Annotated in this window: 44 protein-coding genes and 3 pseudogenes; 17 read left to right on the top strand and 30 right to left on the bottom strand. The window is 42.1% G+C overall.

Annotation, left to right across the window (positions count from 1 at the left end; translation table 11 throughout):
* From H6G96_RS31780 to H6G96_RS31770, 3 genes are all read right to left on the bottom strand, one after another.
* Positions 1-4,489: AAA family ATPase (locus H6G96_RS31780; RefSeq protein WP_190917047.1), on the bottom strand; the 4,489-nt coding region annotated here is incomplete at its 3' end.
* 318 nt (positions 4,490-4,807) lie between these two features.
* Complete coding sequence (locus H6G96_RS31775) at positions 4,808-5,647, bottom strand: hypothetical protein (protein ID WP_347242299.1); 840 nt, start codon at positions 5,645-5,647, stop codon at positions 4,808-4,810.
* A 269-nt stretch (positions 5,648-5,916) separates the two neighbouring features.
* On the bottom strand, positions 5,917-8,997 hold the full coding sequence (locus H6G96_RS31770; RefSeq protein WP_199339809.1) for a Tn3 family transposase: 3,081 nt from the start codon (positions 8,995-8,997) through the stop codon (positions 5,917-5,919).
* A gap of 197 nt (positions 8,998-9,194) precedes the next feature.
* Between H6G96_RS31770 and H6G96_RS31765 the strand changes: the two genes are divergently transcribed.
* Together H6G96_RS31765 and H6G96_RS31760 are read left to right on the top strand one after the other, a co-directional pair.
* Positions 9,195-9,779 carry a tyrosine-type recombinase/integrase gene (locus H6G96_RS31765; protein ID WP_190917045.1) on the top strand — a complete coding sequence of 195 codons (585 nt, stop codon included), beginning with the start codon at positions 9,195-9,197 and terminating at the stop codon, positions 9,777-9,779.
* Between the two features lie 370 nt (positions 9,780-10,149).
* Positions 10,150-11,088 carry a hypothetical protein gene (locus H6G96_RS31760; RefSeq protein WP_190917043.1) on the top strand — a complete coding sequence of 313 codons (939 nt, stop codon included), beginning with the start codon at positions 10,150-10,152 and terminating at the stop codon, positions 11,086-11,088.
* Between the two features lie 72 nt (positions 11,089-11,160).
* Here the strand turns inward: H6G96_RS31760 and H6G96_RS31755 are convergent, their stop codons facing one another.
* On the bottom strand, positions 11,161-11,301 hold the full coding sequence (locus H6G96_RS31755; protein ID WP_190917041.1) for a hypothetical protein: 141 nt from the start codon (positions 11,299-11,301) through the stop codon (positions 11,161-11,163).
* Between the two features lie 799 nt (positions 11,302-12,100).
* On the opposite strand from H6G96_RS31755, the gene H6G96_RS31750 reads away from it, so the two are divergent.
* Positions 12,101-17,824 carry a VCBS domain-containing protein gene (locus H6G96_RS31750; protein WP_190917039.1) on the top strand — a complete coding sequence of 1,908 codons (5,724 nt, stop codon included), beginning with the start codon at positions 12,101-12,103 and terminating at the stop codon, positions 17,822-17,824.
* Between the two features lie 448 nt (positions 17,825-18,272).
* Here H6G96_RS31750 and H6G96_RS31745 read toward each other — a convergent pair whose 3' ends face one another.
* Both H6G96_RS31745 and H6G96_RS31740 read right to left on the bottom strand, forming a co-directional pair.
* Positions 18,273-19,139, bottom strand: coding sequence for a DUF6671 family protein (locus H6G96_RS31745; RefSeq protein ID WP_190917037.1), 867 nt, complete (start codon positions 19,137-19,139; stop codon positions 18,273-18,275).
* Positions 19,140-19,427: 288 nt separating this feature from the next.
* Positions 19,428-20,063, bottom strand: coding sequence for a hypothetical protein (locus H6G96_RS31740; protein WP_190917035.1), 636 nt, complete (start codon positions 20,061-20,063; stop codon positions 19,428-19,430).
* Between the two features lie 1,001 nt (positions 20,064-21,064).
* Here H6G96_RS31740 and H6G96_RS31735 point away from each other — a divergent pair.
* Together H6G96_RS31735 and H6G96_RS31730 are read left to right on the top strand one after the other, a co-directional pair.
* Positions 21,065-22,330: an FAD-dependent oxidoreductase gene (locus H6G96_RS31735; protein WP_190917033.1), complete on the top strand. Its 1,266-nt coding sequence runs from the start codon at positions 21,065-21,067 to the stop codon at positions 22,328-22,330.
* A gap of 626 nt (positions 22,331-22,956) precedes the next feature.
* A complete protein-coding gene (locus H6G96_RS31730) occupies positions 22,957-23,157 on the top strand; it encodes a hypothetical protein (RefSeq protein ID WP_094345289.1) in 201 nt (66 codons plus the stop codon).
* A 255-nt stretch (positions 23,158-23,412) separates the two neighbouring features.
* On the opposite strand, the gene H6G96_RS31725 is transcribed toward H6G96_RS31730, so the two are convergent.
* A complete protein-coding gene (locus H6G96_RS31725) occupies positions 23,413-23,913 on the bottom strand; it encodes a thermonuclease family protein (RefSeq protein ID WP_190917031.1) in 501 nt (166 codons plus the stop codon).
* Positions 23,914-23,965: 52 nt separating this feature from the next.
* Here H6G96_RS31725 and H6G96_RS40830 point away from each other — a divergent pair, with 52 nt between their 5' ends.
* Complete coding sequence (locus H6G96_RS40830; protein WP_242063474.1) at positions 23,966-24,313, top strand: thermonuclease family protein; 348 nt, start codon at positions 23,966-23,968, stop codon at positions 24,311-24,313.
* A 258-nt stretch (positions 24,314-24,571) separates the two neighbouring features.
* Here the strand turns inward: H6G96_RS40830 and H6G96_RS31715 are convergent, their stop codons facing one another.
* The 6 genes and pseudogenes from H6G96_RS31715 to H6G96_RS31690 form a co-directional block, all read right to left on the bottom strand.
* On the bottom strand, positions 24,572-25,315 hold the full coding sequence (locus tag H6G96_RS31715; protein ID WP_190917030.1) for a DevA family ABC transporter ATP-binding protein: 744 nt from the start codon (positions 25,313-25,315) through the stop codon (positions 24,572-24,574).
* A gap of 29 nt (positions 25,316-25,344) precedes the next feature.
* A complete protein-coding gene (locus H6G96_RS31710; protein WP_190917027.1) occupies positions 25,345-26,010 on the bottom strand; it encodes a GAP family protein in 666 nt (221 codons plus the stop codon).
* A 20-nt stretch (positions 26,011-26,030) separates the two neighbouring features.
* Positions 26,031-27,197, bottom strand: coding sequence for an ABC transporter permease DevC (gene devC, locus H6G96_RS31705; RefSeq protein ID WP_190917025.1), 1,167 nt, complete (start codon positions 27,195-27,197; stop codon positions 26,031-26,033).
* A gap of 18 nt (positions 27,198-27,215) precedes the next feature.
* Positions 27,216-27,404: pseudogene (locus H6G96_RS31700) on the bottom strand (response regulator transcription factor); the annotation flags it as partial.
* Between the two features lie 90 nt (positions 27,405-27,494).
* Positions 27,495-28,667 (bottom strand): ABC exporter membrane fusion protein, encoded by a 1,173-nt coding sequence (locus tag H6G96_RS31695; protein ID WP_190917021.1) that lies wholly within the window; start codon positions 28,665-28,667, stop codon positions 27,495-27,497.
* Between the two features lie 70 nt (positions 28,668-28,737).
* A complete protein-coding gene (locus tag H6G96_RS31690; RefSeq protein WP_190917019.1) occupies positions 28,738-29,403 on the bottom strand; it encodes a TMEM175 family protein in 666 nt (221 codons plus the stop codon).
* Between the two features lie 475 nt (positions 29,404-29,878).
* Here H6G96_RS31690 and H6G96_RS31685 point away from each other — a divergent pair, with 475 nt between their 5' ends.
* Both H6G96_RS31685 and H6G96_RS31680 read left to right on the top strand, forming a co-directional pair.
* Complete coding sequence (locus H6G96_RS31685) at positions 29,879-30,760, top strand: sensor histidine kinase (protein ID WP_242063473.1); 882 nt, start codon at positions 29,879-29,881, stop codon at positions 30,758-30,760.
* Complete coding sequence (locus tag H6G96_RS31680) at positions 30,738-31,379, top strand: response regulator transcription factor (protein WP_190737914.1); 642 nt, start codon at positions 30,738-30,740, stop codon at positions 31,377-31,379. The genes H6G96_RS31685 and H6G96_RS31680 overlap by 23 nt, the downstream gene beginning before the upstream one ends.
* A 55-nt stretch (positions 31,380-31,434) precedes the next feature.
* Here H6G96_RS31680 and H6G96_RS31675 read toward each other — a convergent pair whose 3' ends face one another.
* Positions 31,435-32,892, bottom strand: a complete 1,458-nt coding sequence (locus H6G96_RS31675) for a phosphotransferase (protein ID WP_242063472.1) — start codon at positions 32,890-32,892, stop codon at positions 31,435-31,437.
* 431 nt (positions 32,893-33,323) lie between these two features.
* Positions 33,324-34,214 carry a hypothetical protein gene (locus tag H6G96_RS31670; protein ID WP_190917015.1) on the bottom strand — a complete coding sequence of 297 codons (891 nt, stop codon included), beginning with the start codon at positions 34,212-34,214 and terminating at the stop codon, positions 33,324-33,326.
* 574 nt (positions 34,215-34,788) lie between these two features.
* On the opposite strand from H6G96_RS31670, the gene H6G96_RS31665 reads away from it, so the two are divergent.
* On the top strand, positions 34,789-35,097 hold the full coding sequence (locus H6G96_RS31665; protein WP_190917013.1) for an HNH endonuclease: 309 nt from the start codon (positions 34,789-34,791) through the stop codon (positions 35,095-35,097).
* A 67-nt stretch (positions 35,098-35,164) separates the two neighbouring features.
* Positions 35,165-35,500, top strand: a pseudogene (locus H6G96_RS31660) (glycerol acyltransferase); the annotation flags it as partial.
* 157 nt (positions 35,501-35,657) lie between these two features.
* Here the strand turns inward: H6G96_RS31660 and H6G96_RS31655 are convergent.
* On the bottom strand, positions 35,658-36,035 hold the full coding sequence (locus H6G96_RS31655; RefSeq protein ID WP_190917011.1) for a VOC family protein: 378 nt from the start codon (positions 36,033-36,035) through the stop codon (positions 35,658-35,660).
* A 343-nt stretch (positions 36,036-36,378) separates the two neighbouring features.
* Here H6G96_RS31655 and H6G96_RS31650 point away from each other — a divergent pair, with 343 nt between their 5' ends.
* A complete protein-coding gene (locus H6G96_RS31650; RefSeq protein ID WP_190917009.1) occupies positions 36,379-36,885 on the top strand; it encodes a hypothetical protein in 507 nt (168 codons plus the stop codon).
* A 20-nt stretch (positions 36,886-36,905) separates the two neighbouring features.
* Here H6G96_RS31650 and H6G96_RS31645 read toward each other — a convergent pair whose 3' ends face one another.
* Positions 36,906-37,094, bottom strand: a complete 189-nt coding sequence (locus H6G96_RS31645; protein WP_185582443.1) for a hypothetical protein — start codon at positions 37,092-37,094, stop codon at positions 36,906-36,908.
* Positions 37,095-37,372: 278 nt separating this feature from the next.
* Here H6G96_RS31645 and H6G96_RS31640 point away from each other — a divergent pair, with 278 nt between their 5' ends.
* The 5 genes from H6G96_RS31640 (at position 37,373) to H6G96_RS41730 (ending at position 41,936) form a co-directional block, all read left to right on the top strand.
* Positions 37,373-37,648 (top strand): HU family DNA-binding protein, encoded by a 276-nt coding sequence (locus H6G96_RS31640; RefSeq protein ID WP_190917007.1) that lies wholly within the window; start codon positions 37,373-37,375, stop codon positions 37,646-37,648.
* Positions 37,649-37,978: 330 nt separating this feature from the next.
* Positions 37,979-39,028 (top strand): fatty acid desaturase, encoded by a 1,050-nt coding sequence (locus tag H6G96_RS31635; protein WP_242063471.1) that lies wholly within the window; start codon positions 37,979-37,981, stop codon positions 39,026-39,028.
* 309 nt (positions 39,029-39,337) lie between these two features.
* Complete coding sequence (locus tag H6G96_RS31630) at positions 39,338-40,159, top strand: ATP-binding protein (protein WP_242063470.1); 822 nt, start codon at positions 39,338-39,340, stop codon at positions 40,157-40,159.
* A 607-nt stretch (positions 40,160-40,766) separates the two neighbouring features.
* On the top strand, positions 40,767-41,027 hold the full coding sequence (locus H6G96_RS31625) for a hypothetical protein (protein ID WP_190917004.1): 261 nt from the start codon (positions 40,767-40,769) through the stop codon (positions 41,025-41,027).
* A gap of 714 nt (positions 41,028-41,741) precedes the next feature.
* On the top strand, positions 41,742-41,936 hold the full coding sequence (locus H6G96_RS41730; protein ID WP_242063469.1) for a hypothetical protein: 195 nt from the start codon (positions 41,742-41,744) through the stop codon (positions 41,934-41,936).
* A 502-nt stretch (positions 41,937-42,438) separates the two neighbouring features.
* On the opposite strand, the gene H6G96_RS31615 is transcribed toward H6G96_RS41730, so the two are convergent.
* From H6G96_RS31615 to H6G96_RS40825, 9 genes are all read right to left on the bottom strand, one after another.
* Positions 42,439-44,001 (bottom strand): ATP-binding protein, encoded by a 1,563-nt coding sequence (locus H6G96_RS31615; protein ID WP_190917002.1) that lies wholly within the window; start codon positions 43,999-44,001, stop codon positions 42,439-42,441.
* A 933-nt stretch (positions 44,002-44,934) separates the two neighbouring features.
* Positions 44,935-47,736: an ATP-binding protein gene (locus tag H6G96_RS31610; RefSeq protein ID WP_190917000.1), complete on the bottom strand. Its 2,802-nt coding sequence runs from the start codon at positions 47,734-47,736 to the stop codon at positions 44,935-44,937.
* 257 nt (positions 47,737-47,993) lie between these two features.
* The gene (locus H6G96_RS31605) at positions 47,994-49,103 is read right to left on the bottom strand and encodes a histidine decarboxylase (RefSeq protein WP_190916998.1); all 1,110 of its coding nucleotides are present in this window, start codon (positions 49,101-49,103) and stop codon (positions 47,994-47,996) included.
* Positions 49,104-49,302: 199 nt separating this feature from the next.
* A complete protein-coding gene (locus H6G96_RS31600; protein ID WP_190917051.1) occupies positions 49,303-49,473 on the bottom strand; it encodes a CopG family transcriptional regulator in 171 nt (56 codons plus the stop codon).
* 272 nt (positions 49,474-49,745) lie between these two features.
* Positions 49,746-50,450, bottom strand: a complete 705-nt coding sequence (locus tag H6G96_RS41725) for a DNA cytosine methyltransferase (protein WP_347242298.1) — start codon at positions 50,448-50,450, stop codon at positions 49,746-49,748.
* Positions 50,381-51,160 (bottom strand): hypothetical protein, encoded by a 780-nt coding sequence (locus H6G96_RS41720; protein WP_242063468.1) that lies wholly within the window; start codon positions 51,158-51,160, stop codon positions 50,381-50,383. Before H6G96_RS41720 ends, H6G96_RS41725 begins: the two co-directional genes overlap by 70 nt.
* The gene (locus H6G96_RS31590) at positions 51,157-51,549 is read right to left on the bottom strand and encodes an ASCH domain-containing protein (protein ID WP_190916996.1); all 393 of its coding nucleotides are present in this window, start codon (positions 51,547-51,549) and stop codon (positions 51,157-51,159) included. Before H6G96_RS31590 ends, H6G96_RS41720 begins: the two co-directional genes overlap by 4 nt.
* 5 nt (positions 51,550-51,554) lie before the next feature.
* Complete coding sequence (locus H6G96_RS31585) at positions 51,555-52,052, bottom strand: DnaB helicase C-terminal domain-containing protein (RefSeq protein WP_242063467.1); 498 nt, start codon at positions 52,050-52,052, stop codon at positions 51,555-51,557.
* Positions 52,053-52,072: 20 nt separating this feature from the next.
* Positions 52,073-52,420 carry a hypothetical protein gene (locus H6G96_RS40825; protein WP_199339808.1) on the bottom strand — a complete coding sequence of 116 codons (348 nt, stop codon included), beginning with the start codon at positions 52,418-52,420 and terminating at the stop codon, positions 52,073-52,075.
* Between the two features lie 526 nt (positions 52,421-52,946).
* On the opposite strand from H6G96_RS40825, the gene H6G96_RS31580 reads away from it, so the two are divergent.
* Positions 52,947-53,825 (top strand): DUF4397 domain-containing protein, encoded by an 879-nt coding sequence (locus H6G96_RS31580; protein WP_190916994.1) that lies wholly within the window; start codon positions 52,947-52,949, stop codon positions 53,823-53,825.
* Between the two features lie 450 nt (positions 53,826-54,275).
* Here H6G96_RS31580 and H6G96_RS31575 read toward each other — a convergent pair whose 3' ends face one another.
* The 4 genes and pseudogenes from H6G96_RS31575 to H6G96_RS31560 all read right to left on the bottom strand — a co-directional run.
* Positions 54,276-54,461 carry a hypothetical protein gene (locus tag H6G96_RS31575; RefSeq protein ID WP_190916992.1) on the bottom strand — a complete coding sequence of 62 codons (186 nt, stop codon included), beginning with the start codon at positions 54,459-54,461 and terminating at the stop codon, positions 54,276-54,278.
* Between the two features lie 142 nt (positions 54,462-54,603).
* Positions 54,604-54,747: pseudogene (locus H6G96_RS41715) on the bottom strand (CopG family transcriptional regulator); the annotation flags it as partial.
* Between the two features lie 676 nt (positions 54,748-55,423).
* Entirely contained in the window at positions 55,424-55,564 is a 141-nt protein-coding gene (locus H6G96_RS31565) for a hypothetical protein (RefSeq protein ID WP_190916989.1), read from the bottom strand.
* Positions 55,565-56,221: 657 nt separating this feature from the next.
* A partial coding sequence (locus tag H6G96_RS31560; RefSeq protein ID WP_190916986.1) for a PEP-CTERM sorting domain-containing protein occupies positions 56,222-56,580 on the bottom strand: 359 nt, incomplete at its 5' end.

The raw sequence follows: 56,580 nt of genomic DNA, 5'->3' as shown, positions 1-56,580 counted from the left end.
TGGCATTTTCGATGGCGATCGCTGCTTGAGTCGATAATAGCTGCAAGACCTGCGATCGCTCTGGTGTAAATACTCCAGCTGCTAACCGATTTTCTAAATACAATACACCGACCAGCTTGGCTTGATTTAGCAGCGGCAAACAGAAAATAGATTGAGGCTGGTTCTGTTGAATGTATGGCTCATTAATAAAAGCACCTTCACGAGTCGCATCATTTAAGGTGACAGGCTTTAGAGTCCGAATCACATATTGAATGATTGATTCTGGCAATTGATCGGCAATTGGAATAGACTGTAACACCTGAGTCGCACAAGCATTCTCATCGGTATTGAGTTCACAAGCCGCTTCAATCAACCATTCTCCTGAGTTTTCTAAAATCAGATATCCGGTTTGTGCGCCAGCATTCTCAATTAAAATTTGCATCAGCGATCGCAGCAGTTGCTTCAGTTCAATTTCACGAGAAATCGCCTGTGAAGCTTTCATCACTGCTGCTAAATCGAAAGCGGTATGGAAGGGATTAGAGATAGTTTCAGCAGTAATAGGAATTGATGCGGAAGCGGCTCTAGACGACTGAGGAAAGAACTGTGGATAGCGAGTTTCTAAGTCTTTGACTTTAGCGGTTGCGCCCCAGCGATCGTAGCAATAGTGCGCCTCTTTCATGTAAGTTTGAGCAAATTTTTCTCGGCCTCGCGCCAGATAATGTTTAGCCGCTAATTCATAAGCTAATGCTTCTTCCTGGATGTACTCATTTTCAGCAGCGCCTGCGATCGCCCGTTCATAAAACTCTTCAGCCTCAAGAAATTGCCCTAAGACTCGTGCTTTCTCTGCCTCGGCTAGATAAAATTTATGTAGATAATTCATTGGGGCGTGTTCTGCCCATTTCTGCATTTTTTCTTGGTTGGTGTTAACACAGTTTAGCCAAGCTGCTTTTTGGGAGTTTGAAGCATCGAGCAAAAGGCTCAAAAGCGCCAGCGAATGATAGAAACAGAATACAGGTAAAACCTTTATTGCCGTCGCTTCTTCAAAATGTTGCCTTGCCAAAATAGCAGTCTGTACAGCTTGATGATATTCTTCAAATAGATAAAACAGTATAACTTTGTGCAGATATAACATTTGAATTGCAGTTCCATCTTTAACTGCAATAGCGTGTGATAACGCCTCCTCTTCATTATACACCCGACCAACTAAGCGACTGGGATTAAGAGACCTATCTAACAAATTAAGAATGGTCTGCCACACTATTGCAATCCAAGTCGAGGGGCTTTCCTGTCTGATTCGATCAACCGCTTTGCTGTATGTTGCCGTTTTTTGTTCCAATTGGGTGAGTGACTCACCGACGAAAAACGAGTTGTAGCACACGTTATATGCAGCATAACCAGCGGTTCCAAAGTCTCCGGTTTCCACTCCTTCCTGATAAGCCTCAACCAGCAGTGGTATCGTCTCCTTAAGATGTATTTTCCATTGCATAACATGGTCACTAAATAACTGTAATGCGCTAGCCTTGCCTTTTTTGGTATTCAATCGTTCTACCAAGCTAAGAGCCAATTGACCAAATTTATAGCCGAGTTCAATGTCTTGAACAACTCCACATAGAACAAATCCGTAGGCAGCATAATACAGTGGTGACCAGATAGCATTACCGTAGTTGATTGATAAATTTACCGTTTTGCAAGTAATCAGCATGAATAGTGCTGGTGATACTATGAATGCAGCAGCCCCTATATTCGCTAGGATTGACATTGCTGCTAGCGGTTCTGGTGCAGTCATCTCTGGTAAATTAACTAAGTCTTCAATTTCTCGTTCAGCTAATCGTGCAGCCGTTGACTCCAATCCGCCTCGAACATCTAACTCACTTGGATTTTCTGGTAAAATCACTCCCAGGAGCTTCAACACTTCCAAGCCAATTTTGAGTACTTCTTTCAGGTTGCCCTGTGAGAAATATCTTTGAATTTTGCTATCGTAAACTTGCACTTTGTCAACCACTGTTTTGGCACGAGCAAGTACCACTTCTACCAACTGTTCCATCTCATTAAAGCGACCCTGGAGATACGCCGCTTCTGCTGCTTCTGAGTACAGCGCTAAGGTGAGCTCATACTCACGCTGCCAACTCTCTGTATCGAGAAGTTGAAGACCTGTAGTGAAATACTTAAAAGCTGCTTCATAAGCCGTTGCTGCCTTTGCTTTCTGACCTGCCATTAAATTCAATCTGGCAATTTCAGTTCGTTCTAATCGAGCAGTGACTAGCTCAAGTCCTTGATTGAGATGATCGATGATTTCAAACAACCGATCAGATCGTTGCTCTGGTGAAGTTTTTTCGAGCAAATTGCCACCGATTTGGAGATGAACAACCTGTTTCTGCGACTCATCAATTAAGGCATAAGCCGCTTGCTGAACGCGATCGTGCAGAAACTTATACTCTTGAACCAACAAATCTTCGTCCAATTCAGACAGAGGTTGAATTAATCCCGCTTGTATTACTGCTAGTAGATCCTGAAAAATTGCTTTCGGTGATTTTTCGCAAACGATCGCCAATGTCTCTAAATCAAATTCAGCCCCGACACAAGCCGCTATGCAGAGAGTTTGCTGTGTTGCTGACGGCAATTTCTGCAACTGACGCAGCAGCAACTCCACCACATTATCCGTGATATTTTGAGCTTCAATCTCAGTTAAGTTCCACTGCCAGATCAACTGTTGTGTATCGAAAGTCAACAGATTTTCGCCATACAGCATTTTCAAAAATTCACCAACGAAGAAAGGATTGCCCTCCGTTTTATGCAATACCAACTCAGCTAAGGAACGAACGGTATCAGGATTGCGATGTAATGTCTCAGCGACCAGTTGACTCAACGGCAAGAGCGTTAAGGGTGCCAGAATGATTTCTTGAAGCACTGCCCTTTGTTTCCTCAATCGCTCCAGCGTTAATGCCAGTGGATGCGCTGGATTCACTTCCGAGTCTCGATAGGCTCCGATCAGAAATAGAAATTGGGTTTGCTCGTCAAGCATCATTAGTTCGATTAACTTCAGCGTGGCTGAATCCGCCCACTGTAAGTCATCTAAAAAGATCACCAGAGGATGTTCTTGGGAACAAAATACTCGAATAAACTGCTGGAAAACTCGATTAAAACGATTTTGAGCTTCTGTGGCTCCCACCTCTGGGACGGGTAGCTGCCTGCCGATAATCAGTTCTACTTCGGGAATCACATCAATGATGATCTGTCCGTTACTCCCTAATGCCGTCAGCAGACGTGATCGCCACTGTTGCACTTGCTCATCCGGTTCCCCCAGAAGTTGCTGCACCAACTTTTGCAGGGCATCCACAATGGCGCTGTAGGGAATATTGCGCCTGAATTGGTCAAATTTACCAGAAATAAAATAACCACGGTTTGCTGTGATCGGCTTATAGAGTTCCTGCACTAATGCTGATTTGCCAATTCCCGCATAGCCAGAAACCAACATCATTTCGACTTGGAATTGAGGATTTTCTATGCCTGACTCTGGTCGGTGAGCTTCGCCAACATTCCCTCTTGGGGCTACTCTTTCAAACGCCGCCAATAATGCTGCAATCTCCGCTTCGCGTCCATACAGCTTTTGGGGAATCTGAAACTGATCCGAAACATCTTGCAGACCTAATTGAATATGAGCAATTTGACCTGTTGTTGTAAATTGCTCTGTACAGCGTTCTAAATCCGCTTTGATCCCCCAGGCACTTTGATAGCGATCCTCCGCATTTTTCGCCATCAACTTCAAAATTATCCCTGAAATGGGTTTGGGAATCGTGGCGTTCAATTCATGCACAGGAATCGGCGGTTTGGCAATATGACAATGAACTAGCTCCAGGATGTCTTGAGTGGGGAACGGTAGCTGTCCAGTTAACAGTTCGTAGAAGGTCACGCCCAGCGAGTAGAAATCGGTGCGATAGTCGAGCATCCGGTTCATCCGCCCGGTTTGCTCTGGCGACAGATAGGCAAGCGTGCCTTCTAACACATGGGGACTTTTGAACGTCGGATTCGTGCGGTTAAATTGGGTCGCAATCCCAAAATCAATAATTTTGACAACGCCAGTTTCCAGATTAAAGACTATGTTTCCAGGGTTGATATCTTTATGAATGATATTGGCTGCATGGATTCTGCCCAGAATGTCGCAAACAGCGATCGCAAGACCGAGAAAAGTGGATAAAGGCATCGGGCAGAAGATATCTGGGCGCTTGTGCATCCATTGCTCTAGGGACTCCCCCCCAAAATCTTCTAAGATAATCACCAGAGTCCGTTGATAGTCCTGCTGGCTGTATGCCTTAACCACTCCTTCTAAATTCAGGGAACGGGTAATTTTATATTCTTGTCTGTAGCGGGTTAGTTCTTGGGGAGAAGGATAATCAAGCTTTAGCATTTTTACAATGATCCCTACTCCATCGTCTCTGATGCCCCGGTACACTAGAGAATTAGAACTTTCGTATATTTTGTTTTGGATAACAATACCAGGTAGAGCGATCATAGAGCAACTCTTGAGAGGATAATCTGGTACACCTCAAACTATACAGCAATCCAGCTATCTAGATTTTTCATCTTCTGAAATCCTATTTAGTTTTGTTCATTTCTAGCCAGTTGCAGAACCTTAACTCAACTCTGTAGAGTGCTGTATCAATTATGTAGAGCGTTTCTACAGCACTCATTTGACAACTGGCGTAGCACGGGACACCAGTTGCGGAAAGTTTTGCCCTATCCCTCGACAACTTCTTCACTGTCCTGTTATGGTGATATATCCATTGAAACTGCAACCCAAAGACATTAGATGCCAATTTGCCAAAATTGTTTAGGGTGTTATCTCTGCCCCATATTCAGACTCTAGTACATTCAACAACTTCTCTTCCACAGCCGTTAGATAAGGTCGATTCAACTTACCCAACGACTGCAACAGACTTTTGACTGTCTCCTCCAGCGAATCGGAATACACCCGACTGATGCGATCGCAAATCACCTGCATCTGCTGACACTCGGCAGGCAGGTAATTGTAAGACTTCAGGTGTTGCAACCCAATGGCGTACTCCCCATCCCACATTCTCACCGTGCAACTAAAGTTATTCACTGCGCTGACAATTGCCCAACAGCCACCTTTACCTCTCAGTTCGGGATTATCCTTAGCAAGAATTTGGCACACTTCACCCAACTGGTAGGTGTTTGGTACTTTGGTTCTCTCCATTATTTTTTGCACCACATCAGTGACGATCCTGGCACTGGGAACTTTACCGCCAGCCTCCTGTACTGCGCGTTGCCAAACTTTAACCTGCTGTTGCGGTTCTAGCTTTGCCAGAGGGCGCACTTGTCCTTCATTAGTTGGCAGGATTCGTGAGGGGTTAGGTCGATTTTTGTCTACTTCCTCGTTTTGGGAACAATTTGTTCCCATTTTATCTGCTTCCCCGTTTTGGGAACAATTTGTTCCCGTTTCATCCACTTCCTCATTTTGGGAACAATTTGTTCCCGTTACTATGTTGTCAAATACTACAGAACCAGCTATTAGATAATTGACTCGGCGATGGGTGTATCCAAATCTATCACGACAATACTCCTCAAATGTGCGATGAGTGGATCTGTATAACCTACGATCACGCAACTGGGCCAATGCCTTGCCTGCTTCAAAAAATGCACGTTCCACCTTGCGTTCTAAATGCAAGCGATCACTAATTTCCTGCTCGGTTAATTCGGAAATTTCAACAGCAGTAACGGTAATTGTTGCTGTAGCTGGGTCTTCTTCTTGAGCAAGATTATCTGGTGAGGTGCTGTCAGTGGATGAAGAGACGGTGGATTTTTTGGGCTTTGAGGATGGTTTAGGGTGGCCGCCGAGATACGTGCAAAATGGGACACGTTGTAAAGTTTTGTTAAGAATAGAACAAAAAACCTGTGATTTACAAGGTTTACAGCCGCTTAAGCAAGCAATAAACTTTCGACCTCATCCAATGATGGTGGCACAGTCTCCATATCAATCAGGTAATCACCAAACCGCTTAACATGAGCCGTAATATAAGGACTCACAACCGCCACATCCTCACGACTAATCAAATATCCCTGCTTCTGTAAATCACGCAATATATCAGTTAAATCAACAACATTTTGAAACAAAACAGCATTTGCTACCAAGTCCTTATAATTAATTACTTTTTCCTGTTCAATTGGGTCATTCTTCATGACAACCCCAAAGCCGCCAAAGAAAAACCACTTTGAGAATTTATGGTAAGCTTCCACAATATTCGTAACAGCAGTAATTTCTTTTCTTAGCTGCATATCCGATATGTATTGTAGTAAGAAAACAGTTCTCACTACTTGTCCTAATTCCTGAAAAGCTTGATATAACCTGTTTTTACGGCTATAATTTCCCAATTTACGCAATAAAATTGCACTCGATACCTTACCTGTTTGGATTGATAGAACTACCTGTAAAATATCTTGCCAATGAGTTTCTATCCGCTTCCAATCAACGTTAAGAGAGAACAAAGAATCAATATGTTGATAAACAGTATCTTTGTCAGGACGATAAAAATTTAAATCTTTCCAATTACGAATCCGAGGCATTAACTTAATTCCCAGCATATGTGCCAATGCAAACACAGGTGTTGATTGACCGTGGGTATCAGCATGAATTGTGTCGGGTTGAATATCGGAAGAGTTTTTTAACAATCCCTCGATGATATGAACAGCTTCCCAAGTGCCACAAGAAATAAACTGGCTAAATAAAGCCACATAGGTATCAGAGACATGGTGGTAAGCTATTCCTCCGTAGCCACCGTAGCGAATATGATACTCAGACAGTAAATTCTCTTCGTAGAGTTCATACTTTGTTCCATCTGCTGCCGCACTTTTACCATCGCCCCAAACTGAAGGCAGATTTAAAGCATTGTAGCGGTTAATAATATTCACCAATGCAGCATTGAGCTTATCCACAGTCACATGGCGACGGTTGACAAATGCCAGTTCCTTCGCGGTGACGATACCTCGCATATGTCTCGCTGCTTGAGTCGGCCCCAAATTGCAACCATAAGTAAACGTCGTTAAAAGATAACGTTCCGTCGCACGTTCAATTTTAGGATCACTACCAGACAGCGGGCCAAAGTGACGGGTAAAATTTGTCCAGTAGTCAACATTTCTGAGGATATCAATTAAATTTCTTTCTGGAAATTGTTCTTCGATTTTCTCTATTAAGGCAATGGCCGCAACACTCAACTCGTTACGCTGATACTTTTTGAGTATGGGTTCGCCTTCATCATTAATAATAAATTGGTGGTTATTGGGATAACCTGCATCCACCGCCGCCGCCGTGTCCGTCAACCAAGATTTTAGTGTCAAGGTAAACTCAGAAGCAGTATTGGGAAAACCTAGATTCTCACAGTATTGGTCAACTAACGGCAAACACTCTGACCAAGGCAGTAATTGTTCTCGGTAGTCGGCATAATCTTCACTACCAACAACGCAGATATCTCCTGACCTTAATTCGGCTGCTAAGTAGTAAAAAATACAAGCCTCGAAGTGCCGCCGAACGAATTTGGTTTTCTCTCCTTGCTTGACTACAATTAATTTTCGCCACTGTTCTGAAATAAAATCTAGTTCAATACTTGCTTTGAGAAATTCTCCTCGACGATGAGAATTCTCTAGAACAAATTGTAATGCTTCAATAACACTTTGTTCGTTAGTAGTTGATTTCAACTCTAATGCTTTTACTAAGCGAAAAAATGTCCGACGGTGATTTTTATAGAATTTCCAAATTAGAGGAAGATGATTATTACCCCTATAAGCATTCATCGCCTCACATTCAGAAAGTAGTTGCTCTGCTCCTCCGTCTTGAGTGAATACATTATTTAGTTTATGAAACAGAGATATTTCCTGATTTTTTAGTGACTCGGTAAAGAGATTTAATTCCTGTATCTGCTCCTTTGAATGAGATGAATAACTATCGGATGCTTCAATCTCTGGGTGAGAGGATACTGGTTCATGATTTAATTGATTCTCCTCCATAAACACATGGATGACATTAGTCAACACACCAACTAATTTCTCTTGTGTTTCTTGAATTCTCTTTTTGATGAGTTCTAATTCTTTGGTAGCGTCGTTATTGATTGAGCGCATTTGTTTTAAAAACATCTCAACCAAACTATCTCGTGCTGTCACTTGCGCCGCATAAATTAAGCATAAAATCAAAGTAATCCGTTTGGATAAACTAAAATCCTTGATTTCATGGGCATCTAACACCCGTGCTTCCGCAGCAAAATGGTAAATTTTCGCCGTGGTAATATCCTTGAGGATTGGCTTAACATCACCCAAAGAATCCAGCCAGATTAAATGTACAATAAAGTCATTGATATTGTTACGGGTAGGGCTTTTAGGTAATTGCTTCAGGCTATTGAATGAGGTTTGATACTCAAGAGGATGACGCTCTAACAAGTCCAGCAAGCGTTCTTGGTAATCTGACGAGATGCGACTCAGTACCAGGGAAAATAATCTTTGATTTACGACATTTCTCACTCGACGGACTAATCTATTTAATGTGTTAAATCCTGGTAATTCATATCTATTCTTAACTAATTCAGCAATGGCTACATTCATTAAATCAGCAGGGTTATCCATAACAGTCGCCGATTCATTCACTGCTTTTATAGCTATATGTAGTCCAGTTTGATTAAATTGATTTACCTGGAGATATTCGCGGATAGCAGTCCGGTGTCGATACATAGTTTTGCGATTTTCATAACCCAAAACAGTATCATCTGTAAATTTTAAATTGCTGCGAATATGATTAACTATTTTCAGAGGAATTTCTATTAGCGAAGGAAAGTAACCTAGTCGCTGGAATGATTTTAATAGGCATACTAAGTTAAGAATATTACTTTCACCTTTAGTTGTTGCGTAAGCAAAAGCAATTTCACTCTTGTTGGGTGTGTAAATCTCAGTGAGTTCTTTGGCGGTTAATTGACGCTTAAATCGAGGGTAAGCGGTACGTTCTATCGATGTCACCATCAGTATGTATTTGTGCCATTTAACACTTCAAAAGATATATATCACCAATCAGCCACTACGTCAGGAGTTTATGTAGAGAAACATTACCAAAAAGAACTGTTTATGGGCAAGTTTTTAATATGGAATGTGTGGGGGGTTGATTGTGTCGTACCCAATGTTAAAGTACCCAATTACCTTTTATGGGCAAGTTGGTTTTTATGACTCATACTGCTCCACCCAAAAAAGTCACAAACCTAGAGAAACGCACACGAGAATATCTGCTACCCAATGAAGTTGAAGCCATGATTAAAGCAGCCTCATCAACAGGGCGGCATGGTCACAGAGATTCGACTTTAATTTTACTGGCTTATCGTCACGGTCTACGTGTATCAGAATTGGTAGCCCTGCGATGGTCACAAGTAGATTTTTCTAGTGGCACAATTCATATCAATCGACTCAAGCATGGTATCAGTTCAACCCATCCTTTACGTGCCAGAGAGTTAAGGTGGCTACGACAACTACAACGAGAATATCCTAACTCCCCTTACTTGTTTGTTTCTGAGCGTGGGACTCCGATGGCTGCTGCCACAGCCTTTAATATTATTAGTCGTGCTGGCACTCTTGCTGGGTTGGCTTTATCGGTACATCCACATATGTTACGTCATGCCTGTGGGTTTTATCTGGCATCTCATGGTCATGACACTAGAGCTATTCAGGCTTATCTGGGACACAAGAATATTCAACACACTATTCGCTACACAGAACTATCGAGCGATCGCTTCAACAATTTCTGGCTCGACTGAACCTAAAATCAATGGTTTCAACCTGATTTCTTTACAAAACTTTACAACGTGTCCCATTTTGCACGTATCTCGGCGGCCACCCTATGAGAATTAATCGCCCTCTAAAAGGGGCGGCCTCCACAATTTTATTTGCTTAATATTACACCTATGGAATTTCCACGCCTTCAAAGGAGTTTCCAGGCATCGTAGTCCCACAAGTTGAAAAACAACTCAGCGATCACAGGTTCAACAGATGGAAATATATCTAAACAAGCTCACGAAAAACCCCAACCTCAGTAAAAGGTTTGGGGAACAAATATCAATATAGTTACACCTCTATCATGGCACAACTCGATATTCGTTCCAGCACTGTTCAGCTAGAGGTGGAATAATGCCTAAACCACCTTCTAGAACCAACAAAGCCACCTCTGCCGCAAAGAGTGATTCAAAACCACCCGTTAACTCTGCAAACGAGGATATCTCTGTTGAGGAAAATCTAGCTACAGCAACGATTACGGTTACTGCTGTTGAAGTTCCAGAGTTGACAGAGGAAGAACAGCGCGATCGGCTGCACCTAGAGCGCCGTGTGGAAAAAGCGTTTTTCGAGGCTGGCAAGGCGTTGACGGAATTGAGGGATAGACGGCTTTATCGCTCCACGCATAAAACCTTTGAAGAATATTGCCGCGATCGCTTTGCTCATAGTCGGCAACAATCCAATTATTTGATTGCCGCAGCTGGTGTTTACGAAAATTTGACAACCATTGGTTGTCAAAATGTGGAAAATCAAAATTTGACAACCAATGGGACACAAATTCTGCCCACGAGTGAACGCCAGGTTAGACCAATAACAAAACTGGAGCCTCAACAGCAATGGGAGGTATGGCAGACGGCAGTGGAAGAAGCCGGAGGTAAAGTACCATCTGCTAGAGTTGTAGGTGATGTAGTACAACGGATCATGGAACGTACTAAAGCGCCAAATCCTTATTCTGTTGGGGAAGTCTGCCAAATTTTAGCCAAGGATAATCCCGAACTTAGGGGTAAAGGTGGCTGCTGGGGCATCGTTAATCAGGTGAATGATTTCAGCTGCACTGTAAAACTCTGGGATGGGGGGTACACCGTTGGTGTGCAGCACCTTAAATCTTACAATTACTTGCCTGCCGAGTGTGAGCAGATGCAGGTGATTTGCGATCGCATTGCACGAGTGTATTCGGGCGGGTTGGAGGAATCGGTGCAGAAATTTTTGGAGTCGTTGGGGAAGCAGAATCGGGCTTATCTGACGGCGCTGGAAGAAAAAGTGTTGAGTTTGTTGGAAACTGAGGCCAGAAACTAATGCAACAATGCTTTGAGTGATCTATTGCAGTGAGAGTGGAATGGTACTAAGAAAAGCGGAAACGCTTATCAATTAAGCAGTCTGCAATTGTTTATGTAATTCTTGCCGGGATTTAGTCAATATGGGGTATGGTTTGGGGCGGCGTTTGGTAACTCGTGGTTCAGTGCGTGCGGGACGGTCAGGAACTTCTTTGTGAACAATAATTTTGAGCATTGTGCAATAAATTTTTAGGCGTTGTTTAGAGTCAGCAGCTAATAATTTGGGAATAAAGTTAATTAAATGGTGGCGAGTACCTTGAAAGGATAGGCACAACGGAGGAGTATCATAAGTAGTGCCATTCGGTCACATCCCTAGTAGTAATAACTTTATCCGTTTGTGCCGTATTCTCATATCTACTTCATCTAATCGCCGCATAACCGTGAAATTATAGAGGAGAAGCGGCACAAAGTACCTCTTAAGACAGATACAAGAATAACTTTGTTAAAGATAGGAGGCTGCTAGAATCGCGGCTCACAGATCGACTTATGAGGGAAACTAGTATAAAACTTTTGAAATTAATGAACTTTAGCTCATCAAAAACACGGTTTAAATTGGGGGCAACGATACAGATAGTGTGAAGATTAGGCCTTAACTTTAAAAACCAACCAAGCTTTTGACTTCTTGGCAGTGGCTAATCCCGCACTAGAGACACAACAAAGTGCTTCTCTAAACTTTTGCGGGAGTGAGAGGATGAACCCGTCAGATTACTGAAGTCAAATTTTCATCCACCACTCATCCCAACTGTTATTGCCGCTTCTCTTTGACCAAGCATTTGGTTTAAACAGTTCTAATTGATCTGACAGATTTTTGCCTTTGTTAAGCAGAGAATGTGCGGTATTGCGATCGCCGCTCTAATTTTTGCTGCCATTCCCTAATTGATTTGCCTGATTCAACCTATAACCACTTCTTTACACAGCCCCAATTCACTTCTCAAAACTAAGTACTCAAACCTATATTACCCAGGAAACACTTTATGACTAGCCTAAACGAAAGTATTTTGAATGATTCTCTGCTTTTAGCTCAGCAGCAACTCCAAGGCTTTGCCCTGCGCGATGATTTCTGGAGTGTCTTTGCTAGCGTTTTTAGCACCGGATCTGACCGCACTCTAGCTGAGGCAATGCAGCAAGCCTGGTTGAGTGGTGACTTCTCGCTATTGCCTGAGATTCAGGTGGTGGATGCTGCTTCCATGTCAGGAATCCAGGGTGGTTTTTCTGCCCAAACTGGCAAGATTTACCTCAACAGCGATTTTCTAGCAAATGCCACAGCAGACCAAATCTCAGCCGTATTGCTGGAGGAAATCGGGCATTGGGTGGATAGCCGCACCAACGTGAGTGACACAGCAGGCGATGAAGGAGAACTGTTTGCCAACCATGTCTTAAGGATAGCTTTGTCAGATGAAGTAGTATCTAGAATCGAGAATGAAAATGACGTAGCAACGATTTCTATAGATGGACAAGCTATTTCTGTTGAAGCGGCTAGTGGGCAATTTGACAATGGAGGTTTTGAAAATGGTAGCTTGGGAGGCTGGAGTTCAACTGGAAATAGTAGCATTACTACAAGCTCAATAGGAATTAATCCTGCTCAGGGGACTTATCAAGCTGTACTGCAAAGTAGTGGTTCTACTGACGCAAGTATTGAGTCGTTTTTAGGACTGTCCTCTGGCTCTCTTGATTCTTTGGTTCAAGGCAATGCAACTGAGGGATCAGCAATCAAACAAACTGTAACTGTAAGCGCTGGAACCAATCTGATATTTAACTGGAACTTTCTAAATGGAGAAGGTCAGAACTCTGGTTTCAAAGATTTTGCATTTGTTTCAGTTGTTCCAAACTCTTTAACAAAATTGGCTGATACCTTCAGCAGTTCTTTTACTTCACCTTTCCTAAATACTGGATACCAAACTTTTACTTATACTTTTCCAGTTACAGGAACCTTTACGGTTGGTGTTGGAGTTTTAGACTTTGGAGATACTGCAGTTGATTCTCGTCTCCTAGTAGACAACTTTAAAGTAAACAATGCTCCTACTGGCAATCTGACTGCTGTTTTTCCTTCTGGCAAAGAAGACAATGCATATACATTCAGTCAAGTATCTCTTCTACAAGGCTTCACTGATGTTGATGGCGATATCCTTTCTGTTGCTAATTTGACTGCTACAAACGGTAGCTTGATCAATAACAATAATGGTACCTATACATTTACGCCTACAACCAACTACAACGGTACCGTTAATCTTTCATACAACGTTTTGGATGGTAAAGGTGGTTCAGTTGCAGCAACTAACTCATTCAACTTGGTTGCTGTTAACGATGCACCTCAAGGTACTGACAAAACTGTCACCCTTAATGAGGATACTGTTTACACCTTTACAGTTGCTGACTTCGGCTTCAGCGATCCTGATGATACTCCTGCTAACAACTTTAGCGGGGTCAAAATTGTTGGAATTCCTGACCCTAATTGGAGTGGCATCTTAACAAATAATGGTGTTGCAGTTGGTTCCAACAGTTTCATCAGCGTGACTGATATCAATGCTGGTAATCTAAAATTTACCCCTAAGCTTAATAGCTATTCTACTTTTGGACATGGGGGTGTTAGCTTTTATGTACAAGATGATGGTGGCACAACTAACGGTGGCATCAACCTTGATCCTAGCGCCAATGTCATTGTACTCCCGGTTACTTCTGTTAATGATGCTCCCAATGGTTCAGACAAAACTGTTACCACTAACGAAGACACAGCTTATACCTTCACAACTGCTGACTTTGGCTTCAGCGACCCCAATGATACCCCTGCCAATAGCTTTACTCGTGTCAAAATTTCTACACTTCCTGGTGCTGGCACGCTTACAAAAGATGGTGTTGCCGTTAGCTCAGCTAATTTTGTTACCGTAGCTGATATTAGCGCTGGTAAGCTGAAGTTCACTCCAGCAGCCAATACTAATGGCAATGGCTACGCTAATTTCACTTTCCAGGTTGAAGACGATGGTGGCACAGCTAACGGTGGTGTTAACCTTGACCCAACCCCTAACACGATTACAGTCAACGTCACCCCGGTTAACGATGCCCCTGTCCTTGACCTTAACGGCACAGCTACAGGAACAGGGTTTGCAACTAGCTTTACCGAAGACTCAGCAGCCATCAGTATTGTCAGCCCTGACCTTAGTCTGGCAGATGTTGACAGTAGATCTGTCAACATTGCTACCGTTCGCATCACTAATCTGCAAGATATCGGGTCTGAAATTCTCTCGGCTGATGCTACAGGCACCAGTATTACAGTTACTTACTTCGCTAATGTAGGTGTCCTAGAACTGCGTAACTTTGACACTCTAGCTAATTACGAGAAAGTGCTGCGATCGGTGAAGTACAGCAACACGTCCCAAAAGCCCAGCGTTGGCGATCGCAACATCGAGTTTGGCGTCAATGACTCGATGGCAAACAGTGTGCCTGTAACTGCAACGGTTACAGTGATTCCAGTCAATGATCCGCCAGCGTTGGATTTGAATGGAGCTGCTCTAGGGCTGGATTTTGCAACTAACTTCACTGAAGACGGTGGTCCTGTTGCTATTGTTGACAGCAACAACCTCAGCCTCAGCGACGTAGACAACTCTACGGTTAACATTGCTACCGTCAGAATCACCAATTTACTCGATGGTGCTGCTGAATTGCTAGCCGCCGATACCGCAGGCACAAATATCAACGCTACTTATGCCCCAGATTTTGGAGTACTAGAGCTGCGAGGAGAAGACACAACTGCCAACTATCAAAAAGTCCTTCGCAGTGTTACCTATAACAATACCTCACAAAGTCCCAATCCAACAGCTCGCTTCATTGACTTTGGAGTCAATGATGGGGCAGCCAACAGCACTGTAGTAACTGCTACTGTCAATATTACTCCTGTCAATGATGCACCAGTAGTTACCAATACAATTGCTACTCAAAACGGTACAGAAGATACCGCCATCAACTTCATCATTCCAGCTAACACCTTCAGTGATGTCGATGATACCAGCTTGACGTTAAGTGCCACTTTGGGTGATGGAAACCCACTGCCTACTTGGTTAGCCTTTGATACCGTTAGCCGTACCTTCAGTGGTACTCCCCCTCAGGATTTCAACGGTACCTTGAGCCTGAAAGTAACGGCAACAGATTCTGGTAACCTCAGCGCTGCAAGCACCTTTGACCTAGTGATTGCTGCGGTTAATGATGCTCCTGTTCTGACACAACCTGCCCTAATCAGCTACACCGATACGGCTGCTGATGATCCCTTTGACAACGCTACCGGCACCTTGTCAGCTAGTGATGTTGATGCAGGGCAAACGCTTACCTATGGCATTGACGGTGCCATAGCAGATAGTAGCCTCAGTGGGTTTAACCTCTCCAAGGATAGTAGCTACGGCAAACTGTACCTCAACAGCACCACAGGTGTCTATAATTTTGTGCCTGATGATGCTGCAATTGAAGCTCTTATAGCGGACACTTCTGCATCCTTTTCAGTCACTGTCAGTGATGGCAACAGCGGCACCGACTCCAAGTTACTTAACATCAACCTAACTGGTGCTAATGATACTGCCAGCATCAGCGGTAGTGGCACAGCAGAAGTAACAGAAGATGCAAACTCTGGTCAGCTTACCGCCTTCGGTTCACTTAGTGTCAGCGATCGCGATACAGGTGAAAGCCAGTTTAACACCAGTGTCACCCCTACCGTTGGCAACCTTGGTACGCTCAACATTACCTCCGCAGGAGAATTCAGCTACAGCGTGAACAATGATGCCGTACAGTATCTCGGTACTGGACAAACGAAAACAGAAACATTTACCGTAAAATCGGTTGATGGTACTGCCACTAAGGACATTGAGATTACTTTGAGAGGAGTCAACGACGCTGCTAGCATTAGCGGCACAGCAACAGCAACAGTAACCGAGGATAGCAATGTCGTTAATGGCCAGCTCACCGCTACTGGTCAACTAACAGTTAATGATGTGGATGCTGGGGAAAATAAATTTAATACCACAGTTACTGGTAGTACTAGTAATCTGGGTAGCCTCAGCATTAACGAGTCTGGCAACTTTAGCTACAGTGTTAACAATGATGCCGTACAGTATCTCGGTACTGGACAAACGAAAACAGAAACATTTACCGTAAAATCGGTTGATGGTACTGCCACTAAGGACATTGAAATTACTTTGACAGGAGTCAACGACGCTGCCAGCATTAGCGGCACAGCAACAGCAGCAGTGACTGAGGACAGTAACCCCTCACTTGATGGCAAACTCACAACTACTGGTCAACTAACTGTTAATGATGTTGATGCTGGAGAAAACAAATTCAACACTACAGTCACTGGTACTGATAATCTCGGAAGCTTGACTATCACCGAGAAGGGAGCTTTTAGCTACACCGTAGATAACACTGCTGTACAGTATCTGGGTGCTGGACAAACGAAAACAGAAACATTTACCGTGAAATCGGTTGATGGTACTGCCAGCCAGGACATTGAGATTACTTTGACAGGAGTCAACGACGCTGCCAGCATTAGCGGCACAGCAACAGCAGCAGTAACTGAGGACAATAATCCCTCGCTCGATGGCAAACTCACCGCTACTGGTCAACTGACAGTTAATGATGTTGATACTGGGGAAAACAAATTCAACACTACAGTCACTGGTACTCTTGGCAATCTTGGCATCCTCAGCATCGATGAGTCTGGTTCCTTCAGCTACAGTGTTAACAATAATGCCGTACAGTATCTAGGTGCTGGACAAACGAAGACAGAAACATTTACCGTGAAATCGGTTGATGGCACTGCCACTAAGGACATTGAAATTACTCTCACTGGTGTTAACGATGCCCCTAAAGTGACGCAACTGATTGAAGATCAAATAATTTCAGTCAACCAGTCCTTCTCCTTGAAAGTCAGCGAAAACTTTGCTGATATTGACCAGGGCGATATCCTTACTTACAGTGCTACAAGTTTACCCACCGGACTCAGTATTGCTGCAAACACAGGTATAATATCAGGTCAAACCTCCAGTCCTGGCATCTTTACGGTTAATGTCACAGCTGCTGATGGCAAAGGTGGCACAGCTAGCGATGCTTTTGACCTGATCGTTGCCAACAACAATGCGACTTCTAAGGACGACATTATCTTTATGAGCCAACTTACTGGCATCAACAAAGATAAGCTCAATGCTAAAGAGGGGAATGATCGCGTTACTGGCACTGATGCCGATGAATTTATTGGTGGTGCAGAAGGCGATGATTATCTTGATGGTAAAGGTGGCAGCGACAAACTGCTGGGAGGCGATGGCAATGATACACTCCTAGGTGGATTTGGCAACGACGACCTCCAGGGAGGTGACGGTCATGACATACTTACTGGTTGGGGAGGAAGCATCAATGAAATCGACCAACTCAACGGTGGTAGCGGAGCAGACACATATCTTCTAGGAAACAGTACATCAGTCTTTTACACTAGGTCTGGCTACAATGACTATGCCAAGATTATCAACTTTGAAGCTAATGATAAGATTCAGCTTAAGGGAACTGCTGACAACTACTCTTTAGGGTCAGTGTCGGGTGTATTTGGCAATAAGGCATCTGTTGGTATCTTTACCAACAGTGGTACAGAATTAATTGCTGTTGTCAACGATGGGTTAAATGCAACCACGAATTTAGCAATGGATAGTCGTTTCACCTACGTCTAATTAGTGAACCATTCAAGTTAAAAGCTTATTTCAATACCTTTGCCAAAAAAAGAGTAAGCTGTTGTGCTTTTAATTTGCACAAACAGCTTACTCTTTTTTTTATTTTTCTTCCCCATTTAATAATAAGCTCTCCATCATTTAAAAGTTTATTTAACTACTATTGACCTCAAGTTTTGCGCTTTAGAGGTTGTTTGAAAAGTATCAACTTGAGGCTTAAATGCAACTCAGAGAAACCCTCGCAAGTCCTACAACCCTGATTCTCTGGTTCAACTTCTTGATAGCTAGAGTAGTCAAACATACGCAGGATGACTTTTCAAACATCCTCTGAGCTATAACTCGCTTTTTGTGGCTGAATGGGGTAATATTTAAATCCTTACACCACCAAATAATCTTCCTCAAGAGAAAAATTTAGAGATAGCAACAATCACCATTACTGCTGTTGAATACCTTACGGATTACAGTACATACAATGGGCTGGATTCGCAAATTCTATACCATTAGTAAATAGTTTCTCTTGATTAAAACCACATTTTTTACATTGATAAATTGCGGTCAGTGGTAAGGTGGTTGGGATCTGACAAAATTCACAGGGTAATCCCTGAATTATCTCAGTTATTTCAAAACCAGGGATATTACATTTTGGGCAACAACTGCTAATTTTATTGAGTAAATTCTGGGTAGCTTTTGCAATATTTTTCATCCGAGTGGGATTATACATTGCCCGCATATCTGTCTCAATATGTACCTGATTATCTGGTGAATTATGCAATGCAAAATCAACTGATGTTATCAAATCTATTTCTTTTGTAATACCTTTAGTTATCTCATTACATCTATTCTCTAAGTTTTCAAACCAGACAACTAATCCATGTTCTGGAAAACCAACTTTCTTAGCAAAAATATATGCCTCATCTAAATTTGTTATAATTTGATGATTAAAGTTAGTATCTGTAGAAATTTCTTCACCGATAATTTCTAGATTATTGATTTTATCTAAGAAAATAACTATTTCTCTATTACAGTAAATGTAAGGAACTAATGGATGGGGTGTAAAACTACCTTCGCTAGCGATCGCTAAATTTTCTTGTGTTAATTCTAAAGCTTTCTCTGCTTTGAATTTAGCTGCGGCAATTTGTGTTCCCGGACGTTCTACTTCTCTAGTAAATGTGCCAAAAATATCAGTATTAAAATCCTGTGGTACTATAATTTTGATGCCTAACTCTTGTTCTAATAGTGGAGCAATTACCTTTTCTTTTTGGTGCATTGTCGCCACCAACACAGCCCAACGATCATTAAATAATTGCTGGTCATTCATTCTGTGCTAATCCCTATTAGTTAAGTTTGTAGCTTTCTGTAATCCTAAAACGGCTGATTCTTCTGATTTTATCACCGCAAACCAGCTTGAGCTTTTTGAGTGCAAGCGTACTCGCACCGATGCCTGCGGCTCAAATAGCCTACGCAATTTGAAGCTCAAGTTCATCGAACCCAAAGCCCCCTAATTAGGGCTTGCCGAATGAAAGTGTAATCTAGTCATGATAAGGGTTTGAAACCTTTTTTCCAAAAAAGTGCCATTTATCCCTCTGCTTCATCTGTAGTAGCTGAACTATTCAACATCCTGCCAACCTTCTAAAGTTGCCAAAAATATATTGACAAGAGGATGATCTACTAATTCTTTTAATGCCTCTGTCTCGCCAGCTTTCAGCGCTCCAAGTACCCGTGCTTTCAAAGTAGAATTACCATTGATTTGGTTGAGTGCTTCTGTCACTGCTATCTGTTTTTCTAGTGGAGTGCTAGTAGGATAACTCTGTCCCAATTGGTTGAGAAGCTGCTGAATTTCTGCTGCGGCTTCTGCGAGATTCTGCTTTTGCTGTGGGCTATAGTTCGTGATATTGCCGCCGATTTGTTGTGCGGTTACTGTGTCTGCGTTGATTAGACCACCTGCAAATTGAGCGCCTTTGAGGTCAAAGTTGGATTGTTTGTTAGGGCTTTGTGACATAGTATTTCCCTGATTACTATAAGTTTGGGCGTAAAATTTAGGGCTTTGCAGTGCCGTAACCACCATAGTCTCTAAACTAGGAATTCGGCTATCTTTCTCTGGAATTAATGCTTGTAAATCCTGTTGTGCTAATGCTTTGAGTTGATTATAAATTTCAAAATATTCCGCGCTTAGTTCAGACTTGGCAGCTTCAACAGCAGTTTTAGCACGAAGCAGAAACTTGTTTTGACCACGTACTTCCATGCCCACGATTCGCAAATCTGCTTCTGGGTGATTCTCGGCTAACTACTTAAAGGAAATTGCGATTGCTTTCGGGTCAACGCCTTAGTTATAGTAAAGGTCGAGTCTGTATGGCTGGGCTGGTGAAAGTCAAGGTTTATACAGGAATATATCTAGGGTATGTGGTTTTATGCAATGTAGCGTAATATTTTTTTTAGAAGCTTCGATTGCTGACAATAGGCAGATGATTCACCATTGGGTGCAGTTGTGAATCTGGCTTCTACCGTGCAATATAAAACTGCCCTAGATTCAAGCTAGAGCAGTTTTTGATAGAAGTAAATTGTATAGGAGACAATTAGCGTTGTCCCCAGTTTATACATAGTAAATACCGTTATATAATACTATTCACCTCAAGTTTCGTGCTTTATGCAAAAAACGAATAATCTTGAAGTTGCCATTACAAAGTTTAGAGGTCAGCATCAGTCAGCGCATCACAGACGGCAACTGTGATTTTGAGCTTCTTCCTTGGTGGGACGCAGGACATGGTTGGTGGTAATGGGGTACTGATTCGGCAAATTTAGGAATGGAGGAAGTAGCGACACCGGACAGCCCATCGTAGACATCGCTTTAAAAGCCCACCGTAGGCATCGCCCCAACTATCGACACTCCCGCAAGAACATCAAGAGCTTTGTCGGACTGACCAAAGACGAAGCACCTGAGACAGACGAGGAGTGGCAAAAGTTCATGGCAGTGTGGGAGAATACTTGCGATAATTCGGTGGGAAAGTGAGCGCTCACCCTGATTCTTAAAGAAAATCCTTAAAAAACCTTGTTTTTGCAGTAACAATTAAACTTATTGAACTTTTTGAATAACACTCCGGTGGATAGAAGAGACAATTAATAGAGTATGCAACATTAAAAAAGAAATTTATCAAGAAAAGACAAAATCTGTAGACTAGCCGTTCAAAACTTGAAAGACAATTGATTCAATTTGGGTGATGGTATGCAGCAAGATAATCACAACCTATGAGCAAACGAGTAATTGTAGTTGGGGCTGGGTTGGCAGGGCTTACAGCTGCTTATGAACTGGTTCGTGCTGGGTTTGATGTGCAAGTGTTTGAAGCCCGCGAACGAGTTGGAGGGCGAGTCCAAACAGTCTTTTTTGGAGCAGAACAGCATGGCGAATTGGGTGCAGAGTTCGTCGATGATAAACATACAGCATTGATATCTTATGCCAGTCAATTCAACCTCATGCTTGAGCCTGCCTTTAAGTATCCAGATGACCTGTGCTATTACATTGATGGTAATTTCTTTACTCAAAAAACGCTCTTGTCTCAACAGCAAGATTCTTTAAATGATGTATATCAGAAGTTAGACCAATTATTAGAACAGCTTGCCGATCCTGCCCAAACATTAGCCCAGTGGCTGGCTGCACAACATTCCATTGATCCCTTTGCCTGCAAAGTTGTTCGTCAGCAATCCTATGGAATGTATGCTGCCGATCCGGAGGCGATTGGAGTTGGCTTTTTTGCTTACAGTGGAACTTCGGGCGATCGCAATTTGCGAATTCGAGGTGGCAGTAGTCAACTTGCAATGTCATTTGCTCACTTTTTGGGCGATTGCATCCATCTTAATACCCCAGTTGTGCGGATTGGGCAGCAAGAACAAACTGTTGCCGTGAGTTTAAAAACGGTTCAGGGACAGGTTGAAGTATTTGCCGACTGGATTGTTGTCACAATTCCCTGGAGTGTTTTGCGCCATTTGTCTATTGAAGTTCCGCTTACAGAGGCACAACGAGAGGCGATCACTCACTTGCCCTATGGGATATCGGTTAAGACTTTACTTCAGTACTCCAACCGTTTCTGGCAGCAATCCAGTTGGGGGTTAGTCGTGGCAGAAACACCTTATCAAACGGTCTGGGAATCTACTCTAACTCAGACAGGTGAAGCGGGAATTCTTGCTTGTACAAGCAGTGGGACACCTAGCCGAAATGTTGTTGGACACTCCGTTGAGTTAGCACGACAAACAGTATCCACGCTTAAGCCAAATGCTCCCAAAGCGCTTGCAACTGCAACTCATGACTGGAGTGCTGATCCTTGGTCACAGGGATCTTACTGCTATTTCGTTCCTAGAGACTTGAAAAGCTGGCGCTCTGATTTACCGTACTCTTCCGGAGGAGTCATTTTTGCAGGAGAACATACCGCTCCCGTTGAATATTGTGGCTATATGGAGGGAGCAATTCGCAGTGGACAACGAGCAGCAAAGCAAATTTTAGCTTTCGCTATGACATGAAACGCAGATTTTTCACACTTTTTTACAGATTATTACGGCAAACATTTTAAAGCCAAGGAATGTACGCTTAAATCAAAATTCTTGCGATGGCTGAGTTTTAGTCAACGGATTACAGATTGCCGATAGCGTAGCCTAAAGCCTGCGGCATGGCTTCTCTACGAGACGCTACCGCGAACGCTTAGAGCGACGTAGGAGCGCCTTGTCGATTGTAGATTGACTCCTGCCTGAAAGACACGAGCTTGAGAATTAAGATTGTAGATTGTAGATTTATTGTTGATATTAGAGGGTAAATTGTAGATTTTCGAGTGAACGAATCGCACCCCCTGCTTGAAAGCTAGGGGCTTGTGTAATATTCCAATCCGCAAGGGATCAATCTGCAATCTGCATTCTCCCCTATTCGGTCATCACTCACAAGTATTGTCTCCACATGAGAGATTATTCCTAACGATTCACTTCTGGAAATAGGTCTAGCTGATTTGGTTCCAAGGGTATTATGGGGAGGGAGCGTGCCGACTAGCTGATTATCCAAGAGAACTGACAATTAAGAGCATTTGCTTTTGGTGTCGCCAGAATAACGAAAGTGGTAGAGTTAAAAGCGATCGCTACGCTAAAAATGTTTTTAAAATATGGCTGACCAAAAAGATAAAGCTCAAGAAAAAAACCGCCTTGAACAGCTTCAAGATGAACAGGGCAACACGGATTCTAAACACTCAGGTGGTGCTGGCGCTTCTGGCGGCAATTCAGGTGCAGGTAAATCTGGTACATCAAAAATTTCTGCCACTGGTACACCTGATGATATCGAAAAAATTGATCAGGATCAGGAGTAAAGCTAACTCCGACGAGTCAAGGTTTAACTGGATCGTCTCTGATTAGTAACTCAACTCAACAATGGTGGATTGAATACCTTATTATTCAGTCCACATAAGCTTTCGCAATATGATCATCAGAAGGCTGCCAAAGAATTATGCCTTACTAACAATTGTGCGAAACTTCGCTACACCTAAGTATTGTAAAGGTTGCCAAGTTTCGTAATATTCCTAGTAGCCAGAATTGTTGTTCAGAGTTCAGAGTGAGTTTATACTCTAGTTTCCTCTCCGGCGACTGGCCCTGTAATTCCACGGCATGATTGGATTATTCTGATTCCAAAAGCCTAACCTTTTTTGCTTTGCTTGTGCTTCAGCTTTTAGATACTCGTCTTTGGTAACAGCGCAGTTATCTAAATACTGAGTGTAAACAACTGCTCGCCCTTCCCGTACCATTTGCAGATTTACCGACTGATTCCCTAAGAATAATTCGCCTACAAGACGACCATATCGGTCGCGCTCGATTTGCCTGACCTGCACCGCCTGACCTTTGGGTAACAACTGGCGCAAACGTTGTGTAGCAGATGGGCCATAAGGTTTTTGTGTTTTTTCAGGAGCGTCAATACACCCCAATCTTACCGTTTCAGGCTTTCCATTAATGGCAATACGTACAGTGTCGCCGTCCCCTACACTAATAACTTGAGGTAACTGATTTTGCGCTATAGCTACGCTAGGAGCGAGAGCAATTATACAAGCAAACAATAGTTTGGTAATTTTCACGATTATAAAAATAAGGTATTCTAATATACATTAGAATAAAAGTTTTTATCTTGTGTTCCCGCAAAACAGGAAAAGCGATGCCTGGGGCGGTAAACTACGCACCCCAAGCACTACTAATTCTGCTGAAAACACCGCCAAACAACAGCGTCTAGCATTTTGGAGCCAGTCTAATCCTGTAATGCCTTGGGACTTCCGCCACAAAGCTGCTCAACGGGCAACTTCAGTGCCAACTCAAGGACAGCAACAGAATAACTGCGACCCTGCTTACCCGGACTTTTGCATTCCAAAGAATTCACCAGACTTAAATTGCCGAGATATCAGCCAACGAAAATTTAAAGTACTGCCCCCAAATCCTCATGGTTTTGACCGAGATGGAGATGGGATTGGGTGCGAAAAATAACTACGACGAAACACAGCTTTTAGTTAGGCAGTAAAAATTTTTCATCAAAATCAAGATTGTGAAATTGGCTCCGAACCGAATGGCACTAAGAAAAGCGCAAATGTATTATTTACAGGGGTTTCATCACTTTGGAAAAACGGAGGCTAATAAAGCAGCGATCGCAAACTGAGGTGGCAGATTATTCTGATTCCCGACCTTAAAACTATTAGTTTTCTAAACCCCTTACCAGGCAATTATTTCAGCCTTTTTTAGTGCAATTCAGTTAGGGTTCATGATCGTAGTCTCTGGGTTAGCCGCTAAACGACCATCTTCCATGTAGACAATGCGATCGGCGATGTCCAAAATGCGGTTGTCGTGTGTGACTAATAAGATGGTGCAACTCTGCCCTTTGGCAAGTTTTTGCATAATTTCTACAGCATCACGCCCAGATTTCTTATCTAGAGCAGCTGTCGGTTCATCGGCTAACACGATCTTGGGTTGACTCACTAAGGCACGGGCGATCGCAACGCGCTGTTTTTGCCCGCCCGATAGGCTATCGGCATAATAGTCTATCCGTTGTTGCAGCCCTACTGCTTCTAGCATGGCAACACTCGTGCCATCAACGTCGCGATCGAACATTTCCTCATGCAGTTCTAGAGACATCCGCACATTTTGTTTAGCCGTCAGAAAGGTCAATAGATTGTGTGCCTGAAAAATATAGCCAATGTTGCGACGAAGGTGAGTCAACTGTTGTTTGCTGGCATTATGTAATTCTTGACCCAGAAGCTTGAGGCTGCCTTCTTGAGCCGATCGCAAACCGCCCATCAGCGTTAGCAGCGTTGTTTTGCCAGAGCCAGAGGGACCCGTCATAATAATGATTTCGCCTGCATAAATATCTAAATTGATGTCAAATAAGGCTTGTTTTCGGAGTTCGCCACTGCCAAAGTAGTGATTAAGCTGCCGAGCCGAAATAACTGGTGCTGCTGTTGAGTGAGATTGATCGGACTGCCAAGTTTGAATCATTGCCTTTGTACTTATATGTGTGTAAACGATCAAAAAATTGGACGACCTAGAGCAAAAGCAATACAGTCTACGATCAGGAGGATACCTAATCCCATTAATAGAACTCGCAATATTTTGTGTCCCCATTTCTGCACTGATCGATTAATTGCCTGGATCAGATTAAGACTATGTTCGCCCAGGCAGATATAGAGTCCTAAGAGAGCAATGAGCGGGAAAACAAAGATCACGTTGTAGATTGCCAGAACACCCATTGTGGTGAAGAGATCAAACTGCGATCGCACAATGCGCTCGATCGCTGCTAAGTAAGGTAGTGCAGTTGGGAAATCCCAAAGCGTTGCAGCACTGCCAAAGAAAAAAGTTTGAGCGATCGTTAATTGAGCAGGGCGTTTAGCTTCTTGGGAATCAGCAGCATTTTTAAGGTTCCAACCCACCAAGAGTAGAACGATGCCAATGATCAGTTGCAACGTGTACATCAGTGAAGGTGGCAAACCTGGTAAATTGATGGTCAACTGACTTGCTCCAAGCACCACCGCTAATCCTGCTGTCCAATAAGTGATAAATACTCCCGCAATAAATGAAACTGAGCGAGGCACTGGCTTAGGAGTACTGAGCAGATACATTTGGACTGCTGTAGTAGTGGGGTTGAGGCTGTCTAGTGCTGCGATCGCAACAAGATAAGCAAGTAAGGATGGCATCTGATTACACCAGGTAAAAACTAGAAAATATCAGCCGGATCAGCAGATTGCAATTTTCGCATCGCGATTCCTCCTGATGCGGCACACATTACAATCGTCAAGGTCAACACAAGCACTGCGCGGCTGACTGTCATGCCGATCGGCAGAAAGGTCGCAGCAGCAGCAGCAGAATACAGCCCGATCGAAATGACAAACCCTGGGATGAATCCTAAAACAGCCATAATCAGCGCTTCCTGGATGAGTACACCAATCAAGTAACCGTCGCTATATCCCATTGCTTTCAACGTGGCATATTCTGGCAAATGGTCTGATACATCGGAATAGAGAATTTGATAAACGATAATGGTGCCAACGATAAAACCAATGATTGCGCCAAACCCAAACAAAATCCCGATCGGACTGGTGGTTTCCCAGTATTTCTTTTCGTGTTCAACAAACTCTTCATGCGTCAGGATCAGCACATTTTCAAGCTCCGATTGTATCGCAGCCTTAAATTGCTTAACATCGGTGCCCGGTTTCAACTGGATGGCTCCAATATCAATTTCATCGGGCTTACGGGCTGGAAAGAGCCGAAGGAAAGTTGAATGACTAGTAATTACATTCCCATTGGCAGCGAATGATGCTCCCATGACAAACGTTCCAACTACCTTGACTTGAAAGTTATTAAATTGAATTGGCACTGAGCCAGACTGCTGAAGTTCTTCAACTACATTGCCAAAAAACTGTTCCGCACCGGCACGATCGTAGAGCATTCGGTTCAGCAACTTCAATTCATTCTGGTGTGCTTGTACGTCTGGTAGCGTGATAGCTGAGTTATTAGGATTAATAGCAAATACCATTGTGGGCTGATTCGTTCGGGTTTGAGCATTTCGCCACTCGCCCTGACCAATGTAGAGATAGTTAATCGATTCAACTTCTTTAGCTCCTGCCGCCTGATATAGTTGCTTTCTGGGAAAGCTTCTGACCACATTTAGGCTCTCAAACAACGGGTTAATCAGGAATAGATCCCCTTGCAGCGAGGTGTAGGGTTTTACGACAGACTCAAACAGAGCATCGAGCAATCCCAGTTGAAAAAACATCAGAATATCGGCGAAGGCAATCCCCGCTAAAGCCACTGCAAGACGGGTTTTTTCTCGTTTTAGCTGAAACCATGCCAGCGGTGTTTTACGGAATAGGTTACGCAACATAGATCACTTTTCCCCACTTTATACCAGACCACGACGGAGGGCAAAAACAACCGCTTGAACGCGGTTATCAACTCCAAATTTGTTAAGGATACTTCTGACATGCGTTTTGACAGTATTGGGACTGAGATACAACACACCAGCAATTTCAGGGTTACTTTGTCCTTCAACCATTAATTTAAGAACTTCCATTTCACAGTCTGAAAGGTTCTTTAACTGTGTTGTATACAATAACTGCACGTATTTTCCTCGGTTAAAGTATGAATCAACTGATTGGTTATCGGCGAGAATATGAACGCTTTAGGGTTGGATAGCGACCTGTACCTGTAAATTAGTCAGCCCTGAAACCTGATCGCTGTCGGCTGCATTCAAACGAATTCGGACTTTAACCACCCGCTGATCCAGGTTCTCGCCCGGTTGATTATTGAAGATCTCCTGCTGGCTCACTTGCAGCCCAATTTCTTCGACTATGCCGCGCAATTCTCCAGAAAATGGTTCACCTGTAATCAATGTCTGTTGCCCGATGCGAATTTTCTTGATGTCACTTTGATAAACTTCAGCAACCACTCGCATTTGGCGGGTTTGCCCCAGATCGGCAATGCCTTTTTCATTAACCACTTCTCCCGCCTTGGCATAGATTTCCAAAATTTGTCCTGCTTGGGGCGATCGCACCTCTGCTTGTCTCAAATCTGCTTTTGCTCGTTGAGCAACGGCGATCGCTTGCTCCACTTTTGCCTGTGCCGTCTGCACATCTACTGGACGCACTTCAGCAATGCGATCGAGGTTTGCCCTAGCGGACTCAATCTGCGCTTGCAACGTATCAGTCGTCCGGCTTTGATTTGCTTTGCCTTCATTGAACTGTGCTTGCGCTTTTTGGAAAGCTAATTGCTTCTGGTCAAACTGAGATGCAGAAATTGCTCCCTCCTGATAGAGCGATTGATAGCGATTGTATTCAGAGCGGGCATTATTAACCTCAGCCTCTAAACTCGCTAAGGTTGCTTGTTGTTGCCGAGTTTCACCTGCTAATTCCGCTTGCAAACGTCCAATCTCTGCTTGTTGTGCCTCAACTTCACCCAATTTTGCTCCGGCTCTAACCTGGGCAAGCTCTGCTTGGGCAACGGCAACTTGTTGTTCGCCTTCTAGGAGAGCGCCTTGTAACCGATCGCGACTGTCTAGAATCGCAATTACTTGATTAGCTTGGACTCGATCACCTCGTTTGACGAGGAGTTGGGCAACGCGATCGTTACTGAGCGTGGCTGGAACTGACACTTTTGTCACCTCAGTTTCAGGTTCCAACCGCCCCAGCGCCACAATAGACTGAATCGTTGGGGTAGTCTGAGTGTTCTCTGCTGGTTTCTCTACAACAAATTGCGAAATGCCATAGTAAGCAATTCCTGCTGTAATGGTAGATGCAACAACGATCAACGCAAGCATCCAGCGATTAGATGATTTCGACAATAACTGTAAATTCATGATGGTCATGCAGGCGGTAGCGGAGACGATGAAATTTGAAATGGCAAATTAAGCAACAAGCTTGAGGCAATTACTCAACCAATTGATTTGAAACTGGCATTACATTAGACCTAGAAGTTTGCCTGAGAGCTTTATTCAGAACTAGGGAGACAACTGGAATTAACAACCAGACTAGATCTGAAAAGTCTGGACTAACCAGCGCGACTGGAATTGATATTAAGGCACAAACAGGTTCAATTAGTGCTTTCACTTGCATCGATCGAATGATTTGAATATCTAAATCTTCACCCACTAACCGATTTTGGTGAGTTGCATAGATCCAGCTTGTAAACGAGAGCAATCCAATGAGAAAAATATTGGTGTTAAACCAAATCTTGGCAAAAGGATTACTGGATAGCCTAAAAACAAGATCATTCGAGAACGGAATCACTAATAAACACATCAAGTACAAGGTATAGATAAATAAGTGAGTTTCATTAGTCCGTTTGAAGTAACTAAACTGCTGAGTGTGGTTAATCCAATAAAAGGCAACCAGAATAAAAGCAATGATGTAGATGCCAAGGGACTTAAGTTGTCCAGTCAGAAATTGGTTTACTTCCAAATTTGACAGCAATTGAACAGTTTCTGGCAGTTTAAATCCCATGAAGGTAATTGCCATCGCCAGGGCAAAGACACAATCACTCAGCCTTGCTAAATGGTGAATGGCAGTTTGATAATTTGAGTGGTCTGGCTGCATGGCTGGTTGGATAATTCATCTACAGACCATCTAAATCCATCCACAGCGTTTCTGATACCTATAGCTATCATTGAAACGGATGACACTTGTCATGTCTAACCTTGATAGGTGTCATACCTAGATTGGCAGGCGATCGCGCAAACTAGAGAGAACAGGATGGTTAATCTATTCAATGAATCTAGATGCTGGCTCTTCTCCATCACTCCGTCGGGCACTGCGCTTTGGCGAATGGCTCCTGCTACTCATGACAATCTTGATTTATGTGCTTGATGAAGCCTCCACACCTGAGCTAATCGTCAAATGTGTCGCGTTTAGCACGCTATTTTTCTGTCTCAGCTTTATCTTACCGCTCGATCGCCCGCTTTGGCAGCGCCGCACTTATATTGCGCTGGAAGTCGGGTTAACGGGCGTTGCGATTGCGTCTGGCATCGAACTTAGCTTTGTACTTTATCTACTACTGATCAAGGCGTGTTTCTTGTTGAGTCGCCGCGAAGTTATTTTGACCAATATTATGGGTGGAGTGGTCTGGTTGACTAGTTTTGCCTGGCTATATCCGTCACTAATTCAACGAAAACTCCCAGAGTTTGATAGTGTCACTTTGCAGTCTAATTTGTACATCACACTGCTGCATGCATTGCTGTATTATGCCAGTGCCAGTATTTTTGTCGTTTTGCTTGGCTTTGTCATCGTGGCAGAACGCGAAAGCCGCCAGCAGGCAGAAGCATTGTCCCAAGAAGTAGAAGTGTTAGGTGCCAAACTAGAACGTTTGCGGATTGCGCGTGAAATTCATGATTCCTTAGGGCACACTCTCACCTCATTGGGAGTACAATTGGAAGTTGCTCAGAAATTGCGCTATCGTGATTTAGCCAAGTCCTTTCACTCGGTAGACAATGCCGCCTTATTAGCAAGCCAATGCCTTGAAGATGTGCGGCAACTGGTACAGACGATGCGCTGGCAGTCCGGCTTCAATCTAAATGAAGCACTACGTGAGCAAGTTGAGCAGATGCGCCAGCAGGGCATTGTCACTCAGATTGATTTAAGAAGCCTACCTGCCCTCTCCCTGCAATCGAGTTATCAGCTTTACTGCATATTGAAAGAAGGCTTGATTAACATTCAGAAACACGCCTTGGCGACTCAGGTGAAGTTACGGGGAGTGGTTGACTCAGGCACGATCGTGGTGACGCTCCAAGATAATGGTCAAGGGTTTGACTTGGAGCAACCATTGACTGGGTGGGGTCTGCAAGGTATGCGGGAGCGAGCAGAACTTCTGAGCGGAACCCTTAAAATTAGTACAGGTTCCGACCAGGGAACACAAATCAAAATCCTTATCCCCTATGATCCGAGTGCTCGTCGTTGATGATCAATCCTTCTTTCGAGAGGGGTTAGCCGCATTATTGTCCTTAGAGGCAGACATCGAAGTGATCGGGCAGGCACCCGATGGAAGAGTGGCGATCGACCTGACCAGAAAGCTTCAGCCTGATGTCATTCTGATGGATATTCGGATGCCCAACTGTGATGGGGTAACAGCAACTCGTGAAATTCTCCGCAGCTACCCGTGGAGCCGCATTCTCGTGCTAACCACGTTTGACGAAGACGAATATGTGTGGGAATTGTTGCAAGCGGGGGCAATCGGGTATCTGCTTAAGAACACGCCTTCTGGGCAGGTTGCGGATGCTATCCGCACGATTCACAAAGGACATAGCCAACTCGGACCGACGATCGCAGCCAAAGTTTTTGCCCAACTGCAACCACCTGTTAGCGCTGCCCCAGTTAATTTAATGCTGAGTGAACGAGAGTTGGCTGTCTTGAAGCTGCTGGGTCAAGGCAAAACGAACCGTGAAATTGCTAAAACCTTGCACATCACTGAGGGGACGGTCAGAAATTACATTAGCCGGATTCTCAGCGAGTTAAACGTGAGCGATCGCACGCAAGCCGCACTCTGGGCACGCGAAAATTTAGACCCGCGATCGCCTTAGCTGATGCATCTGTCTTTTACTCTGGTAAGTTCAGCCAAGTTTAAGCCTATATTCATTATTTTTCAACCAGTTCAATTGTGCATTTTAAAAGCTCTCGCAGAAAATGGGGCAAAGCATTACTCAACTCTTGTTTTGCCCTTGGTTCTAGACAAGCGACAATATGCTGATATGAAACTGCATGATGTAAAGCACATAAAGGTTTGGTTAATGTCCAAGCTTCTAGTAAACGTGACATTGGTTCATAAGCTGTCCATTGGGCTAAATATTCCTCTTGTAAATCCTTCATGGCTGATGAAAAAGGTTTATCTGGACGCGGAAAAAATAACTCAAACATATCAAAGAAAGGATGAGAAATACAGCTATCAGTCCAATCAAAAAGGAGGTAGCTATCTTTATAAAAAGCAACATTACCTAAATGTAAATCACTGTGAATTAATGTCTGCGGTATTTGATAGCTAGTTAGTTGAGAGCATAGGTTTTCCAGATAGGGAGCAAAGGTTTGTAGCTGTTTGATTTCGTCTGCTTGTAATTGAGATAGAGCAATTTCATCATTAAACAAAACATCGATATGAGTTGCTAGCCAATTCAAACGTCGGTCTAAACATCCTATACTTAGTAAATTATCTATATGCTGAACTGATTTGATTTGTATTTGAGCGAGTAGACGATAAATATCTTTTTGCAATTTTATGGGTGTATTCCTATCAATAGGTTCTCCAAAATCAGCTAACAACATCCAGTGACGCTGAGTATCGACGCTAAGAACATTAGGGATATGTGCGGGAAATAAATTCGCTAATTCTGCTGTCACTACTGGTTCGTTACAAAAAAGAGGTAATTTAGAAGATTCCTTCAAATAAATATTTCCTACGCTTGTATTAACTCTTAATACACAAGAAATCCCGCAACTCCTTATACATTCTACGGGGGAAAGGCGATGATAGTTTAATTTTAATAATTGTTCGTCAATCCATTGAACTGCCGATTGAAGCCAACCTTCTCTAGCCCAAGGTGGACGCAGTTCCGGAATATCACCGCTCTCAATTTCTGTTAAATATGTTTCGAGAACTGATTTATGTTCGGGAAATTTTAAGGATTGATTTCTCAAAATTTCCAAATCAATCCAATCACCTTCTTTAAATTTCGCAACAGAAGCATCCCGCTCTAGTACATATATATAGCAAATTTGACGCTTCAATTTATCGTAATCCTGGCTGGCATAATATAAAATGTTGACCGAAAATCCAAGTTCTGGCTCTATTTCTGACTTAATAGTTATAAAATTCGCATAATCTATACTTTTATTTACACGAACATGAGGTAGAAAATAACTACCCCGTTCGGACAGCATTAAAATCTTAGCTTCAGTGGGATGAGGTAGAATTACATACAGATAAGATTCCCATTTAGGCTGAAAAAATTTAGCGATCGCCTGATTAACAAATAACAATATGCCTTGCAAAGGTGAAGTTTTGATGCCTACTTGTATCATCTTGCTGAAAAGGTTTATCATCTCAGATTTCCTCAATGAAAAATTAACAGATTTAACAAGAACAGCCCTTCCATACTAGCGTTGGGGAGTAAGATTCAAACTCTCTCTTCTTTTAGAAGAGAGGTCAAAGTGTATTGCATACAAAGGAGAACTGTTATAAGAGACAATTAATGTTGTCCCCAGTTTATCCATAGTAAATACCGTCGTATAATATTATTCACCTCAAGTTTCGTGCTTTACGCAAAAAACGAATAATCTTGAAGTTGCCATTACAAACTTTAGAGGTCAGCATCAGTCAGCGCATCACAGACGGCAACTGTGATTTTGAGCTTCTTCCTTGGTGGGACGCAGGACATAGTTTCTGGTGATGAGGTGCTGGATAAGAAAATCTGGGGATAGAATTCGTAAGATTTGAGAGAAAGTCGCACATGGCGTAATCTATGAATATTTTCCTAGAAAGCGCAGAAATAGATTGCGTTCTCATCAACTTTCTGCATTTTGCCCTTCACAGATGCAACGACGCTGTAACCTTGACCTTCATAACTAGGTTGCCAAAATACAATCATGGATGCTGATTTAGCGTTAGCCTGAAAAGCGCCAATTGGAAAAGGTATTCCTGGCGTACCGTCAAATTTAGGAAATTTAACAGGCTCAGGGTCGCCACCTTGCATATATGACTTTTTCTCCACTGCATTGTAAGCTATCCGAGAATTGATTAATATACTTAAGCGCACTTGATCTTTACTTTGTTTTTGCATCACAACAGTTGCTCCCCCAGCCTTCCAAGCGCGTGCAACTGATGGTTTGCGTTTGTTTACAGGTAATACGCTCGTAGGAACTTCAGATAAATTCAACGCTTGCAAAGTAAACGATTTTGCTTCTTTGGCTAAGTTCGCGGGTAAAAGCCAAACAGGCCCCAGGGCAAAACGTTTAGCTGCGGTAAACGTTGCCATTTTTGTTTTATTATTATCACAACCAAAAAGTTCTTCTTGAGAACGACGAAATTTTACCTGTTGTTTGATTCCTCCAGCGATACCAACTAAAGATGTACCGGGTTTGACTTGCTCCCATGCATCTGAGAAAAGTGCAACCTGGGCATCCGCATTCACAGGCAGCAAAGGCGAAAATGGTACATTTTTGTTTGCTGTAGTTGCAAAACCTAACCATCCTGTCATTGCTGACTGTGGTGGTGTGGTACTGTTTGCTTGGGCTACTGAGGTTTGTGGTTGATTAGCGCTCGCCTGTAAAGCTTGATTTTTGGCAAAGGATTTATACAAAACTGAAGCGCCAGACATTAATCCTACTAATCCGCAGATAACAAATAGCTTGAGTTTTTTTTGCATTGATTCTGAAACATTGTATTGTTCAATTTTTATACTAAGCAGTCGTCATAAATTGATTTTTTCTGGCTACGTTGTAGTCAGCCACAAACTGCTTCTCTTGCAGCTATCAACTTGCTAGCTATAAATAATGCAAAAAATTACATAACTTTATAAACTGGTGAAAGCTGTGAAAGGCATAGCAGTAATCACAATAAGAAACCACAATCTTAACCGCAGTCAACTACCTACACTCCACAACAGCAAGGGCATCGGGTGTGAAAGCTAGAAGAATGAATGGCACGCTTGTAAAGCGTAAATCCCTGGTATTCCTGGATGAAAGAGTGTGGCGTTGCAGGTTCAGGTGTGGGAAATTAAAAAGATTTTGTAGTATGCGCTATACTTGTATTCAATTGTCTTAAACACTACACCCTACTTTGCCCTGGCGAGGTTTCACATGAATCTTCGTGCCATTCCTAGAAAAATATCTGTATTCATCGACAAAAGATTCTTGTAGGAACAATACTTTTAACTTAGTCGATTTTAAGATAAGCTTTGTTGATTGATAAGTGACTATAGATTGTAAAAACACGTCGTCATGAGTCAGGGTGTATATCCAGACAATTGGAAAGAAATTGCGACAGCGCTAAAAGCTTTGTGTGATTGGCGTTGTACTAAATGTGGTAAGGTCTGCTTACGTCCTGGGGAAAAACCACCTGATTGGACAAAATCCCAGCGCAAAGCTCATACACTTCAGGTACATCACTGGAATTGTGACCCTGGTGACAATCGACTGGAGAACTTGGCTTGCCTGTGTAGTGGCTGTCACCTTTACTACCATCGATTTGGACGCGGGAATATTTCTCCTGGACAGTTGTCACTGTTTACCGAAAAGAAAGTTAGCTAAAATTTGACCGATTGCAGATGTGAGCGCTCACGCTTTTTGAGCATTGTTAATTTTCATTGTTGCTAGAAATGTAGGCGCTCATGATACGTTGATTGTTTTATGTGATTGCTATGCAAAAGTCAAACAACTACATGAGTTAGGATTGCCGTGGCTTTATCAAATAGACCCAGGAATTTTCCCAATTTATTTAGGTTTACCTTGGGGCTTGTCTATTGGGCCTCTACCTAATATTCCTCTACCTGTGCAGATTCATACTCGTGTATGTCGTCCAATTACTTTTGAAAGATATGGTCAAGATGCAGCTAAGGATCGTAATTATGTGAATGATTGTTATGAATTAGTTCATAACCAAATGCAAGAAGAGCTAAATCAATTGGTTATAGATACTCAAAAATCCCCATAGAATCAAAAAATTTCAAAAAAATCGGAGAAAAATATGTAAACAATTTGGGAAAACCTTATTGATGGAAACTGCATAAAAACAAGCTTTAACAACAGTTACATCAGTGATATAGCAATCCTATCGCTGGCTAATTCCCCGATTTAGCTGCACATTCAGGTTAAGACTGCGGATTTTGCCGAAGCCCTAACAAATTTCCGTCAATATCCTTGAAGGTAGATAATTGTACTCCGTGACCGACATCTGTAATTGGCCCAACTGAGACTCCTTTTTCAGTCAAGCTTTGACTAGCAGTAACTATATCATTGACAACAAAGGTATTAACGGTATTACCTGGTTCAACTGAGTCACTCAAGTTCAATCCGATTGCAAAGCGTGGAATATCAGGAAAACTAAATTGTCTCCAGCTAGGTGTGTCATATTTTTCTTGAGGAACTAATCCAAGCTTGGACTTGTACCACTCGGCACTAGCTTCAAGATTAGTAACGTCTAGTTTAGTGACGAAACTATATTCACCAAAAGTGTTTTTCAATGTCATATTCTACTGTGCTAATCCAGAAGTTTCGTAATATAACTATTATAAGCTTTTTAGCGTATAACTTCATACAGCTTCTTAAATGTCGGAGTTTACCAGTTGTAGCTCTGCTGTTCATATAAAAGCAGGTGAAGCGTGGGTTAGAATTGAAGTAATGGCAACTTGATTGATTTGAAGTTAGATTAAAGAATAGAGGGTAAAAGTTGCTCACAGGGCAAAGTTTAATAATTGGGTCATTGATAAGTTGTTTATACAGCATTTGTGATCAGGCGATAAAAGTACTGTATGCAAACAATTTAACCCCAAAATAGCGATGTAGAGTTTAATATTTACAGGTGTTAAAAGTATGGCTAAGGTAACAATTTCCATTGGGTTAACTGATGCAGAAATCAAAGCTTTATCGGCAATGCAGATTTCCGAGAATGAGTCATTAAATCATACAGCAACAAGATTGCTCCAGGGAATCTTGGGACAGTCAAAAGCTGGGCTGGCGTTATCTAATGGTGATGAGATTAAGGAAATAGTTAAGCAGGAAGTAAATGCTTCTTCTGCGTCTACACCCAATGGTGAAGAGATAAAACAGGTGATTAGGCAGGAATTAGCCGAAGCGATCGCTCAGATTAAGGGTTTAATAGAAAAGTGTTCAACTGAAGTTGCCCTACCAAAGCAAGAGGCTATTTCTGTTGAGCAGCAAGTCCTACCAGATTATTCAGCAATACGCGAAAATATCCTTTCCCAATTGAAAACAGGTAAGCAGTCAGCAGCCAAGGCAATCGATGCTTTTATTGAGGAATTAGGTGCTGTCAAGAAGGAACAACAACCAGCAATAGTGGAATTAGATGTAGCGAGTTAGGATTTTTGTGCTGGCGACTATTAACCAGTCAACTTAATCACGCCTTGGCTGACTAAATGTTCCAGCTGAGAATGATGCTGTGTTTGCTCCCGTAGCAACTTGAGTTGCTCGTAAGTGAGAATATGTAATCCAGGACGGACAACATAACCTTCAATGGTAATGCTTTGCGGTTGCTGGCTATCGGTGCGGTTGTAGGAAATCGAAGGCATATTTGCATTATGTAAGTTAGAACTGATAGTAGAAGAAAGTTTAATTCTTCACTCTCTTACAGCTTCACACAAGTTCCTCTTAAAAGGTGATTATAGAATCAGTCAAGCTCTCTTAGAACTCAACTGGCTTTATCCCTGAATTCAAAGTCGCCACAGGAGTAGCCGTGCATTGTTAATTTTCGTATGCTGCTTGATTGTTAGTCGTTTTCCCCCTATCCTCACAAAAGATAGTAGTGGTAAAGTAAATTTCCAATACTGGCAATACTTCAGGGTGATTTATGAACAAAGGCGAATTAGTGGATGCTGTAGCAGCGAAGGTCAACGTCACAAAAAAGCAAGCTGATGAAGTAATCAGTGCTTTTTTGTCAGTTGTGACCGAAGCTGTAGCCAATGGGGATAAGGTAACGCTGATTGGGTTTGGGTCATTTGAGCGACGTGAACGCTCCGAGCGCGAGGGGCGTAATCCCAAAACCAATGAGCCAATGACCATTCCAGCTACCAAAGTTCCTGGATTTTCTCCAGGTAAGCTGTTCAAAGAAAAAGTAGCACCATAGATTAATTGCTAGTGGTAAACCAATCTAACTACTGCTCCGGTAGCAATCGCAGTTCTCAAGACAGCGTGGGGCAACGGTAGAGGGAACGTGAGTGTGGAATTGCAGATGTTACAGAGGCGATCGCTGCGTCACCCTCTGACTTCTTGATATCCGAAATAGATTATTTACTCTCAAGCAGCTGTAGTCATCCCTAAAATTTGCATCACATTTTTGTGGGAAGACGGGTATTTACTACTGGTGAGTATTACCTATAGTTATTGAGAGATGGCGATAAGCTAATAGTAACTTAGATAACTAATTTAGGTGAGGTGGGTAATGGGTGATTGCGCCATGACAGTAAATAGTATCACTCAGGATTTACAGCAAGTTACAGCCGACTTACACCAAGTTAATCCGAAAGCCGGGTTGCTACGTTTTAGTATATTAGGTTCGATATTTCTGGGTTTAGTTATACTAGCTTGGTCAGCGCCAAATAGTATTTTATTTGTGGCAGCAACAATGCTGTCCGGAGTTTTTTATAGCTTTTGGTTGATTTGTACCCATGATATGACACATCAAACATTAACAGGCTGGAAGTGGTTTGATAGTATCATACCTCGGTTGATGAGTTGGCCAATGCTATGGCCTTACAGTATCTATGCAGAAATACACCGCTTGCATCATGGCTGGAATGGCATTGACTTGCGAGATCCAGAACGAATCCAATGGACTTTTGAAGAATACCAGCAAGCACAGCCGATAATACGTTGGTATATAAGTCATCAGTGGCTTTTTGATATTTTGATTTTAGGAGGAATCGGGCTAATTATCAAAAGCTTTATTAAAGGTATACGCTTGCAAAAATTAGTTTCTAGTATGCGAAGACAAGTACTGCTGGATGCTACAGGTATTATGTTTGTGCATAGCGTTCTGTTAATGCTGGCAATGTTTCAAGGAGAAATACTACGCTACATTTTATTTTGGTTAATCTTAGAACGGATAATTGGCATCGTAGTGCAGACACGGGATCACTTGGAACACTACGGGCTGTGGGGAAAATTTACCACTCACCAGTTAACGCAGCTTTATGCCTGTCGTAATATTGAAACTAGCTCTCTAGTAGGCTGGTTAATGGGTGGACTAAATTATCATGCAGTGCATCACACTTTTCCTAATATTCCCTTTAACCAACTGCCGTCAGCATTTGAGCGAATTCAAAAGGTGCTAGAGAAGCATAATTTGCCACTAATGAAAGCGGAACCAGGTTATCTCCAATCTACATACTGGTTAAGTCGTCATCCATCATTAATTGGGGAAGTTGACTTTTCCAATGCCACAAATCGCCATCGGATGATTCCACTTGTAGCAGGAAGCACAAAGATAGTAGCGACGGAAATCTAATCTTGCTTATCAGGATGATGGGATCTGCGGTTTTGTTATGCCAACGTTGATTTTGTTGAGGGTGTATGAAAGTTTTTATCTAGCGTGGCAAAACTTACTAGAGAAGAGTGGAAATCCTGTAATCTTGACCTTGTAGGGAAATAATGGTGCAAAAACTTGGCAAGAAAAAGCTAGAGCGGCAAAACTAACTTGAGAGGTGAAACGAAAGGCTTAATTGCGTTTGCGCGAAAGTAAATCAAAAACGATTTTTCTAGGTTTCCAAAATATCTCTAGCAAGTTTTACCACACTAGGATATTACGATTCGCTGTATGCTTGATCCGTGCGCTAGTTCTGTTTGTGGAGATGCTAGTCGTTTACAACAAGTAGTGTGGAATCTACTGATTAATGCAATTAAATATACACCTTCTAGGGGACGGATAGAGGTTTGCTTGGAAGCTGTGGGTACGGAGGCGCTTCTCCAGGTCAAAGATACGGGGAATGGTATCAAAGCTGACTTCTTGCCCTACATTTTTGAGCGTTTCCGTCAGGCAGATGCAAGTACAACCCGAAGCTATGGGGGACTAGGCTTAGGGCTAGCAATTGTCCGGCATTTAGTGGAAATGCATGGGGGAACAGTAGAGGCCAATAGTCCAGGGCTTGGGCTGGGAGCAACCTTTAGTGTGCGCTTACCTATTATGAGCATCTCTTCTATTTCTAACGGTGCAGAATCAATTTCTGGAAATGATGAGAATCAAATTTCACTCAACGGTTTACGAGTATTAGTTGTTGATGATCAAGCTGATGGACGTGAGCTTGTTGCTTTTATCTTGGAGCAACATGGTGCTTTGGTGAGTGAAGCAGCATCAGTAGCCCAAGCATTGTCAGCGTTAGAGTTGGGAATGCCACACATACTGATTTCGGATCTTGGTATGGCAGAGGAGGATGGCTACAGCTTTATTCGTAAAATCAGGGCTTTACCAGTAGAAAAAGGGGGTAAAATGCCAGCGATCGCCTTGAGTGCTTATGCCAAAGAAGAAGACCGAAGGCGGGCACTGCTGACAGGCTTTCAAATGTATTTGTCCAAGCCATTTGATCCACTGGAGTTAATAGTCATGGTAGCAAATTTGTCAGGTCGTTTTCAGCAGATTTAACCCTTGAATTCATTTTTGTTAATTGTGCTTTGAATCATAACTTAAGGTGCGATTCGTTCAGCCGAAACAGGGTTTATGTCACTTAAAAGATAAAGTGACCGTTTTTAAAGGATAAAGTGGCCGCAGAACAAAACCTCTAACAGAAGCGTATTTGAAAGAATGGAATGCGTTAGCGTTCGCGCAGCGTTCCGCAGGAAGCGATCGTCTATGTAGTTTTACTTATTAATTATTAAATATGAAATTACTGATTTTAGAAAAACTACTGAGCCATTTAGCAAGTAACTAGGTTTAAGCTGTTTGTTAAAAACGGACGGCAATAATAACTCTATTGAAATGGCATTAGCGATGTTAAGCTAGTGTCTAAATTATTTAATTTAAACATTTCATCAAAGAAAAGTAATTTAAGCACTATAGGTTATAAACCTGGTGCTGTTTAGTTTTTAGCAAAAATGCACACGATATTAGCGAGGTTTTACAATGACACTTGGAAAGATTTCGCAATAACTTTATTTAACGAGCTTGCCGTCAGGTCAGCCATTTGGCTAAGGAGATAGTTGAAACTGGGTTGACATTATTGGTGAAAACTTATTAGTAAGGAGGTTAAGTCATGAATCAGTTCCATGAGGAAGACAAAAATAAATTCCTTTTGCCTCGTGGTCGCTACTACGGACAAGTTAAACCAGAAAACTTAGTGTTCAATGCTAACTTGCAAGAATTTGCTCAAAAAGTTGGCATGATCACTAGTTTAGAAACCAATGGTAAGCTTGAGCCAGAAGATGCTTATCAGCAAATTAAGGAACTTTGGAAACAGTTAAAGCGCAGTAAAAAGGAACTGGGAATTGGTGAGGAGCCATCGGCAACAGCTTGAAGTTATTCTAATTTCGGGGTAATCACCTCAAATTCATTGCGCTTGAGTGACACTAGAATATTTTCCTGATCTGAATCTACTTGAATAAGCCAGTGTATGCTTGATTGACCCTCTGAGTGTGGCTCTTGACCACAAACAACCCCAACTTTTCCAGTTACATAGAAAATCCCTTTCCCTTTTCCCACAAATGCCAAGAAGTCTCTTGTGTAGTGCAGCTTTAAAAGTTTTTCGTTCTTTTTGCGTAAATTATAAAACTTTAGTTGAAGAATATTACATACCAAACGAATTATATGTAAAGCAGGCGACAGTAATAAAAATACTAAAAAAGAGAGAAAATCTTTAATTTACCTACGTATAGTAGTAAGACTAAAAACATTTAACCTGATTAAATTAAATTCATAACCCTCTAATACTCGGATTTGTCATCGATGCTCAAAGCCTTTGCTTGAGCAGAGGAGCAAGGGAGCAGAGGAGAATTTTTGTATAAATTCTTTTCCCTCTGCCCTTCTACCCCTTCCCTCAAGCTTGTGCAAAATGCGGGTAATAGGGCCAGGCCAGTCAATCCGCTAGTTATCTAGATAGCTGAGGAGGGCAATTTCTTATGTCCGACAAGATTATAGATATAGATATCTTCGCACCAAAGCAGGACGAAAAAAATTCTTTGTTTAACTATAAATGATTAAATAGCAGTTTAGCCTTCATTTAAAGATAAAAATGGAAAAGGAAATCAAACGAAATAATACTAATAAGCTGATTTTAGTTTGTGATGATATTGCTGATAACTGCTTTTTCCTTCAAACTATTTTAGAAATGGAGGGTTATGAAGTTGAAACTGTCGATTTGGGAGCAGCAGCACTTACTTTTCTGGAATCTAAAATTTATTCCGATTTTGCTGGTGACAAGTTTTGATGAAGATGATGCTGATAAAGCTCTTGATATAAAGATAGATGGGTTCATCAATAAGCCGATTGACCCTGATATAGTAACTGCTAAGGTTCAAGCAATTTTAGACAGAAAATCCTAATAATCCGCTTATAAAGATCACTTTATTTAAACTTGGGTTGTGATCGCTGCCATTGACCAGTTCTAGGAGCAATGCACGAATATAACCTATGCTGTTAAGGAATATCAGGAGATAGCGACAGTGATGAGAGTAGGTTTTGGAGTGATTGCCCTCATACAGTGCTTCATGGGATTGCTGTAGGCAAGATTTGCAGCACTTGTACAGCGGTCATAAGAGAATACAGCGCTTTAAGCGTTTGAAAGCTGTTGTAAATCAAATTTAGTTGAAGTTGACGGCAAGCTTCACGCATTAATCAGTGACCGATAGGAACAATCAGCGGATTTTCTTCAGCTATAGGAATAAACTTTTCTAGAGAAACAAATCCTTGTTTCGGGTGCTGCCAACCTACTAGAAATTTGACACAAGTTGGCGAAGGGGAATACGAATAATAAACTCAGCACCAACTCCTGGTTGGGAAATGCATTCTAAAGAACCGCCATGTTTTTGTGTGATAATTTGGTAACTAATAGCCAGTCCCATCCCTGTACCTTGTCCAACAGTCTTGGTGGTAAAAAAGGGATTAAATATTTGTTTTAAAGTATCGGATGGTATTCCTAGTCCATTGTCGGCAATGCTAATAGTGACTTGATCTGGTTCCAGTAATTGGGTGCGGATATAAATTCGGGGATTATCGATTATATTGAATTTTTTTGTTGTCCATCGACCTCTAAGGGCTGAATCTTCTAAAGCATCGAGTGCATTCACTAAAATATTCAGAAATACTTGGTTTAACTGCCCAGGATAACATTCAACTAAAGGGAGCTTACCGTATTCTTTGATCACCTCAATTTGCAGGTGCTTGTTAGCAGAGTTGAGGCGGCTTTGGACAAGCATTATCGTACTATCAATTCCCTCATGAATATCAACTGCTTTCATTGAAGCCTCGTCTAAGCGTGAGAAAGTCCGCAGGGAAAGAACAATATCTCGAATCCGCTCTGCCCCCATGAGCATCGATTTGAATAATTTGGGAAAGTCTGACCTTAAAAAATCTAGTTCAATGAGATTTGTAAACTCCTCAATTGCCTTGATTGATTGGGGATAATGGCTTTGGTAAATATCTAATAGTGAAAATAAATTTTGGGTGTATTCATCAGCCGATTTGAGATTGCCGTAAATAAAGCTAACTGGGTTGTTGATTTCATGGGCAATTCCAGCTACTAATTGCCCCAAACTGACCATTTTCTCATTTTGAATTAACTGAGCTTGAGCCTGCTGTAAGTTTTTGAGAGTTGTGGCGAGTTCTTCTTTCTGACTTTGAGTTTGTTTGAGTAATTCTGCTTGCTGTAATGCTACACCTAGCTGAGAAGCAATTTGGCTAAGTATATATACTTCATCTGTTTGCCATTTTCGAGGTGCATCGTTTTGGTAAACTGCTAGCAGTCCCCAAAGTTGTTGACTTTGATAAATAGCAGCAATCACGTAAGCTCTTGCCTGGCATTGCTCTAAAATTTTCAGATAGCACTTACTAAAGCCAGCACTGTAAACATCGTCACAAACGCGATAAGTTTCATTTTGAGAAAAGCGCCCTCCCTGTGTATCTTGTAAATAAGTATCTACAATTGGAGGAATAGATAAATTTTTCAAGCTACATTCACTGATATTTTCTACTAATTGTGGTTGATGCGCTTGCTGCCCAATTAGAGGCAACCACCCTTGTGCTAAAGATTCAGAGACAACTTTTCCACTCCAATCTGGATTGAAACGATATAAAATTACACGGTCAGAGTTGAACAATTGCCTAACTTCTTGAGTGGTTGTCTGAAAAATATATTCTAAGTCAAGAGATTGACGGATTTTTTCAACGGTGATAGCAACAATTCTCTGAGAATCTGCTGCTTTGAGTGTTTCTATTTGTAGTAATTCTACAGGCTGAGTCCTGGGTTTTTCTAAGTAGTGATCGGGCTTTAACATAATTTTTAATAAGAGTTGAAGGTAATTAATAAGTAGCCTAGTATAAAGTTTAAAAAAATCATAAAAACTACTTACATCTTTCGTAAAAAAGTAAGATTTATAGCTAGGACTTCAACCATTAATAGTCTCCTGAAATTAGGCCAATAGTGGTTATAAAAATTCCCATGCTTAGGGCAAGAGCATAGCCATATTTAATTTTGTTGCTAATACTCGTACCATTAGTTATCCTCAAGAACCATCTTTGGAAGTTTGGCTCAATGACGACATCGCTGGAAGGAAACTGGTGGCAAATCTGAGCCTTGATTCTGAGAAGCCATAATCATACTAGACGCAACAATAATCAACTCTTACCTAGAGTTCCCTTGTTTTGCTTCAAAATTAAAATTTTGCTGGAAAATTTTAGTAGAATCGACTCAGTAATCAGAAGGGAATTCTGATTCCTACTCTCTGCCAGGACTGTACCCCTACGAGGATCTTGCTACGCGCAGCGTCTCCAGGAGTTTGGAGTAAGGGTTGAAGCCCCACACCAAAATATTTGATTTGGTGTCTTGCAATTAGTGTAGGCTTCTCTGCCAAACGCTGCGCGAACAGACCTAAACTAAGGTTCTTGTCCACTTTTGGTGATGATGAAAGGTTACGCGTTTTAAGGCAGAAGGCAGGAGGCAGAAGGGTTTTAAGATTTTGCCTATCGTCGTAGAACTTGTGATAAAGACCCAGATCCTAGGCTGTTGACTTTTCTTGTGATGTAGAGGTTCTGTAACCCTTGTAGCGCAGAAATTTCTGTAGTTTTCTTCTTTCTTCTTTTTTCCTTCTGCCCTCTGCCCTCAGCATAGATGCCTAAACCAGCCCACTATTGATCACCAAAAGCTGACAAGAACCTAAACTAATTGCAAACTTTCTGCCCTCTGCCTTCAGCATAACTGCCTTCTTCACTCATTTTGTTTTTAATGAATGCTTTAGGGGAATTGTAATTATAAATTCTGTACCTTTATTAGGAGAGGAAATACATTCTAATGTTCCCTGATGTTTTTGAGTAATTATTTGGTAACTAATAGATAAGCCTAAGCCTGTGCCTTTCCCGACTGGTTTTGTGGTAAAAAAGGGGTCAAACAGTTGCTTTTGAATATTTTCCGGGATACCACAACCATTATCAGCAATAGAAATAATTACTAATTGCTGGTCAGCAATGAAACTAGTACAAATGCAAATCTGGAGAATATTAATGTTTTTTTCAGCGACTATCGATTCTTCTAAAGCATCGATTGCATTTGCAAGAATATTCATAAACACCTGATTGAGTTGTCCAGGGTAACATTCTACCAACGGTAAATTGCTGTATTTCTTGATGAGTCTAATCGCTGGATAATTAGCTGTAGCTTTGAGGCGATGCTCTAGGAGCATTAAGGTACTATCAATACCCTCGTGAATGTTTACCGCCTTCATGTCTGCCTGATCTAGGCGGGAAAAGTTACGTAAAGATTGTACAATTTCTGTAATTCTTTCAGCACCAATTCTCATAGAAGTTAGTAATTTTGGTAGGTCTTCTATTAAGAAATCAATATCTATGGCTTGTGCTTGGTTTTGGATTTGGGCTACTGGGTTAGGATAGTATTGCTGGTATAGTTGCAGCAGTTCAAGTAAATCTTGGGTATACTGATTGGCAGGGGTTAAATTACCATAGATAAAATTCACGGGGTTATTGATTTCGTGAGCTACACCTGCCACTAACTGCCCCAAACTAGACATTTTTTCACTCTGCACCAATTGCGATGCTAGCAACTTTGCTTCTTGTTGTAATTGTGCTTGTGATTTTCGTAATCTTTCCTCTGCTTGTTTGCGTTTAGTAATGTCGTGGAGAATAACGACATATTCTTGAAAATCTTGATGCGGTCGGTCGGAAATAGAAATTTCCAAAGTTTGGACACCAGCTTTGTGGAACAGAGTGTGTTCACTTCGCTTCGTCCATTGCTGTGGATAGTCAGGAAATCCATATATCCATTTGCTAAGGTGATTTCCTAGTAACTCAAATGGTTTGATATCAAAAATAGATTCAGTTGCTGGGTTTGCTTGCCTGATACTACCCTGCTCATCCAAGACCAAAATACCATCCTGGGCAACAGTAAACAGGTGTTCGGCAGCTTCTCGTGCCTCTGCAATGGCTACTACTTGGGGTAAGGTTGTCCAACAGGCTATAGCTACTCCTATAAATGCCACTGTCATCAGCAACACAACGAATAGATTTTCATCCGTAGCTTTTGTCGCCGTGTTAAGGTTAGCACCAAATAACCAGCCCGTTGTGACTGCACTGCATATTAAAATAATTAGGATGCTTACCTGGAGTATGACAGAATCCTTAATAATTACCGAAGAGCGTGTGCGGTAATGTCGCCTCCACCAACTTAAATGAAAAGGCGGGAACTTAACGTGGCGGATTAGCGCATCAATTCCGATAATCCCAATCGGAAATACTAGACCAATCAGGAAATTTATCCAACCCCAGGCAACCCCCCCTATCAATAAAACCACAATTTCTAACAGCAGAATGCCCAAAGATATTCGAGGAAACAAAACTTCTGGACGATTGCGCCCCAACCAAAGCCCTAAATGCAACAACATAAAGGAGGCAAACCAACCGATATTTCCCACTGCGACAATTTGGGTTACATTTGCCCAAATCAGATAAAGGCAGCAAAGCACCAAAGTTAAGCTCAGAGCAGGCACAAACACGCCCCGACGCGACACAGCAGAAAAGACTGGTGAAATATGGTTATCTAAGGCAAGTTGATACAAAATTCTCGGGCAATTAGAAACTACTGTTGCAGAACCTAACAAAGAAGCAGACACCAATAGAAAGGTGATATTTATTGGGGCCCAGCTTCCCCAAAAGGGTTTAGAAGCCGCCACAAGATTCAAAAAAGCATTATCATCCAGACCTGGGGCTGTTGCTAACCGCATCATCACCCAAGACCCGCCGATAAAAATAGGTGGCATCATCCAAGCAGCAATATCCAGAAAGCGCAGCGTTTGCTTGGGATGACGGCTATCTGCGACAAAGGAAGAAGCCGTTTCACAACTATAAGTAGCGTAGGAAACGAAAAAGAACCACTTTGCCCAATCCACGAAGCTCAAAGATGACCAACTGTTAGGAAAAAACCCAGGGCTAGCACTAGAGAAAGTTAACCAGCCAAGACCTTGTACACAAAAGGTAGTTAGTAGTCCAAAAGCTGGAATCGCAAAAAATAAATGTAAAATACTCAGCGCACGAGTACCACTAAACGCCACTACAAACGGCAGTAGTGTAAAGCCAATGTCCAAAAATAATTTAGGACAGGCAATGCCTAGCGATTCTAAATTCACTCTAATTAAATCAGTGAGAACGAGAGTATTAACTGATAAGTAAGAAATCCAGTTCAGAAGGTATCCAATTGCAGCATAGCGAGCTAGTCCAGGGTAGCGTTTGAGCAGATGGCTGACATAGTTAGGCGTTCCTCCTGCCACATTAATAAAATGCATTCCTAAACGCTTGACCTGATAGTTAATCAGCATCCCGACAATGACAGCAGGTATCCAAACAAAAATAGCTTGTGAACCAAGAGCAGCATGAATTGCAGGAACTAATGCTACCCATGAGATATGAGCTGTCAAACCGAAGCCCCAGCTTTCAACAGCATTTAGGCTTCTAGTTAAGCGAGGGTATGAAGATTGACTTACAGATGTATTGTCTTGTTTGAGCATGATAGGCAATGCGAAGCTTTTTGGTTAACCTTATTAGCTTGAGTTTCCACCTCATAATTGTTCTGAAGGCAGACTTTTATTGAAGATGAATTATCCGCGAATCAATAATAAATTCCGGTTTATCTGAAGATTTATTTGATAAATAACTTTTTAGATTTAGTGGCTCTCGGCTTTTCCATCCAGATTTTTGGAAGAAAGTCAACTTCGCCAACAGCATCGTATGCTACTTATAGTCCGGCTACTGGCGAATTATTTTACTATTTACCTATTTTTGCCAAATCAAACTTTTCTGTAACAAGTTCCTCAACAAAATAATCCAGAAATTCAATGTAGTGATTTTGCATGATAATTGCGTGTGCATAATCTCCCCTGGCTGCAAGTTGATACTTTTTTACCAGATTATCGGAGGGTTTATTGAAGACAACTGTATTTGAATAAGGATTGAGAAATGGATTGAAGTCTCTTAACTTCAGTTGTGTATACAAATGCTCTGCTTTAGCTACACAATCAGCTACTTCTAATCCAAAGTTAGAACGCCTTTTAGAGATTTCATGCCATAAACAAAGTGAAGTATGTCCGTTGCGGCTACCTCCAATAGTCATATCCTGAGCGCCGATATACTCGATATCAGATGTGAGAGCTTCAACCAAATGTTTTTTCGTAATAACAACGCCACAAGGGAAAGGGCTACCAATAAATTTATGTCCTGAGATTGACAGTGAACTAATGGGTCTGTTGAAATCAATCCAGTTTGAACGCAAGTAGGGAAGAAGCATTCCCCCTAAAGCACCATCAACATGAATATAGAATTGGCTGACCCGTTTCATCTCTAGAACATTGAGAATCTGCTCAATATCGTCTATTGCCCCTGTAAAAGTAGTACCCAGGTTAAGGCAAATAATCGCAGGCAGATTAGGTACAAGTTGCTTATAGAAATCACTATAGTCCATTTCTTCCGAAGGTGTTTGTACACCAATCTTGCGATACGGAACTCTAAAAAACCTAGCTGCTTTAGTCACAGAGTAATGTGAAGCATCTGATGCATACAAAATAGCATTAGGATAGTTTTCTCTCCCTAAGAGTATTCCGTATAAGTTACCTTCGGTTCCACTGGTAGTTACGTATCCCCACCAATCTTGAAGGTGGTATAATTTTGCAAAAAATTGCAACACCTCTTTTTCAAAATCTCGTGAATCAATTCGATAATGCGATTTAGTAAAGCAATCTCCTCCAAGGTTATTAATTGAGTATTTTAGAAAAGGTAATAAAAATGTATGATCGTGTTTTAAATTGTAGGGATATCCTAAATGAAACTCAGATGCTTCATTAAGAATTAGTTGATACTCAGAAAGAAAGTCAACATCCATTTTTTTTATCCCAAATCTTGTTGTTAAGTAATTCTTTTAAACGCGTTCAAATAATCTCAAGAAGGTGTAGAAGCACCAAACGCATTTCTGCATCAGTAGCTTCTGTGCCAAAACCACCAGCTTGGACATTTACTTCCTGAAATTTAACATTTACTTGTATATTTAATTATTGAGTAACTACGCTCTAGAACCATACTTTTCAATTTGCATTTGGTGTTGATTCAACAGTTAAAGAGCGGATTAACTCTCGAATTACATCCGTTGCTGGTCGTCCTGTTATTGAGCAGTATTTCTCTAACTTCTCTGCTTCGCTTGATGTCAGATTGATTGTCAGGCGTTTGATAGCCCATTTCTTATTCACTGATTCAATTAACTCTACTTGAAACTACTTCTTTAATATCAATCATTCGAGCTGTTATCACAATGATAAAATTAATGATATTAGCTTCAAGAAGCTGTAAAGGAAACACTACTAACTTTGAAGCCGTAGTGAAGAGTTCAAATATAGTGTAAATTATAAATTTTAAGTAATTTATAAATAACAATTATGAATAGAGCATAAGCTAAAAGTTTTTCTGTAATTAAGCATTCAGTGGAAATACTCGATAACTACACCAGAGGGTAATAACCACCGCATTTCTACTAATTAGCCAAATCATCATCTATCATAGTTTCAATCACTAGACAAAGACTTGACCGTACCATCAGGCAACCAGATATCAGCCAACTTACTACGGTTGCAGCCTTCGTGATCTGTGAAATGCGATCGCAGAATGGTGTTACAAGGTAGATGCCCAGGAGACGGATTACCCGGAAAAGATGGGAAGGACGGTGCGATCGCAGAATGGTGTTACAAGGTAGATGCCCAGGCTTGTACTTCATTCCGTTGCGCCCTCCAACTCTCTCTAGTAGCAGTGGCGTTGGTTCGTTAGCCGTCAGAAATTTTTCTACCGCTTGCCGTTGTTTGGGGAGTAGTTGAGAATCGGTCATGGTGGGGATGAGATGGGCGATCGCCTCGTACCAACCACAAGGTGTAGCTCCCGTAGGTAGGGCAACATGAAACCCCCTACTTGCAACCAGAACTAACCGCCGCCGCGCCTGGGGTAATCCGAATGTGTCCATGCTGACCACGCTGTAAGTAACCAAATACCCCTCAAGTTCCAAAGCATCCAGAATGATACTGAAACTCTGACTGTTCTGATAGCGCGGAACATTTTCGAGAGTGAACACCCGTGGCTGCAACTGTCGGATGGCTTCTGCAACTGCGATCGCTGCGGTCAGATCATCGTTAGTTTCCCCACCCTTACCCGCTTCAGCTGTATGGGCTTGACTGAAGTTGGCGCACACCGGAGAGGCGTGGAGGTAATCGGGGCGCGGGGAAAACCTATGAATCCTGACTGTGCTACTTCTTGAACTGTTAGTTGGATTATTCTACAGCCATACTCGCTAAAGTTATGGTGATGAGTTTTGGCGATTGCCCTGCTCAAGTCTGGTTTGCTTGGGTCAAACTCCACCGCAATAACTGGACGAATCCCGGCTTCAACCATCCCCGCTTCGATTCCGCCGCCACCAGCGAATAGTACTATAGCGATCAGGGCATCATCTGGAAGAACTGGTTTTATTTTTGTGTTATCAAAATTTTTGCAGACATCCAATTTTAGTGATGTCTTTTTGGATTTCGCTCTTTTAATAAAGGCGATAATATCTTCCCTGGTTGCCCCATCTTGTTGCAGTGTCCGAATCATTGGGACAGCGCCAGGGGGAATTGAGCCGATACTTTTACCCTTCCAAACGCCGTTGTGTTTTTCCTTCCAGTTATATCCCCACCTCCAACAAAAGGGGTCATTTGGGTCACGCTCACCAATCACACGGGGATAAGAAACAGTCTCCCCATCAAGTAGCTTTTTAGTTTCGAGGTACTGATAAAGACAACCGACTGATTCCCCCTGTGAAGCTTTGACCCCTTTCTCTAAGAATTTTTCGGGTGTTGCAGATAACTCAACTATTACTGATTTTGGCTTTGGAAGTAGCGTATGGCTTGGGACTGTTTTAGTCATGCAGCCACCTCCATCACCAAATCATCTGGTACTTCAAAAATCCCCAACTGCCCAATGTAAGGAATCGGTGTAATCTCTCGCGGATTCTCCAGCTTCCAGTGGTACTGAAGAGGCATCCCCCAGCCAGACGCAACTTGTGAAAACTTGCAATCTACTATTGTGACAATGCCGATGACTTGACCGCGACGTAGAGAGATTAACTCTGGGATTACTACCCCCATCCCTTGGCAAAATTCTCTCGCTAACTGATACTCTCTTTTGGTACAAGTCTTGGCTGCGTGAATCAGAATGTCGCCGCGATAATGAATGGGCCAGCCACGGTTTTCAATATCCTTTAGAGCATAAATTATTGCCCATGCCCAAGGCTGACGAACAGATAGCGCTTTCATGGGTTTTAATAATTAGATTTAGCCAAATTTTTAAACTGTCCAAATCTTTCGTCAAACAAGAGATTAACAGTTGTTTCACTACTAAACCGGCTTTTCAAAACTGAGACTTCAAAAATGCCTTTTTGGGTAGTCTGCTTGTCGTAGTAATCTTCCCGATACAAACCCAACATCACAGCAGCCTCCTGTTCAAATCCTCCCGATTCCCGAAAATCTGCTTTAGTTGGACGCTTTTCGGAACGTGAATCAACTTCTCGTTTTAACTGTGCTAAACCCAAGACCGCGCAATTGAATTGTTTAGCGATCGCCCTGAGTTGTTTCAAGATGGAGTCAATTTCTTGCACACGATTTTCCCCACGTTCACGGCGCATTGGTTCAATCAACTGCACATAGTCCACAATCACCAAACTGACTGACCCGCAACGAGCTTGTATATCTTGCAAATCACCCTTGATTTGTAAGGTGGTGATTACAGGGTTGTCGTTCAACCAAAATGGTAGCGCCATCCCCTCAGCACAGGCTTGAGCTAAAGGATTCCAGTGAGATTCCCGAAGTGCATTGCGTTTAAAAAGCAGGTCAGCAGGAACATGGGGCGCTGCCAGTCTAGATCCGGGTCTTTTTGACCATTTGTGAGGCAGACTATTTCTAAAGCGAAATAAGCGGTTGTTAATCCGCTAGCAGCCCGAATGCCAATATCTAATGCCCAGGTGGACTTGCCGATTCCGCCGCGACCTCCAACAACAGTCAAAGCACCAAAAGGCACCAAATCACCGGAGGCTGTAGAAAGTCGCTGCTTGTAAGAAGGGCAGAATACCGAAGGCACAACAGGCTCCCGTCTAGTGTAATTACTCCCTTCGAGTGGGCGAGGCAGCAAAGGATTGTGATTGCGATGTTGGGAGAAACTGTGTATACGGTGGATGGTAAGGCTGTGGAGTTGCTCTCGATGATGCGGCGGTTTCAAATGTAGAAGTAAATACTGCTCACTATGTCAACTACCTGCATATATAACTATAAATATAAATTTATTATCAAGCAACTAATATAATATTGACTGTATTAATGATGGCTATTAACTGTGTTGACTTTCCTTGCATTCTTCTGAAAACCGTGAAATATTAGAACTATAAAGTTCGCTATCGATAAACTTCGAGCGGCTTCCACCAAAGTATTTGTCACGTTGGACATTTAAAGCCAGCCACTATATGTGCTGCTGCAATAGTATTGTGCCCAAGTCTAATGTCTTGAGGCAAACGCTATCGTGCGCCCGTTGTCTTTTACGTTGATAAAGCCTGCATCTATATCCCCATACATAAAAAATCTTTGTGATGATTATCGCATCATTTTTTATGCAGAATAAAGCCTGCTCATTTGTTATTTTTGTCTCACGATAGGAGGAAGATATGTTTCTAACAAGACGATTATTCTTAGGTGCTTTGACATTATCTTTTATTAGTTTGACTAGTTATCCATACAAAAGTTTAGCCAATTCTCAACTATCTACAAAGCCTGTACAAGAATTTTACACTGCAAGCCTAGTAGGTTCTCTTTTAGATCCTCTTCTAAACCCTTATAAATGCCCTACCAAATTAAGAGTTATTAACGCTGCGGTTGCTACTGCATCACCAGTTGATGTCATTGTCAACGGTAAAAAAGTTTTGGAGAATGTAGATTTTCGTCAAGCTAGTAAATATGTAAATGTAACACCAGGAAATATTCAGGTACTTTTTGTGCAATCTGGTACTTCCAGTACAATTGCTTCTAGAACTTTTACAGGAGCGCCTAATAGTGGTTATACAGTAGCAATAACAGGAACACTACAAGGCCCCCCAGGTCAACCATTATTTAATCAATCACCCTTTGTGATTCCAGAGGATTTAACACAGCCTAATCCAGGTAAATTTAAAGGACGTTGGTATCGCTTTTCGGAAACTAGCGCTGTTATAGATTTCCGTATTAGCAAATCCTCTAGCCCAAATGTGGATGAAACTCGGATCACAGACCTGACACCCAAAACTGCTATTCCTTACCCAGAACTTACGGCTGGTACATATAACTTCAATCCAGTTCTACCTGACCAATTTGACCCATTGATCAATAATGCCTTCAACCCACCAATCACAGTAGAAGTTGCGAATCAACAAGTCCCCGAAGGAGCCATTTTTGATGTAATTGCTACAGGTAATGGCTTAGGCCAAGCACCTAACTCACTGCTACTCACAACTGCCTCAACAAAAACAGCGCCTCCTGATGCTAATGGGTGTAATCAGATTGTGCAGTAAGCAATATCAACTTAGTGAGGCATTTTTAGCCATAGGAATCTTATTTAATTTTTGAAAAAACCGTATAACTATTGAAGCGGAAGCGGCTGATTCAATCAGACCCGCTTCAGTTTGTTTGCAGTTTGAAAATATCGCAGAAAATCTCTGTAATGTCGAGGCGGGATAGAATAGTAAACATAGCGGAAAGTCTGAGCGGAGGCTTCCTCCGTTCCGCGAAGGGGTTGCCACAGGCATCAGAACTTTCTAAGACAGCCGAAACCTTGATTTTTCTTAGATATTTTTAGTTTCGGCTTTTTTTGTCACTTTTTTACCTCTTCTCAATTAATCGTAGCTATCGTCTGTGCCACTCTGCACGTAGCTTGCCGCCGTAGGTATCGCTGCTGTGAAGGCCAGTTGAGCAAATTCTTACATAGCAAGCTTTCTGCCCTTTCCTATCCGTCGAACTCACGTTTATTTAGTTTGCATCATATCAAACTCCACCTTCAGCCTGACCCCGCCGCCAACCCCAGCAGCAACCGCCCCCGATAGAACTCCTGCTGTAATCCCGAAAACACTGCCAGCAACCGCCTCAATTCGCAATACGCTTTCTCGCCCATTCGCAATTATTTTGAATATTGTTCTAGTTAATGGCAACATAACCAAGACCCAGCACAACATAGGCGTTGTGTATATCGTGCTAGTTAAATCTTGGGTATTTTAGTTAACAATGAGTAGGTAAAGAATGGTTGTGTACAACGAGGTCAGAGCTACATGGTATAGTCCGTTCAGACGCTGACAACTCGCTTATGGAGAGAGAGCGAATCAACTCCCGAATCACATCAGTTGCAGGTCTACCTGTCATTGCACAATATCGTTCAAGTTTTTCGCTTTCAACTGATGCGAGATTTATTGTGATTCGTTTGATAGCCCATTTTTTGTTCATGACTTGCCCTAATAATTAAATTTAATAAATTATCTAGACTAGACTTCTTGCAGAAGTCTTGGGGTGGTGGAGGGCTATGGTCAAGATTTACAGTAGTTATACAGAGGTATGAATAGATACTATTTTATAAACTAAATGCTGGTAAATCAAGCATTGGTTATTATATACTCTGCTAAGTGAATAACTCGGTAGAGTATTTTTGTGAGAGTGCGTCTACTGTGAGCGATCAGTTCAGGCTTCAGCGCTTCGGCTATCGCGCTGTCCCTTGCCAAAAGTGACAACCGCCCCGCAAGCAGCCTATGATTGCAACCGAAGGATTATGCGCTCTTATGGGCGAATGGAAACTATTAGTTCCCAAAATAATCGATCTAAGTTCCGCCCTACAGAGGAGCATAAGGTTTTATTTAAGAAATCGCTTGATCTGTAATGTTTTTAACCAATGTCTTGAATTAACGTGAGTTCGATTGCATTGGTAAGAACATACAAGCGCAAAACTTTCAAGACGTTTGGGTGATAGTGGAACATTTGCCCAGCTTTTGACAAAGATTTGTTGTCAAAATATGACTGATGTTATCTAGTTAGGCTGCTTAGAACTGGTTCTGATCGGCATTTTAGCATAATTTTCGCTGAATATGAGTGTATTTGTCCTATTTCAGGCTATATGTATGCTGCTGCCTTAGTTGAACTGACGGGATTCTGGAGCCGGCGATAAGCTCTCGCTTAAGCCTTCTCCAAAGGATACGAAGACAGCGTAGCTTGCTTCTCCGAAGGAGTACGGCGATCGCTGGATGAATAGCAATTGCAATGAAGGACGCAATTATGTAATTCCACTTTCAAACTTTTGCCAACTGTCCGGAAAGCCCAAAACTCTAGCTGTATACCATTACATACCGAATCTACTATATGTAAAGCCAGGGACGACAGCCTAATAGTCCCTTATGTAAATTCCACTAGTTAAAACTGCGCTGGTTCTACAAAGCGCAGTTTTTTATTGTACAGGTAGCGAACTAGCGGTCTGCCAACCTAAAAATGCGCTTGTAAAAAAAGGTATAGGGTGTCTACTGAGAAGGAGAAATTCTCTTTAGTACTGGGAATAGGAGAAATTACAGCGAAGACGAAAAGTAACCTCAACTGTGGGAGAAACTTAACCAATACCTGGGGCTACAGAAAACCAGGCTACTGGAAGCAATTAATCGAAAACTGCTAGCGCTAGCTCCCGGCGTAGCCCGCCGCAGGCATCGCCAAACTGAAGCAGCAAGGGAAAGAGAGACTGGTGCAATACGCTTGGGTTGAACTTTATTGTTACCCAACAAATGTTAGAGAATATTGGGTTTCGTTTCTCAAACGCCACTTGGTAAGTAAGCGGGAACGCTAAAAGCGAACAAGTCAGGGAACCGCAAGGGCGCAGTGGCTCCCCAACCTACGCAAATTTATTTTTCTGGCTTAACCCAAGCGCATTGAGACTAATTTGTAATTAAGCTTTGGCGAAAAACCTTTTTTTGTATAATCCCAGCAATCCAACTACGCTAAGACCAAGTAATACTGATGGTTCTGGTACAGAGGCTATTTGTGCTGTAAAGCCAGTTTCGTAAGAAGTCGTTATACCTCCAGATGATATTGAGTAGCTGGCTTCAATTGCTTGTACTAGCCCTTGTGTACCGATGGGAATAGAAAAAGTGCCATCCGCATTTTTTGCTACTTCTTGTCCAAGGTATTCTACAGTAACTGAATCACTGACTGGTTTGCCTTGAGCCAGAATTTGAACTAATAAACTGCCTGACAAATCCTCAGCAAAAGGGTTTTGTAAAGGTAAGATTTCCAAGGGTAGATCGA

The sequence above is a fragment of the Nostoc sp. FACHB-892 genome (genome assembly GCF_014698795.1).
Lineage (GTDB): Bacteria > Cyanobacteriota > Cyanobacteriia > Cyanobacteriales > Nostocaceae > Nostoc.
Note: the sequence above shows the minus strand (reverse complement) of the source record. Positions and strands in the feature narration are given on the sequence as shown.

What these genes read in the sequence shown, in the direction of transcription:
- H6G96_RS31760 (WP_190917043.1), top strand. Translation starts at nt 10,150, where the DNA reads ATGCCTAAACCACCTTCTAGAACCAACAAAGCCACCTCTGCCGCAAAG.
- H6G96_RS31605 (WP_190916998.1), bottom strand. Translation starts at nt 49,103, where the DNA reads ATGGATGTTGACTTTCTTTCTGAGTATCAACTAATTCTTAATGAAGCA.
- H6G96_RS31590 (WP_190916996.1), bottom strand. Translation starts at nt 51,549, where the DNA reads ATGAAAGCGCTATCTGTTCGTCAGCCTTGGGCATGGGCAATAATTTAT.
- H6G96_RS31630 (WP_242063470.1), top strand. Translation starts at nt 39,338, where the DNA reads ATGCTTGATCCGTGCGCTAGTTCTGTTTGTGGAGATGCTAGTCGTTTA.
- H6G96_RS31670 (WP_190917015.1), bottom strand. Translation starts at nt 34,214, where the DNA reads ATGCAAAAAAAACTCAAGCTATTTGTTATCTGCGGATTAGTAGGATTA.
- H6G96_RS31640 (WP_190917007.1), top strand. Translation starts at nt 37,373, where the DNA reads ATGAACAAAGGCGAATTAGTGGATGCTGTAGCAGCGAAGGTCAACGTC.
- H6G96_RS31665 (WP_190917013.1), top strand. Translation starts at nt 34,789, where the DNA reads ATGAGTCAGGGTGTATATCCAGACAATTGGAAAGAAATTGCGACAGCG.
- H6G96_RS41720 (WP_242063468.1), bottom strand. Translation starts at nt 51,160, where the DNA reads ATGACTAAAACAGTCCCAAGCCATACGCTACTTCCAAAGCCAAAATCA.
- H6G96_RS31625 (WP_190917004.1), top strand. Translation starts at nt 40,767, where the DNA reads ATGAATCAGTTCCATGAGGAAGACAAAAATAAATTCCTTTTGCCTCGT.
- H6G96_RS31755 (WP_190917041.1), bottom strand. Translation starts at nt 11,301, where the DNA reads ATGCTCAAAATTATTGTTCACAAAGAAGTTCCTGACCGTCCCGCACGC.
- H6G96_RS31585 (WP_242063467.1), bottom strand. Translation starts at nt 52,052, where the DNA reads ATGGCGCTACCATTTTGGTTGAACGACAACCCTGTAATCACCACCTTA.
- H6G96_RS31580 (WP_190916994.1), top strand. Translation starts at nt 52,947, where the DNA reads ATGTTTCTAACAAGACGATTATTCTTAGGTGCTTTGACATTATCTTTT.
- H6G96_RS31655 (WP_190917011.1), bottom strand. Translation starts at nt 36,035, where the DNA reads ATGACATTGAAAAACACTTTTGGTGAATATAGTTTCGTCACTAAACTA.
- H6G96_RS31770 (WP_199339809.1), bottom strand. Translation starts at nt 8,997, where the DNA reads ATGGTGACATCGATAGAACGTACCGCTTACCCTCGATTTAAGCGTCAA.
- H6G96_RS31745 (WP_190917037.1), bottom strand. Translation starts at nt 19,139, where the DNA reads ATGAATGACCAGCAATTATTTAATGATCGTTGGGCTGTGTTGGTGGCG.
- H6G96_RS31610 (WP_190917000.1), bottom strand. Translation starts at nt 47,736, where the DNA reads ATGCTCAAACAAGACAATACATCTGTAAGTCAATCTTCATACCCTCGC.
- H6G96_RS31715 (WP_190917030.1), bottom strand. Translation starts at nt 25,315, where the DNA reads ATGATTCAAACTTGGCAGTCCGATCAATCTCACTCAACAGCAGCACCA.
- H6G96_RS31730 (WP_094345289.1), top strand. Translation starts at nt 22,957, where the DNA reads ATGGCTGACCAAAAAGATAAAGCTCAAGAAAAAAACCGCCTTGAACAG.
- H6G96_RS31735 (WP_190917033.1), top strand. Translation starts at nt 21,065, where the DNA reads ATGAGCAAACGAGTAATTGTAGTTGGGGCTGGGTTGGCAGGGCTTACA.
- H6G96_RS31635 (WP_242063471.1), top strand. Translation starts at nt 37,979, where the DNA reads ATGACAGTAAATAGTATCACTCAGGATTTACAGCAAGTTACAGCCGAC.
- H6G96_RS31740 (WP_190917035.1), bottom strand. Translation starts at nt 20,063, where the DNA reads ATGGAAGTACGTGGTCAAAACAAGTTTCTGCTTCGTGCTAAAACTGCT.
- devC (WP_190917025.1), bottom strand. Translation starts at nt 27,197, where the DNA reads ATGTTGCGTAACCTATTCCGTAAAACACCGCTGGCATGGTTTCAGCTA.
- H6G96_RS31575 (WP_190916992.1), bottom strand. Translation starts at nt 54,461, where the DNA reads ATGTTGCCATTAACTAGAACAATATTCAAAATAATTGCGAATGGGCGA.
- H6G96_RS31650 (WP_190917009.1), top strand. Translation starts at nt 36,379, where the DNA reads ATGGCTAAGGTAACAATTTCCATTGGGTTAACTGATGCAGAAATCAAA.
- H6G96_RS31750 (WP_190917039.1), top strand. Translation starts at nt 12,101, where the DNA reads ATGACTAGCCTAAACGAAAGTATTTTGAATGATTCTCTGCTTTTAGCT.
- H6G96_RS31645 (WP_185582443.1), bottom strand. Translation starts at nt 37,094, where the DNA reads ATGCCTTCGATTTCCTACAACCGCACCGATAGCCAGCAACCGCAAAGC.
- H6G96_RS31690 (WP_190917019.1), bottom strand. Translation starts at nt 29,403, where the DNA reads ATGCAGCCAGACCACTCAAATTATCAAACTGCCATTCACCATTTAGCA.
- H6G96_RS31710 (WP_190917027.1), bottom strand. Translation starts at nt 26,010, where the DNA reads ATGCCATCCTTACTTGCTTATCTTGTTGCGATCGCAGCACTAGACAGC.
- H6G96_RS41730 (WP_242063469.1), top strand. Translation starts at nt 41,742, where the DNA reads ATGGAAAAGGAAATCAAACGAAATAATACTAATAAGCTGATTTTAGTT.
- H6G96_RS31615 (WP_190917002.1), bottom strand. Translation starts at nt 44,001, where the DNA reads ATGTTAAAGCCCGATCACTACTTAGAAAAACCCAGGACTCAGCCTGTA.
- H6G96_RS31695 (WP_190917021.1), bottom strand. Translation starts at nt 28,667, where the DNA reads ATGAATTTACAGTTATTGTCGAAATCATCTAATCGCTGGATGCTTGCG.
- H6G96_RS31765 (WP_190917045.1), top strand. Translation starts at nt 9,195, where the DNA reads ATGACTCATACTGCTCCACCCAAAAAAGTCACAAACCTAGAGAAACGC.
- H6G96_RS31675 (WP_242063472.1), bottom strand. Translation starts at nt 32,892, where the DNA reads ATGATAAACCTTTTCAGCAAGATGATACAAGTAGGCATCAAAACTTCA.
- H6G96_RS31680 (WP_190737914.1), top strand. Translation starts at nt 30,738, where the DNA reads ATGATCCGAGTGCTCGTCGTTGATGATCAATCCTTCTTTCGAGAGGGG.